Consider the following 57,671-nt stretch of genomic DNA (forward strand, 5'->3'; position numbering starts at 1 on the left):
TGAGCCACACTCAAATATGTCCCTAAAAACTGGAGTTCAGAATATGTTTAAGCGGTATAAAATGACTGTAGTGTGCATATTAATTGCTGGCTGCAGTTCACAAACGCTCCCGCCTTATCAGGCCGACAGAGCACCAGAAAGCAGGGACAGTTATAATGGCGTAACGGGTGTGGCACAATGGCAAAAAGACCAGAGTTATCTTGCAGACAAAGAGTTGACGGGTAAATGCGAGCTAATTAGAACTCGTATGATAGAAGCTCATTTAACTGAAAACACTAAATTGCTAGAGAAGCTTAGCAAAGAAAGCAAAGATTTTTGCATCATATAGTTGTATGAGATTAGATAAAAAACAAAAAGCGCACGTTATATGTGCGCTTTGTTCAGTTACACTATGATCGTGTAGCTGCGAACTAGACTATTGCGATAGCCTAGTTAAGTTACGACTTTAAGCGTGAACGCAAAGGTGCAGCGCAAAGCAATAGTAACCCAGATAAAAGCATAACTATACCAGCAGGCTCCGCCACTGTAGCTATTATTTTATCAGGTACAACAACGTTTAATTCCCCAAAGCGAGCAGTTTGGCTTTCTGTATAAATACCAACTTGGCCATTAATAAAAGCGGCATCTTCATAAGAAAAAGATGCATCACCAAACATTATATTAAAGAAATCACCATCACGATTTATTTCAAAGTTGTAAAGAGAATCATCTTCCCAAAACAAATCCGCAATATTGAATAAAGTTTTAGACACACCGTCAATTTCTTGAATTAAAAACAATCCTGTGCGACCCGTAATATCGGCATATGATTGATCGTCGTCTGTACCAGGCCGCTGATTTTGCGTCCAGCCTAAACGGTAGTGATTCTGCTGGTCCTGCCAGCCAAACACTAAACCAATAATGTCGTTGTCATCAAACTCGGTGCTAGTAGGGCTAGCATAGCCGCTATATGTAAAATCACCTTCCACAACAAAATCACTGACTAAAGCGCCTGAGCTATTTCCTTTCTTTTCAGGAGCTTGCCCTTTAAGCCCTATCCATGTACCAGTATTACGATCATTAGAGGGCCCGCCAAACTGTAACCACTTTGACGTATCCACAGGCATGATCCCTGCGTTTGCCGCAGAAGATACACAATACAAAAACAATCCAACTAAAACACTTTTCATTTTAACTATCCGTTGTTTAAAATGTAGAAAAATTCGACAATGCTATTATTCTATAATTTGTTCTGCTTGGCAATCTTTGATACTTTCCAAGGGTTCCACTTATCAAAATAAGATCGCTTATGTAACAACTCCATTACATATGAGAATGTTCGGACTAATCTTAAGTAGGTTCCGGTATATAGAGGCATTAGCGGAACAAACATAATTGACTGATAATTAGGTTTTTGACCCAAACTTCGCTGCATTGCTATAGCAAATAGCCACTGCACAATATTTGCCATAAAATAAAAAATATAATTTAGAATCAGCAGAAAAGCGATATAGCTAGAACTAAGCTGCACAATTTGAAAAAAATAAATAAACCATTTAATATCTAAAAACAGATTAAAGAACAAATTATCTACTACAGATATAAAGTTGCTCCATTTAAACTCCGCAGATGGCAACAAAATGTCACGATGTTTACGCACACGAAAGCGGATCATCGATTTATCCCAACGATAACGTTGTTTGGTTAGCCGCCAGAAGCTTTTCGGGACATTGGTGTAACAGATACTCGCAGGTTCATGAACAACCTTATATCCTAATTTACGAATTTTCAGTGTGATATCACCATCTAAACCAGGGCCGACATCCCAGCCATGGATTTTATTCAAAACATCCTTACGAAATGCGCCATAAGCACCAGAAACAATACGTAGAATACCCAACTGTGAAGAAATAGTGCGGCTAACCGTTATGCTCTTTATGTATTCAAGACCTTGTGTTTGAGTCGCAAAGCTATCGCTATAATTAGCCACGCGAACATCGCCACCGACACACCCAACTTCAGGGTCCATCAAAAATGGCAACACTATGGTTTCTAGTGCATCGGGTGCCATATGCGAATCTGCATCGACGTGAACGATATAGCGGCCTCGGGCAAATTGAAGTGCAGTATTAGCCGCAGACGCTTTACCACCTCGAATATCATTTCTAATAAAGCAATCAATCATACCTTGGCGTTCAAGCTCGCGGCATATCTCAGGCGTATCATCATCAGAGCCATCATCAACAACGATTAACTCGAAAAAAGGGTAAGTTTGCTCACTCAGAGTTTGCACCAATCGAGGGATATGCTCTCCCTCGTTTTTACCAGGCACGACAATGGATATTAGTGGTTTTTCTTCGAAGAGCAGCTTTCTGGCCGCCTTATAGCGCGGCGCTTCACGTTTTCTTTTTGGCAGGTAATACAATAACACCACGCCTTCAATAAGCACGTAGCGCACCATATCCAGCATAAAAAACGGCCAGAAATAGCCAAACAACTGCCAAGTATCTAGATTGATAAAAAAAATAAACGCCTGTTCAATCAAAATATACACCTCAATTGCTCAGAAACGCTTCCAATGTCCGCTTAACCTGCAGTTCGGGTTCAACATTAAAGGCTTGTATTTGCATATTTAGTGCGCTGTCAAAATTCTCACTAAACAGCTTTTCAACAGCTTTATTTAACCTATCTAAAGCTAGATCAGCTTTTTCTTTACTGGTTTCTGTCATCAATATGACAAACACACTTTCATTGTAAGCGGTAATAACGTCAGTTTCTCTGAGTATGCTTTTAAAAATACTGGCTAACTCAGAGAATACTTGTTTTGCCTTGCTACCAAGTTCGAAATGTATTTTGTCTAAACCAACAAAACGTACTATGGCTAAAGCACTTTGCGATTTAGCATAACGTGAAATGCGGGCGGCTTCGATGTTTATGAATAATTCAAATTCGCGTAAAGACACAAGCTGTAGCTCTGCTTCTAATATGTTCGTGAAGTAGGTTTGCAAACCGTAAAAAGCAGCATTAAGGCCAACAGAAGTTAGTTCGTAATTATTTATTCTGCGTAACTCAAGAAATTTAGAGTCGGTGGTGCAGTTACAGTGAAAACACTTCGCCACAACATTGGCATCTTGGCCTACATGCTGACAAATTCGACATTTATTAACCACTGATGGCTTGTCGTAATCGACACCTATATGCTGCAGTTGCTTGTCACATTTGGGGCAAACTAAGTTATCTCTACCTTGTTTAAAGCGAGAAATATCAGCGGTGAACGCACACTTGAAGTGGTGTACTAACTCAACCACGTCTAAGTCATGTGAACCGCATTCAACACAGGTTTCTTTAAAGTTTAAAAAGGCGCTATCGCAGTGAATGCAAAAATGTGCGCGATCAAACAATGTGGGCGATATCAGTTTCTGCTCTTGTAGAAAGGCCAACATTTGTATTGGCCCCATATCATGCCGTGTAAAAAATGGTTGCAATGCAGGATAAACGTAGCCGTTGTATATATCGGATGTTGCTATAGGTTTTGCACCAATTTTGCGACTAGCCAGTAAACGCAGCACCTTAACTTGCAAATTCCCATCAACTACCCGCTCAAAAGTGGGTAAAGTATCAATCCAACGATTAATGCTTTCAAGCTTTTCTGATAAGTCGAACCAATCAAATGCACCATCGCTATCTTTCTCAATAATCGCATCAGCAGCCTGCCACTGCCAACTGTCTGATTTGGCGTTTGCAAAAACAAAAACAACCGGCCGCAAATATACACTCGGCAAACCATATTGGCGCAACTTCTCTAAAGCAACATAGGCATCAGATAAATTAGTTGCATCTATAGCTAAATAGGAGACCTGTTGCCAATTAGTTTTATCTAACTCAGCAAGGGTGACACTGTCCGGTAATAAAACGGTATTAGTGTCAGCAAAAATTAATTGAAACGGACTTTTTTTCATCTTACACCCCGAACCGATACCGGTAGCCTTTCATAAACTCGCCACAGCCCATTATCCGCAGTGTCAGCAGGCACTAATACAATTTTTAATGATACCTTGTCTCGTCCGAGCAAATCATTCAGATTGCTATTATTTTGAGTAGCAGTCGACTCAATACGATCAATACTGGCTTGACTTTCAACCCCATCGGGGAAGATCACGACTAACTGCGGTTGTTTTGAAAATGACTCATACAAATCTGCACTAGCCAAAAAAATAACGCTAACGGTTGCATCAGTAGGTGAATATTTGAGAATAGGTCGTCCTTTCTCTGCATATGCTTGCGCTGGTACGCGAATATCAGTAACCAAACCATCTTCAAATGCCAGTACATCTTTCATTAAACAATCTGGTGCCAGAGGCCGTGATTGCCGCGCAAGCAGCAAACTATCTCGCCGCGATATCATAATAGCTAATTTAGCTTTAGCTCGTTGAATATCTAAACCTAACTTGTTTACGGTATGTTGCACGCTTTGCTGTTCTTTTTGCTGTTCCTTAAATAAGGAAGCATTAACCTCTAGCGCCCGCAGCATACCGTTTGCCGGTTTCAATAAGGCTGAAAAATAACCCTGCTCTTGCTGCAGTGTCCTAATCTCAGTGTTAAGGACATCCATATCATAAGCTAGCTTTTCAAGCTGTGTATCGTCCTCTGCTATGCAGTACTTTTCTGGCGCTATTCTTGCTAACAAATCACCTTTGCTAAAGGGCTGATTGGCAGCAACATAAATTTCTTCCAATACACCAGAGCGCTCGGCAATAACCTCTCTTACTTCCACATCCACCAGGCCATTTGCTTCAATCATGTAATAAGGTTTGAATAGCAAATACAGTAAATAGCCAAATAAGACGATTACGATAAGGAAATAAATCCACTGCGTAACGCTAGAGTTATGCGACGACGGCGGCCGACCTTCCGGTGCCGCACTAATAAAACTTTTGCGGTTATATAAGTTCACCGGCTACTCCTGGGTAAAAATATCAAGCTTGTGCACAGCGAACTGTGTCACTCCGGTAGACTGACTTAGCGCTTCAATTGCATTTTCAAGCTGCAGTTCATCGCCAAATTCCTCTTTTCTCAACGCAACAACAAGTTTATCCAGCGGAATAGCAGACAAAACATATTTTATTCGAGCACTTAGCTGGTCAAGATCAGTAGTTTCGTATGCCATCAAGTACACTTGGTCAACATAATCATTTAAAGACCGTAACACTTCCAACGGCCAATGATGTGGCACAGAAATGGTTAAATGAAGCATTGGGTGACGTAAACGTATCGACTCGATAAGGTCTAAAAGATCGTTGAGTACGCCAATTTTATTCTCTTTATATTGCGGCAGGGCATGCGGTTCTATATCAAGGTGAATGTAGTTACCATATTGGCTGCGCGCTTCTATTGCTGCCATAGCGCGCTGGTGATTTTCAGGTAAAGCCCAATTACTTTCGCCTAACAATTGGCTGACTTGCAGCTCATGGCGATCAGCGTCTTTCATAAACTGGAAAAGCTTAGCTTGGTTTACTTTACCGCCAGCATTGATCATTGCATGTTTAATTGCTTTGGCTTGTAGTAGAAGAAATAGTTGTTGATTAGGGTAACGGTTAAACTCCGCAGACCAAATATAAACTGACCGCTGACCTTGACGAGACCTGTGCTGGGTTTCATTCAACGAATTCACTTTAATAAATTTACTGTCATATTCTACTCTGGATACCAAAAAAACTTCATTAACTCGCCGGTACAATTCTTCTTTAGCATTTATCAGCTCTATTGCCGCATCAAGATAGTTTTTTAAGCGCACATTCACTGCAGCAATGTCTAATGGCTTATCTAACGCCGCGTAACTTAAAACACGCTGCATTTTCTCTTGCGCTTGTAATAATCGGTACTGCTGCTTTGTCGTGCGCTCTAATTGTTCTTGTAATGATTGGTATGCCGAACGAGTGCGAGCAATAATCTCCCATTCTTCATGCTTCAAATCATTTTCCAATTGATTCAAACGAGCTTCAGTTTGTGATTGGGCTTGACCAAACGAGAGAGGCAGCTGAAATCTTAAACCGGCAACAAGTTCATCATTGCGGTTTCTAGCCAAATCAAATTCTTTGCGCAAAAATAGGCGGAAGCGACTGCCTTCTAGAAATGATTCTTCTCGCTGATATTGATCTTGAATACGCAAACGCTCTAATTGCCTAATTTCTACAAAATCTTTATTTTCTCTGATCTGAGTTAGCAGAGCCTGTAAATCAACATCTATCGACGGAGGGTTGGTCAGGTTATCCATATGATCCTGCCAATAAGGATCAGAGTGCAAGCGTGCAAGATTTTGCCGCGCTAACAAAATATCCTCTTCTGAAATCAGCAATTCATCAAGATAACTAGAACCAGAAAAATAAGCTTCTTTTTCAACGCGGTAAACAGACTCCATAAACTCAAGTTTAATAGCGCTTAAATGTGCTTCCATTCCTGAAAAGTGTTTTGCCAAACTGTAGCGGCGACATTGATAATTAATTTCATGTTTTTTTAATTTACCAGACAAGGTTTTAAGCGCCGCCTGCCTGTGAAAATCTGTTGCTTTGTACTGGTTTTCTCGATAACCATTGCGCAAGACATCCCAAGACAACTCCATGTATGTGGAGCCATCATCGTTATCTGTGTTTTGCTCAATATTACTAGTGGTGTAGCCGCCGCGCAGCTCCAATCCGTAATTTTGTTTAAAAGACGACGACTGGGCTTCTAAAGCAACGACTTCATCCTGATTAGACCAATCGGTGTCACATTTAGCAGATAGAATGCGGGATACATCTTCGATTTTGAAACTACTGGCTAAGCTTTGCTTGGTAACATCGTATGATGCCAAAGCATTATCCCATAATACTTGCTCAACTGATTTTGCCGCTACCGGAAAAACTCTGAACAGCAAGGTAATAAAGCTCAAAACCACAATACTGGATATAAAAAAGCTAATGTTACTTTTATTCATAAAATATTGTTTACCATTCCTTGAGTTTGGTACCACAGCAATGCCTCGCAATCAACGTGACAATGCTATTCGTTGAGCGGAATTTCGCTTTAAACTAATTTAACCAGTACATGCCGCATTAGAAATAAAGTAGAAAATGACTCAGCAAGAATTCCTTTCTTAAAAACACACAATTAAGCAACAAAAACAAAACAAAAACATACACATCAATAGCTTGACGATATTGTAACCGCAACATGCGCAAAAAAGAATCAGCAAAGTAAATTTAAAATACTAACAACCACAGTCGCCAATAAGAATCATTTGCATTTGCTTTTAATTGCGATTATAGTCTGCATCGTCAACGAACGTGACCGCTGTATAGGCCAAGGATTGGTTGTCTGGTCGTTGTTTTACTTGTCTTGCACGTTAAGGGGTGGGTTTTGCCACCCCTGTTTTTTCAGGGTATTTATGCTGCAACGCTGGCAACTTTTGTTAGAAAAATGGCACCTACTCATTTTATTGGTATTGCCTATTTATTATTTCTCTTCGGCAAAAACTGACGAGTGGCAGCCTATTGCCATGCTTTATTTTCTGTATGCCATTATTGTTACCGCTAGTTTATTACTGAAACCTCGCAGTATTACCCAACCAAAACTAACGGGGTTCGCTTGGTTAGAGCAGCTGTTGTTATTAGCTTTATTTATCACCGTACTTTGGCTGTTTTATTTACCACAAGCCCCACTTAATTCTGTCTCCGGTAAAGTTTTATGGCTTAACGTTCAGCTAGTCATAGCCGGCGTGTTATATAAGCTGTATTTAGCGATAAAGGTAAGCCGTAGCAACAAAATTGAAATTACCGCTCCCTGCTGGCTAGTCGGTTATGCCAGCCAGTCAGGTATGGCATTGCAGCTTGCACAGTACAGCCGCAAACAACTGCAAAGTGCTGGCTATAAAGTTGACTTGGCAGAACTAAACCAGCTAACACTGCAGAAATTGCACCAATATAAAAATGCATTATTTATAGTTAGTACCTACGGCGAAGGTGAACCACCAGATAATGCCAACCAATTTTATCAATTAGCGCAGCAGTGGCAGCATTCGCTTAACCAGTTACAATTTGCTGTATTGGCATTAGGTGATCGCAGCTATCAACAATTTTGTGCCTTCGGTCATTGGCTACACCGCCGTCTGCATAGCCTTGACGCTAAAGCGCTACAACCGATAATTGAGCTTGATAGCGCCGATAGACAAAGCCAAGCCTTAGCAAAGTGGCAACTATTACTTAATGGCTTTGGTAAGCCAGTAGCCGACACGGTTATAGATAGCACTCCGTGGTTGCAAGCTAGCTTGCACAGCCGTTATGTGGTTAATCCAGCGAGTGCTGGCCTACCTTGCTATACCGTCAAACTGCAATTACCTGCAGCAAGCACTTGGCAAGCGGGAGATATTGTTGATATTCAACCGGAAAACAATAGAAGTAGCGTGGCCCTATGGTTAACCAAACATTTAGTAAACGGCTGCCAGCCGGTGAGATATCAACAGAGAACCATTCCGCTGTGTTGGGCGTTAGCTGAGCTGGAATTAGATAAAGCAGCACCGCCGACACGTAACGAAAACCTATCAACTTGGTTAACGCAACAAACTAAATTACCGCTACGCAGTTATTCTATTGCTTCGATACCGGAAGAAGGGCATTTAACGTTACTAGTGCGTCAGGTGCAAAAGGATGATGGCTCATTAGGTATTGGCTCAGGCTGGTTAACGGCATGGGCTAATGAGCAGCAAAATGTGCAGTTACGGTTGCGCCAGCATAGCCAGTTTCACTTACCTGATGATGATAAGCCGATTATATTTATTGCTAATGGTACCGGTATTGCGGCTATTCGTGCGCTGCTAGCCGAACGAGTAAAGCGCGGCCAACCGCAAAACTGGCTGCTGTTTGGTGAACGCCGACAGCAACATGACTTTTTCTTTGCTCGTGACATACAGCAGTGGCAACAACAGGGATTTATTCAGCATTGTGAGCTTGCCTTCTCGCAAGATCAGGCAACAAAGCGCTATGTACAGCACCTACTTGCCGAACAACAAGCACGTTTAGTGCAATGGTTAGAACAAGGTGCCGCAATTTACGTCTGTGGCAGCTTACAAGGTATGGGCGTAGAGGTGCATCAGCAACTGCAACAGTTGCTCGGTACAGAGCAGGTTGAGCAACTGATGCAACAGGGGCGTTATAAGCGTGATCTCTATTAGTTTTTACTGGGCATAAAGCTCAAGCGACCGTTATTTACCGCCATATTAAGCGGTACTGCCGTTAACAGCTTAACCGATGGGTTGGTGGTATCCAGCTTATAAACAGGGTTGCTGGCAAGGTAGCCGTTTACCAACTGCAATAACTCGTTACTTACCGGCGCCAAATTTCCTCGATAACCTGAGGCCTCAATACTAGAATCTAATAATTTAAGTGAACGTAAATAAATGGCCTTTTCAGTGCCGTCATAATATGGCACACCTTCGAGCTGTAATTGAAGATTAGCCGGATAACTAAGACCAAATAATGACAGCGCCGCACTGGCTTCGGTATTAACTCGTACCACATCAGAGTTATTTGGCCCAATTTGAACTTGCATGCTATCTACTTTCAAATTCAGCGGAATACCAGCTACGTTGCCTTGCCGCGTAAGTTTAGGCAGTTGCTGGCGTAACATCTGCTCTAAGTCAGTTTCGCTAACGCTGTAGGTCGACATCTGCTGTAACTGGCTGCAGCTAGCAAGTAGATAAACAAAAAATAACACCAACACTTTACGTATCATCATTTTTAATCCCGATAAATAATCTAATTTCAAAGCGTGACTGCAGTATAACGCAGCATAACCTAGCTAAGCTTAACTTTATTAGCTGAGCCAATACTGAATAATACAGCAAAGCTAGTTTTTAACTGGTTAGAAATAAGATGCTCCACGTGAAACAATCGACCATTAATAAACTTTGCTTAACCAAGCATTTAAAAGGTATAAAATAATTCGCTGAGCCGCCCTTATACCGCGACTGGCTCTACCAGCAAAGCGCAGCTAGCTAGAATAAGTTGTGATATGCTCTGCCTCGTTTGGGCAAAATCCATATAACAAAACGAGAACGAATCATGTCTTTAATCCTGAAACTTATCGCCGGCATAGTGCTAGGTATACTAGCAGGGCTTTATGCCCCTGTTTGGTTAATACAATTACTGTTAACTTTTAAAGGCTTATTTGGTGAATTATTATTTTTTACCATTCCGTTATTAATTCTATTTTTTATCAGTAGTGGTATTGCTGCACTGCCGCGTAACTCGGGTAAATTACTGGGCCGCACCTTAAGTATTGCTTATTTATCTACCATTATTGCCGGCACGCTAGCGTATTTCGTTGCCAGCATCGTAGTGCCTATGCTTACTACCGCTAATAAGCACACCGCAACCAATGTCGATACAATAATAGAACCCTTCTTGCGTATGGATATTCCGCCAGTGTTTGGTGTAATGACCGCCTTAGCCTTGGCGTTTATTTTTGGTTTAGGCATAGCATCAACCCAAGCTGAGCAATTAAAGAAATTGTCTGACCAAGGTCGCGATATTATTCAGTTATTACTGGAGAAAGTAATTATTCCTTTATTACCACTGTATATCGCTGGCGAATTTGCCCAAATGGCGGCTGCAGGTAGTGTTTTTGGCACCTTAAAAACCTTTGGTATCGTACTGCTGTTAGCCGTTGCTATGCATTGGGTTTGGATTATTACGCTCTATACCATTGCTGGAATTAAAGCTGGTCGCTCGCCTTTTGCTTTAATTAAAAATATGTTGCCAGCTTACTTTACCGCGCTAGGTACTATGTCGAGCGCTGCAACCATCCCAATTGCTTTAAAAGCGACAAAATCTAACGGCGTTAGAGACGACGTAGCCAACTTTACCGTGCCGCTTTGCGCCACCATTCACTTGTCTGGTTCAACCATTACCATAGTAACCTGTGCTATGGCAGTTATTACCATGCAAAATGGGTTAGAAATACCCTCGTTCGCTACCATTATGCCGTTTATCTTAATGCTGGGTTTAGTCATGTTAGCCGCTCCGGGCGTACCCGGCGGCGCGGTGATGTCGGCGGTAGGTTTACTAGGCTCAATGCTTGGTTTTGGTGATGCCGCCATTGCCTTAATGATCGCATTGTATATGGCACAAGATAGCTTTGGTACTGCCTGTAACGTAACCGGCGATGGCGCTATTGCGGTGTTGGTAGATAAAGCTGGTTAATAACTAAACCTAATTTCTGTCGATTGTAACTCCTGTTTCAGGATTCTAATCAACCATACGCATTAAAAAGATACTAATAAAAAGCCCGCTACTGCGGGCTTTTTTATACAAATTACTTTTTAATTTTTACCGGTCGTTGCCAACCAGCAATATGCTTTTGTTTAACGCGAGCAACAACTAGCTCACCATCAGCAGCGTCACGCGTTAGCACCGTGCCAGCACCAACGGTAGCATTTACACCTACCGTAACAGGGGCAACTAATGAGCTATTTGAACCAATAAAAGCGCCGTCTTTAATTGTGGTAACAAACTTATTAGCGCCATCATAATTACAGGTAATAGTACCCGCACCTACGTTTACTTTATTACCAATAACCGCATCGCCTAAGTAAGTTAAATGGTTAGCCTTAGAGCCTTCGCCCAACGTGGTTTTTTTCATTTCAACGAAATTACCAACATGACTATCGTCCAGCATAACCGAATCAGGACGTAATCGCGCATAAGGGCCAACCGAACAATTGCTACCAACCGTTGACTGTTCAATCATTGAATTGGGCTTAACCTCGGTGTTGTCACCAATAGTGCAGTCTTTTAAAATACAGTTAGCACCAACAGTAACGCCCTTACCCAACACAACCTTGCCTTCGAAAACAACGTTAACGTCAATCATCACGTCATTACCTACGGTAACACTGCCGCGAACGTCTATGCGCGCTGGGTCACGTAAATTAGCGCCTGCTAGCATTAATTCATTGGCTTTACGTTGCTGGTAAGCACGCTCTAACGCGGCTAATTGCACGCGATTATTCGCTCCTTCCACTTCCATCGCGTCACTGGGATGCGCCGTAGCTATATCAACGCCTTCGCTGTGTGCCATAGCGATAATATCAGTTAAGTAATACTCGCCTTGAGCGTTACTATTAGATAATCGGCCAAGCCAGTTTTTCAGCTGCTTACCTGGCAGTGCCATAATGCCGCTATTAACTTCGTTTATTTTTAATTGCTCTGGTGTCGCATCTTTTTGTTCAATAATGCCCACCACTTTACCGTTTTCACGCACGATGCGACCATAACCGGTTGGGTTAGCTAACTTTACCGTTAAAATGGCTACGCCATTGGCAGGCTTGGCATTTAACAATTGCTTTAACGTTTCAAGCTCAGTTAAGGGTACATCGCCATATAACACTAAAACAGTATCGTTATCGGCAATATTACCTGCCGCTTGCGCTACGGCATGACCAGTACCTAATTGCTCGGCTTGTAATACCCAATGCAGTGGTTGCTCACCTAAGCTAGATTTTAATGCGTCAGCGCCATAGCCGTATACCAACTGAGGCTTTTCTGCGCCAAGTGCGCGGGCGGTATCAATAACGTGCTGCACCATTGGCCGCTCAGCCACTTTGTGTAATACCTTGGGTAGGTCTGATTTCATCCGTGTGCCTTTACCAGCGGCCAGGATCACTACATTTAACGCCATAACAGAATCCCTGTAATTAATATGCGAGTATTTTAAATGATATTGACTTAGTGTACAGCGCTAGGGTGAAGTTTTGCTGAATAGGCCATTTTATAATGATACGTAATAAGGCTATCCAAACAACCTAGACGACTAAAGCACTCTACTTGCGTAGCCTAGATTGATACTTATACAGCAGTTGACTCAATGGCTGTGCTATTAAACTTTAAGTCCAGACTTGCCAATGCCGAGTATTTTTTGAAATACACTCACCAAACCAGAACTTAAAATTAAATTACAATTCAAAAAAAACAATGGCAATATAAATTACACAGAAATTTAACGATATATAAGCATTAAAAGTAAGGGTCCGCATGAAATTTCTATCTTTTTGTTTTTTGGTTATTTCAAATATCTGCTTAGCTTCAGATCCCATAAACTTGGATAATATTAATAGTTCTTTTTCATCCGATGGTTGCATTCAAAGAGCAACAAGTGACGACATTACTGGAGTATCAAATGAATTAAAGCGAACTTTGGTATCAAATCGGTACTGCATTCAAAAGAATAATTATTCAACACAAATAGCATTAAAAAATCTGCCTGATGCTCAAACAATTTTAGGTATTTTAAAACGCTATAAAAACGAATACGCCTTACTTAAAACAGATGAGCAAAAAGTTGTATTTGCAGATGCTTTTTTAACAGCCGCTAGCTATCAATATCCTATCAGTTACGAAAATATCGAACGCGCTAAACCAATGACAATTATATTTAAGAGAACAACCAAAGGCGGGTCAATAACAGGTCACGCCCTATCCCTATTTCAACAAGATAATTTTGACAAAGATAGAGAAAAAGCTTTTATAGCCCTTACTTCTGATTCATCTATCAAAAAAATTGGACACTACGATATTTTAAAACGTATACAATACATACTTAACGGTGAACAGAATAAGTTTACTGAGCAAGTAGGGCAATATAACCGAATATTTAAACAAACCTCTCTTAAATCAGTTTAGAATTAGCCTATTACCTTCTGAAATTAGCATCTTGCAATAATATTTTAGTCATTATGTAACAGTCGTTATTACTGTCGTCAAATATGAATATTTTTTTAAAGCTGCTTGGGCGTAACAATAAGCGCCTTGCTTCATTATTGGGAATTGGCATCCTACTACGTTATATGATTGTTATCGGAATAAAAAAGCCACCTTGCGGTGGCTTTTTTAATCATAACGTAAACTTATTTTTTGCCGCGCAGTTGCCTAATAACGCGCAATTGCGCAATAGCTTCTGCTAATTGACCAGCAGCTTCAGCATAGTTGAAGTCTGCTCCGGCATTTTGCATGGCTTCTTCAGCACGTTTTTGTGCATCTAAAGCGGCTTGTTCATCTAAGTCTTCGCCGCGTACCGCGACATCAGCTAATACTGTAATGCTATCCGGCTGCACTTCTAAGATACCGCCAGCAACATACATTACATGTTCTTCGCCGAACTGTTTAACGATACGGACCATGCCAGGTTTCAGGGTGGTCAGTAACGGGGCGTGGAAAGGTAAAATACCTAACTCGCCCTCACTGCCTGTGACCTGCACGGATTCGACAAGGCCAGAAAAAATCTTTTCTTCGGCACTTACTACATCCAGTTGCACTGTCATCGCCATCTCGCTCTCCTAAAGCCTGAACTTACAGTTTCTTCGCTTTTTCGATCGCTTCGTCGATTGAACCAACCATGTAAAACGCTTGCTCTGGCATATGGTCGAACTCGCCTTCCAAAATACCTTTAAAGCCACGGATAGTTTCTTTCAGCGGAACATACTTACCCGGTGAACCGGTAAATACTTCAGCTACGAAGAACGGCTGCGATAAGAAACGCTGAATTTTACGCGCACGGTATACTGTGGTGCGGTCTTCATCAGATAATTCGTCCATACCTAGGATAGCAATAATGTCTTTCAGCTCTTTATAACGCTGTAAAACAGACTGCACGCCGCGGGCAACTTCATAGTGCTCTTTGCCGATAACCTGCGGATCTAACTGGCGTGAGGTAGAGTCCAGTGGGTCAATCGCTGGGTAAATACCCAAAGATGCAATGTTACGGCTTAATACTACCGTAGCATCTAAGTGCGAGAACGTGGTTGCTGGTGATGGGTCAGTTAAGTCATCTGCAGGCACGTAAACGGCCTGAATTGACGTAATAGAACCCGTTTTAGTAGAGGTGATACGCTCTTGTAACGCACCCATCTCTTCAGCTAACGTTGGCTGATAACCTACAGCTGACGGCATACGACCTAATAATGCAGATACTTCAGTACCAGCTAGGGTATAACGATAGATGTTATCAACGAAAAACAGTACGTCACGGCCTTCATCACGGAACTTTTCTGCCATTGTTAAGCCGGTTAACGCTACGCGTAAACGGTTACCTGGTGGCTCGTTCATCTGACCATAAACTAACGATACTTTATCTAGTACGTTAGAGTCTTTCATCTCGTGATAGAAATCGTTACCTTCACGGGTACGCTCACCTACACCGGCGAATACAGAATAGCCGCTGTGCTCGATAGCGATATTACGGATAAGCTCCATCATGTTTACGGTTTTACCAACACCGGCACCACCGAATAAACCTACCTTACCACCTTTAGCGAACGGACAAACAAGGTCGATAACCTTAATACCCGTTTCTAATAACGCGTTGGAGGCAGCTTGGTCTTCGTAGCTTGGCGCTGCACGGTGAATAGGCATACGCTCTTCTTCACCAATTGGGCCCGCTTCGTCGATTGGCTCACCCAATACGTTCATAATACGACCCAGAGTGGCTTTACCTACTGGAACGTGAATTGCTTTACCGGTATTTGCCACAGCTGCGCCGCGACGTAAACCGTCTGTTGTACCTAATGCGATAGTACGAACCGTACCGCCACCTAACTGCTGCTGCACTTCCAGCACTAAACCAGTTAGATCACCGTCAGTCACGTTTAACGCATCATAGATACCAGGTACCGCGTTTTGTGGAAAATCGATATCCACAACGGCGCCAATGATTTGGACGACCTTACCTTGACTCATGATGTTTCCTCAAATTTCTCAAAACTGTTTACCTTAGCCTACAGCTGCCGCACCGGCGACAATCTCGCTAAGCTCCTGGGTAATCGCGGCCTGACGTGCTTTGTTATATACAAGCTTCAGGTCGTCCATCAGGTTACCGGCGTTATCGGTTGCAGCTTTCATTGCTACCATGCGCGCAGCGTGTTCACTGGCAGAATTCTCTACCACACCCTGATAAACTTGCGATTCGACGAAACGGTCTAGCAACATATCGATGATAGGTTGTGGATCCGGCTCGTACAGGTAATCCCAGTTATGCTCTCTTTTAGCGATGTCTGCTTTTGGCAAAGGTAAGAGTTGATCGATCACTGGCTCTTGCTTCATGGTATTAACAAACTTGTTATACACCAAGAATAAGCGATCAATTCGGCCTTCGTTAAATGCATCTAGCATTACTCTTACCGAACCAAGCACATCAGCCAAACGTGGTACGTCACCTGAACCCGCCTGTTGCGCAACTACCTTGCCACCAAAACGCTTAAAAAACGCTGTTGCTTTATTGCCAATAACAGCAAATTGCGCATCAACGCCTTTATCTTTCCAGCTTTTCAGATCAAGGACAACTTTCTTAAACTCGTTGGTATTCAGGCCACCGCAAAGACCACGATCAGACGATATGACAATATAGCCAACCTTTTTTACATCACGGTCCGTTAAATACGGATGGCGATATTCAAGGCTGCCATTGGCAACGTTACCAATCACTTTGCGCATACCTTCAGCGTATGGGCGTGTTGCAGCTACACGGTCTTGCGCTTTGCGCATTTTGCTAACCGCAACTTTTTCCATAGCACTGGTGATCTTGCGAGTATTATTAATACTCCCGATCTTACTTTTTATCTCTTTACCACCGGCCATGTCTGTATCTCCGTTTCATTCAACGAATGGGGTGGCTAAGCCACCCGCATTGCTTACCAGCTCTGCGTAGCCTTGAATTTATCAATAGCGGCTTTAAACGTAGATTCGATTTGGTCGTTGTAGTTACCGGTTTTGTCGATATCAGCCATCAGCTCGGTGTGCTCAGCTCTCATAAAGGCAATTAAACCTGCTTCAAAATCTAAGATTTTGGCAACTTCGATGTCTTTCATAAAGCCTTTTTCGATAGCGAAAATAGACACACCCATATCGGCAACAGACATTGGGCTGTACTGTAACTGTTTCATCAGCTCAGTAACCTTTTGACCGTGCTCTAACTGAGCGCGTGTTGCTTCGTCTAAGTCAGAAGCAAACTGCGCAAACGCGGCCAGCTCTGAATATTGGGCTAATGCCAGACGAATACCGCCACCCAGCTTTTTGATAATTTTGGTTTGTGCTGCACCACCAACACGCGATACTGAAATACCGGCGTTTACCGCAGGACGAATACCGGCGTTAAATAAGTCAGTTTCTAAGAAGATCTGACCATCGGTAATCGAAATTACGTTAGTAGGTACGAATGCAGAAACGTCACCGGCTTGTGTTTCAATAATTGGTAATGCGGTTAATGAACCGGTTTTACCTTTTACTTCGCCTTTGGTGTATTTTTCTACGTAATCAGCATTTACGCGTGATGCACGTTCTAATAGACGCGAGTGTAAATAGAATACGTCACCTGGGTAAGCTTCACGGCCTGGTGGACGACGTAATAGCAATGATATTTGACGGTAAGCAACAGCTTGCTTAGACAAATCATCATAAACAATTAACGCATCTTCACCGCGGTCACGGAAGTATTCGCCCATAGTACAACCTGAATATGGTGCTAAGAACTGCAGTGCCGCAGCTTCAGAAGCTGATGCTACAACCACAATAGTGTGCGCTAACGCACCGTGTTCTTCTAGCTTACGTACTACGTTAGCAATAGTAGAGGCTTTTTGGCCTACAGCAACGTAAACGCACTTAACGCCAGTACCTTTTTGGTTGATGATGGCATCAATAGCTAAGGCGGTTTTACCGGTTTGACGGTCACCGATTAACAATTCACGCTGACCACGACCGATTGGGATCATGGCATCAACAGACTTGTAGCCTGTTTGCATAGGTTGATCAACTGACTGACGTTCGATAACGCCCGGAGCAATTTTTTCTACCGGTTCAAAACCTGCAGCTTCAATTGGTCCTTTACCGTCAATTGGTGCACCCAAAGTATTTACCACACGGCCTAACAGCTGTGGGCCAACCGGTACTTCTAAAATACGACCGGTACTTTTAACTTTAGTGCCTTCAGTTAAATCGGCATACGGGCCCATAACTACGGCACCTACCGAGTTGCGCTCTAAGTTCAGCGCGATAGCATAGCGGTTACCAGGAAGCTCGATCATTTCACCTTGCATACAATCTGCAAGACCATTGATACGAATAATACCGTCTGTTACTTGAACGATAGTACCTTCGTTACGAGCTTCACTGACCACTTCAAACTGAGCAATACGACTTTTGATCAGTTCTGATATTTCAGTGGAATTCAGTTGCATTCTCTGTTCCCCAATTACGACTGCAGCGCAGTTGCTAAACGATCCAGCTTACCGCGGATCGAGCCATCAATAACCATGTCACCAGCTTTGATTAGTAAACCACTAACCACTGCCGGATCTTCGCTACAGTTCAATTTAACTTTGCGTGCCAAACGTTGCGATAATGCCGCGGTTAACTTATCTTTTTGTGCACTAGTCAGCGTAGTTGCAGAAACGACAGTAACGTCTATTTCCTGTTCAAATTCCGCTTTTAGTGCAGCAAAGGTAGTTAATACTGCAGGCAACGCCAACAAGCGATGATTTTCTGCCATCACTTTTATCAAGTTTTGGCCGTGCTCATTGAGTTGCTCACCACATACCTGAATAAACAAACCAGCCTGCTTATCAGCAGTACTATTGGCGTTTAAATACACGCCAACTTGGTCGTTATTTGCTACTTCTGCAGCAAAGGCCAACATCTGTAACCAAGCCTCTAACGCGTTTTGCTCTACAGCAAAATCGAAAGCTGCTCTGGCATAAGGGCGAGCAATATTTGTCAAATCAGACATAGCTCTTCCTTAATTCAGTTCTTGAACCAATTTATCCAAAATGTCGCTGTGAGCAGCTTCATCAATAGAACGTTGCAGAATTCGTTCTGCGCCAGCGACTGCTAATGCAGCAACTTGTTTGCGCAGCTCTTCACGTAAACGATTACGTTCAGCGGCAACTTCTGCTGTGGCTTGCGCCAAAATAGTTTCACGTTCTGCATTGGCTTTATGCACCGCTTCATCAATCATTTTTGCTTCGCGTTTTTTCGCTTGCTCAATAATTTCTGCCGCTTGTGCTTTAGCATCTTTTAACTGATCTTTGGCTTTGTCCTGGGCTAATGCCAGGTCTTTTTCCGCACGATCAGAAGCTGCTAAACCATCAGCAATTTTTTTCTGGCGCGCTTCAATAGCATTATTCAGCGGTGGCCAGACAAACTTCATACAGAACAGCACGAACACCGCGAATGCGATTAATTCGCCTAGCAGAGTGGCGTTTAAAGTCACGACAGCTCCTCCTTAGTTAACAGTTGTTCGGATAAAGCCTTCAATTACATTGCGAACAACATGTACATTGCGATACCTACACCGATCATGGCAACAGCATCGATAAGGCCCGCTAAGATGAACATTTTAACTTGTAGTGAAGGGGCTAATTCTGGTTGACGCGCACAAGCTTCTAAGAACTTACCACCCATGTTACCAAAACCTAATGCAGTACCAATTGCGCCGAAACCGATCAACATTGCAACTGCGATTAATTTAAGACCTAATACTAGTTCCATTTTTTTCTCCAGAGTTTTTAAGTTAAAGTTAAAAGTTAAATAAAATTAGTGGTTATCTGAGCTAGCCATGCTTAGGTAAACGATAGTCAGCATCATAAATACGAATGCTTGCAAGGTAATAACTAAGATATGGAATACCGCCCAAGGGAAGTGCAGAGGTAACTGCGCTAAACCTACCGCCCCTATTAAGATAAAGATCATTTCACCCGCATACAGGTTACCGAATAGACGTAACGCTAGTGAAAATGGCTTAGCAAATAAGGCGATAGTTTCTAATAATAAGTTAAACGGTATCAAAGCAATTTGCAGAGGTACGTTTTTAGTATTAAATGGGTGTAGGGTTAATTCTTTAATGAAACCCAACACGCCTTTAATACGAATTGAGTAGCCTATCATCAATAAAAACACGCCTAAGGCTAAACCCGCGGCTAAATTAATATCGGTAGTAGGTACAAACTTCATATAAACGTGGCCAGGCTCAACAGCCATCGCGTTTTCGCCAACAAAAGCAGCAAATGAAGGTAGGAAGTCTACTGGCACTAAGTCCATTAAGTTCATTAAAAACACCCAGACAAAGATTGTCAGTGCCAGTGGTGCAATTAATTTGCTTTTGCCGTGATACGTATCTTTTACGTTGTCAGCAACAAAGCCCACTATCATTTCAACAAAGCACTGTAGTTTACCCGGTACACCGGTAGTGGCTTTTTTGGCTGCATTGCGGAAAACCCACAAAAACAACACACCTAAAATAATAGAATACGCTAACGTATCGATATTCCATGTCCAGAAACCAGCCTCGGCACACGCTTTATTAAATGCAACACTGCCATCGACAGTACACATTTTTGCGTTTACAAGGTGGTGCTGAATATGACTAGAGAGGGTTAACTCTTCACCTGCAGCCATGTTTCATCCCATTGTTAATGTTTAAAGAAAACCGGAGCGGTCCATTGGGCTATTAGCGTGAGCATAAAACCGGTTAAAAATGCACCATGAACCAGTTGTTGCTGTGAAAATAATACGGCTAACAGCACTGCGGATATAATTAGCTTTAGTGATTGGCCCCGCATAAACGCCATCACAACGATATTTGCGTTATCTGCGGCATTAAAACGAAACGCGAAAAACGCAAACACACAATTTGGTATTATGGCTACTAAACCCCCTTTAAAGGCCGATTTAGCCGCAGCTGCATCAGCAGCTAAAAAAAAAGTCAGTGCAATAATTCCAGCTACTACCAACTGGCACAACACTAACTTATAAGCTGATTTACGTAGTTCAGCTAAACTTTGTTCTTTCATTTCTTGTCCCCCTAAAAACGCCCGGGAAGGGGGTAATAAAAACTTGCGAAATTATACTTACATACCTTCAATTTGCAACAAAAAGCAGTGTTAGCACTGTGATAGTACCTATTTATATCTAATTTGATGTTTTATTGCTCAGTAACATTCAACTTATTAATAATGCCATCTAACTCATCTAAACTACTATACGCAATTTCTAACTTACCTTTACCTTTATTGTTGTAGCTAATTTGCACAGGTGCGGCAAACCGCTCACTTAAGCGTTGTTCTAGAGCAATAACATCGGGATCTCGTGGCTTTTCAGAAGCTACCGGTTTAGGTTCTAAAATTCGCCGTATTAAGTTTTCAGTTTCACGTACGGTTAATTGTTTAGCCGCAACTAATCTAGCGGCATCTGATTGCTCAAATTCTTTTAGTGCTAATAATGCTCTTGCATGGCCCATTTCAATGTCGCCGTGTTCAAGCAATAGTTTTACATCGTCATTTAATTGGTTTAAGCGCAACAGGTTAGTAACAGATGCTCTAGATTTGCCAACTGCATCAGCTACTTGCTGGTGAGTTAACGAAAACTCTATTAATAAGCGTTCTAATGCTACGGCTTCTTCCATTGCATTTAAATCTTCTCGTTGAATGTTTTCTATTAACGCTATGGCAACAGCGGCTTCATCTGGCACATCTTTAACAATACAAGGTACTTCTGCCAGTTTTGCTAACTGACTTGCACGCCAACGCCTTTCACCCGCAATAATTTCAAATTTTCCGTTACCTATTGGTCGCACAACTATCGGTTGAATAATACCTTGTGCTCGAATAGAACTGGCTAAGTCTTCCAACGCTTCTTGCGACATATCTTTGCGTGGTTGGTATTTACCCGGTATTAAAAACTCAACAGGTAATTGTTGCAGTTCGCTACTGCTGGGTGTGGAAGTTGTGCTGCTAGCTTTATTGGACGTAAGTAGGGCATCCAGACCTCGGCCTAAGCCGCGTTTTTTTACCGACATGCTAAATTGCTTCCCTAAAATTATTCAGATCAGGCTGATGCTGTGCTGCTAGCCGTCTTTTTATCAGCTCGGCGTAACATTTCACCTGCTAATGCTAAATAAGCCTTTGCACCAGTTGAGTTTTTATCGTAATACATTACTGGTGTACCAAAGCTAGGTGCTTCTGCTAAACGTACATTGCGTGGAATAACAGCCCGATAAACCTTATCACCAAAATGCTGTTTTAATTGATCTGATACATCATTTGCTAACCGATTACGCGGATCGTACATGGTTCTTAAAATGCCTTCGATCTTTAATTCAGGGTTAACGGCTGCGGCTAATTGATTAATGGTTTCAACTAACGAGGTTAAACCCTCTAATGCAAAGTATTCACACTGCATTGGTACTAATACTGTGTCAGCGGCAGCCATGGCATTTACTGTTAGCATATTAAGTGACGGCGGGCAGTCGATAAAAATAAAGTCATAACTATTACGGTAGTCTTTTAATGCATTACGTAGCCGCAATTCACGAGCAAATACGTTCATTAAACGTACTTCTGCTGCTGTTAAGTCAGAGTTAGCGCCAACTAAATGATAACCGCCGCTGGTTTCTTTAACTAAAACGTCTAATAGTGGTTTTTCATCAACGAGTAACTCGTAAGCGGTGGCCGGTAAATCATATTTATCAACTCCGCTACCCATGGTAGCGTTACCTTGGGGATCTAAGTCGATAAGCAACACCTTGCGTTTGGTCGCAGCCAGGGAGGCAGCCAAATTTACAGCTGTAGTAGTTTTACCTACACCGCCTTTCTGGTTAGCTATTGCGATCACTTTCGCCACAAGATGTCCTCGTTGTCAGTTAGCAGGGTTGCAGTATTACCAAATGCCTTTGTGCTTGCAACTGCGGCACAACAAGTGGTTGAACGGAGACTACTTTAACAAAATCAGGCAAAGCTGCAATTTCTTCTTGTACTGCAGCGGCTTTCATCGCGTAAAAATGGCCGTTTTGTGTAGGTAAATGCCTGCACCAATTCAGCATATCATTGATCGAAGCAAAAGCTCGGCTAATAACACCATCGTAGTGCTGCTCAGGTTGATGATCTTCCACTCTGCTTTGTACTGGTTGAATATTAGTTAGTTTTAACTGCAGTTTTACTTGGTTTAAAAAGCGGATCCTTTTACCTAGACTATCAAGCAAAGTGAAGTTGTTATCTGGATAATAAATAGCTAATAGCACGCCAGGTAAACCAGGACCGGTACCTACATCTATAAAATGGTTACCAATTAAATGCGGTGCAATAACTAGGCTATCCATCACGTGCTTTATTAACATTTCTTTAGGATCACGCACTGAGGTTAGGTTGTAGGCGCTGTTCCATTTATCAAGTAGTTTTACATAGTCAATACATTGCTGTAGTTGGTACTCAGATAACGACAAACTGGTTTGCGCCACCAGCGAGCGTAATTGATCTAACATGTTGTTCCTTGTCGTCAGTTACGCAGACTTGCGCAGTAAACCCTGTTTCTTTAAATAGACTAACAGTAATGAAATAGCGGCCGGTGTAATGCCTGAAATACGTGACGCTTGGCCAACTGTTTGTGGTTGAGTTTGGTTTAATTTCGCAATTACTTCGTTTGATAGGCCTTTAACAGCTTTATAATCAAACTGTTGTGGTAATAAACTTTGTTCATTACGTTGCTGTTTAGCAATTTCATCTTGTTGACGATTTATATAGCCTTCATATTTAATTTGAATTTCTACTTGTTCTGCCGCGATAGGATCAGTAACACCGGGGCCAATATTAGAAATTTTCATTAAATCTGCGTAGTTAATTTCTGGACGACGAACCAGCTCTTCTAAACTTGCTTCTTTGGTAAGCGGAGTTTTAACTAACGCATTTATTGCAATTAGCGCGGCATGTTGCGGATGAACCCAACTTTGCTTTAAGCGTTGGCGTTCTATAGCCACTTGTTCCATTTTTTCGTTAAAAGCCGCCCAACGTATGTCGTCTACCAAGCCAAACTCACGACCTTTTTCGGTTAAACGTGCATCTGCATTATCTTCACGTAGCATTAGGCGATATTCAGCCCGGCTGGTAAACATACGATAGGGTTCTTTAGTGCCTAGTGTGGTTAAATCATCAACTAGTACACCTAAGTAAGCTTGATCACGGCTTGGTGACCACGGCTCTTTATCTTGCGTGAACAGTGCAGCATTTAAACCGGCTAATAGACCTTGTGCACCTGCTTCTTCGTAACCTGTTGTACCGTTAATTTGGCCGGCAAAAAACAAACCTTCAATAAATTTTGTCTCAAGACTGCTTTTTAGATCTCTGGGATCAAAGAAATCATATTCAATGGCATAACCAGGTCTGGTAATGTGAGCATTTTCCATACCCTTAATTGAACGTACTATGCTTAGTTGTACATCAAATGGCAGGCTGGTTGAAATGCCATTAGGGTAAACTTCATGTGTGGTTAACCCTTCAGGTTCAATAAAAATTTGATGATTATCTTTGTCAGCAAAGCGGGTAATTTTATCTTCTATCGATGGACAATATCTTGGGCCAATCCCTTCTATTACACCGGTATACATTGGTGATCGATGTAAATTATTGCGAATAACATCGTGTGTTTTCGCATTGGTATAAGTTATGTAACAAGGTATCTGAGTTGGATGATCGCTTTGTTTGCCGAGAAAAGAAAATACTGGTGTTGGGTTATCACCAGGTTGAGTTTGCATCATAGAAAAATCGATAGTACGAGCATCAATACGTGGTGGTGTACCCGTTTTTAAACGATCAACTTTAAATGGCAGTTCTCTTAATCTTTTAGCTAGGGCTATTGACGGTGGATCACCGGCTCTGCCACCAGAATGGCTTTGTAAACCTATATGTATTTGTCCGCCTAAAAATGTACCAACGGTTAATACCACTGATTTAGCTTTAAACGTTAAGCCCATTTGGGTAACGACGCCAGTAACCTTATTGTTTTCAACAACTAAGTCATCACAACTTTGTTGAAATATTTTTAAGTTTGGTTGGTTTTCTAAAATATTACGAATAGCTGCACGGTACAGTTGTCGATCGGCTTGTGCTCTGGTTGCCCTTACCGCAGGGCCTTTAGAACTATTTAGCGTTCTAAATTGAATGCCGCCTTTGTCGGCTGCTATTGCCATAGCTCCACCTAGGGCGTCAATTTCTTTAACCAAATGACCTTTGCCGATACCACCGATAGCAGGGTTGCATGACATTTGACCTAAAGTTTCAATATTATGGGTTAATAACAAGGTGTTACGACCCATACGAGCTGCTGCCAGAGCGGCTTCTGTGCCAGCGTGGCCACCGCCTACAACGATTACGTCGAATATCTCTTGATACAGCATACTTGCCTCGATTTATGGTTTTTTGGTCGAACGTTGAACGAGAGGTATTGTAGCCTGATCTGGCGATAAGTGGAATGCCAGCAGCGTTTAGGATCGTTTAAATTAAATAAGATCTTTTTAGAGATCTTTTTATTATATTTACTATTAAGCAGGCCAATTTTGGTGCATAAGCGTTTCTTTACAAGAAGGATCATTAACTTAGAACAGATCAGATCCTGTGATCAAGCTAGGATCTGTTGGCCTTGAACCGGTGGTTAACTTCGCTGGTTATCCACAGGCTAGAAAAAATATATTTTTGTAAAGAGGATAAGTACAGGTTAATAACCGGTTTTACCTATAGTTATACACAAACTTTTTGTAATATTTTGAAATTTGTAGATAACTTTTCAGTACTATTTTTAAGCTATAATGCAGTTATCAACACTTTATCATTTGCATATCAAGTTAAAACTTGGAATTGACTGTAGCTTGGCAGGCGTTGGTTTTATTGCTGAGACTAACAAGAGAAGCTAGTGCTATCTCATTCTTCCTGAAGGATGTTTGTGTTTACGGGTGCGTTGCACCCGTTTTTTTATTTTATTTGTGCTATTAGTTGCGGTAACCAAACTAAGGCGATGTCTTCGGGTAATTCTGGTTGTTGTGCATCAATTTCTAAACTGTCTATTAAGCTAGTTGCGCCTTTAAATTCAAGTGATTTGGCTATTTTTCGTCCGGCTTCGCAAAAAGTATCGTAACTCGAGTCACCTAAAGTGATCACGGCGTAAGAAAGTGTGGTAAGATCACTTCGATCTTGTGCTAATTGATCCGCAAAGGGTTGAATATTATCAGGCAGATCTCCTGCGCCATAGGTGGATGTGATCACTAACCAGACATCAGTCCGGTTGAGGTGGTCCAGCTCGGGTTTCAGATGTAGTTTAACGTCATAGCCCGCTTGTACCAGTGTTTCAGCAACTTGTTCTGCCACATATTCCGCTGCGCCCATTTGGCTGCCAACGAGGATGTCTATCATGATATGCCTCTTGTCATAAGAATGTTCGGCTATACTACTGGAATAAAATCGGTCAAAGCTATGTTTTTGACATGATTTAGATGTTTTTACTGCTTTGCAGGCTAAGTAAAAGCAACAATAGCACTACTACTACGCCTGCGTGTTATTGAGGTTTAAACAACGTATGTCTGACACTTTGTCATTTGCCCAGCTAATGCTGCCTGAAGCACTTATTCGTGCTGTTACTGAACTTGGCTATGAATCGCCGTCGCCTATTCAGGCTGCTGCTATCCCTAAACTTTTAGCTGGCGAAGATGTATTAGGTCAAGCGCAAACAGGTACTGGTAAAACCGGTGCTTTTGCTTTACCACTATTAGCTAGGTTAGATCCTGCACAAAACGACCCACAAATTTTAGTGTTAGCGCCAACTCGCGAACTTGCAATTCAGGTAGCTGAAGCATTTCAAGCTTATGCGCGTTACATGCCAGCATTTCATGTTCTGCCGTTATATGGTGGCCAAAGTTATACCAACCAGTTGAAATCACTTAAACGTGGCTCTCAAGTTATTGTTGGTACACCAGGTCGTATTCTTGACCATTTAGAACGTGGCACATTAAAGCTAGATAAGCTGCGTGCTATCGTGTTGGATGAAGCCGATGAAATGTTACGCATGGGCTTTATCGATGATGTGCAAACTATTATGGACGCGACACCAGCGGGCCGTCAGGTTGCAATGTTTTCTGCAACCATGCCTGCACCGATCCGCGCTATTGCCCAAAAGCATTTAAAAAATGCTGAAGAAATTAAAATAGCATCAAAAACGAGTACCGTTGAACGCATCAAACAAAGCTATGTAATGTTAGATGGCAATCAAAAGCTTGACGCATTAACGCGCTTGTTAGAAGGCGAAGAATACGATGCAAGTATCGTGTTTGTGCGTACTAAAAGCGCTACAGAAGAAATTGCTGAAAAGCTGGGTGCCCGTGGTTATGCCGTAGCCTGTTTAAATGGCGATATGAACCAAGCGCACCGCGAATTAACCATTCGTAAAATGAAAGCAAACCAGTTAGATATTATTGTTGCTACTGATGTTGCAGCACGCGGATTAGACGTTGAACGTATTAGCTTAGTAGTAAACTACGATATTCCTTATGACAGTGAGGCTTATGTGCACCGTATTGGTCGTACAGGCCGTGCCGGTCGTGAAGGTAAAGCAATATTATTTGTGTCGCCTCGCGAACGTCGTTTATTGCGTACTATCGAACATTCAACTAAACAGCCTATTGAGCAAATGTCACTGCCTACAGGTCAGGTTATTGAACAGCGTCGTATTGAATCTTTCCGTGAGCAATTAGCCGAAACTGTTGAAACGCAAAACTTAGCATTCTTCCAAGGTCTTATTAACGACTGGCGTGAAAAAATTGACGCTACCGATGGTGATATTGCCGCAGCATTACTGTATTTAGCGCAAAAAGAACAGCCACTTAATGTTGCTAATTTGTTCCCAGCAATTCGCGAACCCCATGCTCGCGGTGAGCGTGAAGATCGGCCACGTCGTGAACGTAGTGATCGTCCTGAGCGCACCGAACGTGGTGAGCGTAGCGACCGCCCAGATCGCGGCCCACGGGTTAAGCGCGAAATGAAAGGTGATTACCAAACTTACCGTATTGAGGTAGGTAAAGAGCACGGTGTGCGCGCGGGCGATATTGTTGGCGCTATTGCCAACGAAGCGAATATCGACAGCCAGTTTATTGGTAACATTAAATTGTTTGATCATTTCAGTACGGTAGAATTGCCAGCAACAATACCTAATGAAGTTTTTCAGCATCTGAAAAAAGTGTATGTGCGTAAGCAAAAGCTGAATATTTGTGTTGATACAGGTTCGGCTCCAGTAGGTGAACGTCGCTCATCTGCACCAGCTTCTACATCTGGTGCGGGCCCGCGTCCAGGTGCAGCACCACGCGCACCACGTAAGCCAAAAGATTAAGTTGTAATCTAATATTAAGCCCCGTTTTTACGGGGCTTTTTTATTGGCGATGAATTAACTATTGAACGTGTTAAAACCCGCTTGTTTGCCGCTGAAAAGTTACTTATTGTAGAGAGCTTGCCTAAGTTAAGCAGAATAATAATAAGAGAGCCTGCTATATGTCCATATTTCCTCCGCGTACTAACCTATTAGCGCTAATTGGTGTGTTGCTATGCAGCCAGTTAGCCAACGCCGATACCATTCGTCAAACTAAGGGCGACTATGAAGATAAATTTCGTCAGTTAGATGAAGCCCTACCCACGCCTAATGTGTATCGCAATGCCGCGGGTGAGCCAGGGCCACAGTATTGGCAGCAACAGGTTAATTACAAAATAGACGTGCAGTTAGACGAAGCTAAACGCCGCTTAACAGGTAGTCAGCGAATTAATTATCAAAATAACTCACCGCATACACTAAAATATCTATGGCTACATTTAGACCAGAATATATTTAAAAACGATTCTATGGCGGAAATGAGCACCGATTTTGGTGGTATTGGTCGTCGCGGCCCTGCAACGTCGGTTGGTAGTGGTGATATTGCCGCACGGTTAAGTTTAGACGAGCTGCGTCGTCAGCAGTTTATGGCTGACAATGAGTTAGGTTTTAAAATAACAAATGTGAAAAACAGCGCCGGTAAAGCTTTAGCTATGACCATAGTTGGCACACTAATGCGTGTTGATTTAGATAAACCACTTAAAGCTGGCCAAACTGTCGATTTAAGTATGGATTTCGCGTTTAACTTAGTAGAAGAAGATGCGGTATCAGCGCGTTCAGGTTATGAGCATTTTCCTAAAGATGAGCGTGAAGGCGGCAATGATATTTTCTTAGCAGCGCAGTGGTTTCCACGTTTAGTGGCGTACACCGATTACGAAGCTTGGACTAATAAAGAATTTCTTGGTCGTGGCGAGTTTACCTTAGAATTTGGCGATTACGACGTACAGTTAACTGTACCGGCGGACCATATAGTTTCTGCAACTGGCGAGTTGCAAAACAGTAGCAAAGTATTATCAAGCGAGCAGTTAAAGCGCTTGCAGCAGGCAAAAAATGCTAAGCGACCAGTATTCGTTGTTACCGAACAAGAAGCTTTAGAAAACGAAAAAACCGGTACCAATAAAACTAAAACGTGGCATTTTAAAGCCAGTAATGTGCGCGATTTTGCTTGGGCATCATCACGTAAATTTATATGGGATGCTAAGGGCTACGAGCAAGGTGGCAAAGATCAGCCCTTTGTTATGGCTATGTCGTTTTATCCCAAAGAGGGCGGTGAACTATGGCAGAAATACTCTACTGAGTCTGTTATTCATACTCTAGAGGTGTATTCTCGTTTTTCGTTTGATTATCCGTATCCAGTAGCGCAGTCAGTAAATGGCCCGGTTGGTGGTATGGAATACCCCATGATTTCGTTTAACGGCCCACGTACGACTTTGCAAGACGACGGCAGCCGCACTTATTCTCAAGCAGAAAAACGCTTTTTACTTGGCGTTATCTTTCATGAAGTAGGCCATAACTATTTTCCAATGGTGGTGAATTCTGACGAACGTCAGTGGACTTGGATGGATGAAGGCTTAAACAGCTTTTTAGATGGTATTGCTGGCCGCGAATGGGACGCTAATATTCCTTGGGGTGTAGAAGCGCGTGATATCGTTGACTACATGAAGTCTGAGGTACAAGTGCCAATAATGACACAATCTGACAGCGTGTTAAGGCTTGGGCCTAATGGCTATACTAAACCTGCGGTAGCGTTAAATATTTTGCGAGAAGTTATTTTAGGTCGCGAGCTATTTGATTTTGCCTTTAAAGAATATTCATTACGTTGGAAGTTTAAGCGGCCAACACCCTCAGACTTTTTCCGCACGATGGAAGAAGCTAGCGGCGTCGATTTAGATTGGTTTTGGCGTGGCTGGTTTTATAGTACTGATCATGTCGATATCTCATTAGATAAAATCTATCAGTTACGCTTAGATACGAAAAACCCTGATATTGATTTTCAGCGCGAGCGCCAGCAAGAATTAGATAAGCCTGGTTCAGTCTTTGTTGAACGCAATAAAGCAGAAGGCAAAGTGCAGTGGGTTGAGCAGAATAAAGACGTCAGCGATTTTTATGATGCCAATGACCGCTTTACTGTAACCAACAAAGAGCGCAATGCCTATAACAAGTTTATGCATGATCTAGAGCCTTGGGAACGCGCTGCATTTGAACGTGCGGTTGCCGAAGATAAAAATTACTACGTGCTGCAATTTAGTAATCAAGGTGGCTTAGTAATGCCAATATTACTGCAATTGCATTACACCGACGGCACAAGTGAAGAACAATATATTCCAGCTGAAATTTGGCGTCGTAGCCCTAAAGCGGTTAATAAACTCGTGGTCACGGCCAAAGATAAGGTGCTAAAAGAAGCGATAGTTGATGCACAATGGCTAACCGCAGATGTTGATGTAGAAAATAACTACTATCCACGCCGCATTATTCCATCTCGGGTAGAGGCGTATAAATCTGAGAAAAGTAAAGCCAAGGTTAGTCGCGATATTATGCAAGACAGTAAAACGAAATTAAAAGAACCGGCTAAAAAACTGGAAGATAATAAGGGCGCCAATTAATGCGTTATTTGCTTAGCCTGTTATTAATAGCAGGCTTTGTTAACCCTGCTGCAGCACATGAACTTAAAACAGCTCTTACCAAAGTATTGTTTAACCAGCGTACTGGTAATATTGAGGTAATGCATCGCTTTTATCTGCATGATGCTGAGCACGCGGTAAAAATATTATTTAGTAAAGACGCCGATATATTAAACAGTGAACAAACTCAGGATACCTTTAGCCAATATGTTAGTGAGCATTTTGCTTTGCAGCAGCTAAATGGTGACAATATCAATTTAACCTTACTTGGTGGTCAGTTAGAAGGGCGGTTTTTTTGGGTATATCAAGAAACCGCTATACCTAAAACTATTAACGGATTAAAAGCTGCGCAAAGTGCATTACAAGATATTTGGCCAGCACAGCTTAATACCGTTAATTTTGAAGGTAAGGGCAGAGTTAAAACCTTAAGCTTTGATAACCAAAGTAGCTGGTTGCAGGTTAATTTTTGATACTGGCTTTAAATAGGCTCTGCTAGACGCTATATCAGTATTAGCTAAAATTTATCAGAGGTACTTATGCTTGTTGCCTGCCCCAATTGCGCGGCGTTAAATCGCGTGCCTGAACAACGTCTAGCGCAGCAGCCGGTTTGCGGAAAATGTAAATCAGCTTTATTTAACGGTACGCCAATAGAGTTAACTAGCAGCAATTTTGCTGCACATGCTAATAAAGCTGAACTACCATTAGTGGTCGATTTTTGGGCCAGTTGGTGTGGACCATGTCAGAGTTTTGCGCCAGTATTTAATCAGGCGGCACAAGAGCTGGAGCCGCATTTTCGTTTTGGTAAGCTAAATACCGAACAACAGCAACAGCTAGCCGCGCAGTTTAATATTCGCTCAATACCCACGTTGATGATCTTTAAACAAGGCAAAATACTGGCCCAACAAGCGGGCGCTTTTCCTAAACAAGCCTTTTACCAATGGCTATCAAACCATAAGTAAGTAGTCACTTACATTAAGAGGGCAGTATGACCAGTACAACATTTCACCTTACCAGCACAGATATTAAAGAAGGCCATTTTATGGCGGTAGCGCAGGAGTTTGACGGTTTCGGTTGCGCCGGAAAAAACATTTCACCTGCATTACATTGGCATAATGCGCCAGCAGGTACAAAAAGTTTCGCTGTTACCGTATTTGATCCAGATGCACCCACTTGCTCGGGTTTTTGGCATTGGTTAGTAACCGATATTCCAGCGTCAGCTTCCGGTTTAGCGCAAGGTGCAGGCAAGGGCAGCTTGCCAACGGGTAGCCGGTGTTTTAACAATGACTATGGCTTTAAAGGCTTTGGTGGTGCTTGCCCGCCAGAAGGCCATGGTATGCATCGTTATCAATTTACGGTGTGGGCCTTACCCGAAGAAACATTGCCGGCAGCAGATGACGCCAGTGCAGCGGTAGTGGGTTTTATGCTCAACGCTATGTCGTTAGCTAAAGCTACGTTAACCGCAACCTATGCTCGTTAATTAATGTATTGGTGTTGAGTTAGTAAATCAGCAAAAGACCTCTTTAGAGCGATATCGAGCATATAAGCGAGAACCGACTTGCTCTAAGCTAACCGTTGAAGGCATGGATGCCTGAAACGAGCCCCCAGGGATGGGTTTACGGCGTGTTAGCGTGAGTAAGCCGGTTCGTTAGCGTAACTACCCTACCAGCGTGCTAGTAAATAGACGTTTTATACTGCCGCCACCAGCGCTTGGCTTAAATCGGCAATAATATCGTCAATATGCTCAATGCCAATCGACAAGCGGACTAAATCAGCAGATACACCCGCGAGTTTTAATTCTTCATCGTTTAATTGCCGATGCGTAGTGCTTGCTGGAATAGCGGCACAACTTTTCGCATCACCAATATTTACTAAGCGCAAAATTAATTTTAACGCGTCATAAAATTTCACTCCGGCGGCTTTGCCGCCTTTTAAACCAAAGCTCAAAATACCTGAAGCCTGACCTTGCAGATATTTTTGCGCTAAAGCATGGTCTTTATGCTCTGGCAACGCCGCATAATTTACCCAACTTATTTGTGGGTGCTGCTGTAAAAAGTGCGCAACTTTTAAGGTGTTTTCACATACACGTTCAATGCGTAACGCCAAGGTTTCTAAACCTTGTAGTAAGTTCCAAGCCGCTTGTGCCGATAACGCAGCGCCCATGTTGCGTAGTGGCACAACGCGTGCTCTTGCGATATAGGCGGCTTCGCCAATATCTTGGCTGTAATTAACACCATGATAAGACACATCAGGCTGGTTAAGTAATGGAAAACGTGCAGCATGCTTGGCCCAAGGAAACTTACCCGAATCAACAATAACGCCGCCAATAGTGGTGCCATGGCCGCCAATATATTTCGTTGCGGCATGCACTACGATATCGGCACCATGTTCAATCGGCCGCCATAAAAATGGCGTAGCCACGGTGTTATCAACAATTAGTGGTACGCCATGTTGGTGTGCAACCTCGGCTAACGCGGCAATATCAACAATAGCGCCTGACGGGTTACCAATGCTTTCGCAAAATATCGCTTTGGTTTTATCGTCAATTAATGCCGCTAATGCGGTTAAGTTGTCTTTATCGGCAAAACGTACCGTTATACCTTGGCGTGGTAAGGTATGAGCAAATAAATTGTAGGTACCGCCATATAGCTGATTAACAGAAACAATATTGTCGCCAACTTCAGCTAGGGTTTGAATAGCATAGGTAATGGCAGCCATGCCTGAAGCAACGGCTAAAGCGCCAATACCGCCTTCTAGAGCTGCAATACGTTGCTCTAGTACATGGCAGGTGGGATTCATAATGCGCGAGTAAATATTACCGGTTTGCTTTAAATCGAACAAATCAGCCGCGTGTTGTGCGCTGTCAAAACAAAAAGATGTAGTTTGATGAATAGGTACAGCTGCTGATTGTTGATCATCTGCTTGGTAGCCGTGGTGTAACGCTATGGTTTCCCGTTTCATAATAAAATCCTGTCTATGCGGTATGTGGTGAGCAATGTAATTGATTCAATATAAACATCTAGACGTCCAAATGTCAATAAGTGCGCTGTAACATTGCTCTGTGCAAACTACCGAGCAGAACGGTGGTTCTTAATAAACTTGATCTATAGTATAATTCAGAAAATATTTAATAAAATTAAGTAGATATGATAAATAAGATTGTTCTTGGTTTAGTTGTCTCTGGCTTGTTATTGGGCTGTGGCAGTAGTGAAACAAAAGACGTTGCCGTGTTGGTAGATACGGGCGTATTTAAAGACAGTAATCAAACGGGTGTATTTTATACGCCAAATATTGATGGGTATTCATCAGACTATAACTTTGGTATTAATTCAGAACTTTGCCAGAGTACCTATCGTGATCGCTACTATGAAACCGATAATGCACTGGTTTTTGGTGAGCCAAAGCTAGCAAATGACGATTTTTTTGCCGCTGCCGGTTGGGTTGAATCGTCATTTGCTAGCTTTAGCGGCAATGGCGATAACAAAAGCTGAATATTATGCGGCACGTACTAACGTAAGCTTAACCGCGCGGCAAAAATTAAGATAAGGCTTAAGTACTTTAAACCAAGCGGGTCAGCGTTACGGCAGTTTTGTTTACCCAGCGACTTTTGACCAAAATACAGATTATGCAACGGTTTCTGCTTGGCTAACGGCTACAGCACAACAAGCTAACTTAGACCAAGTGGCGCAAACATTAATAGCCGACCCCTACAGTGGCTACACCTCAGTTGAGCAAATACGTTTACAGAATAAGATCTACGTTTGTATTCATGAAAGCGGTTCAGATATAGGTTGGGGCGAGGGGCATTTAGCCGGTATTAATATTGGTGCTTATTCAAAAGGTGTGCCTTATAGCGTTAATCAATTAATTGTTCATGAACTGGTTCACAGTATGCAGTATGCGCTTTCAGCAGGCATTGAAGGCCTCAGTTTGCCGCGCTGGTTTAGTGAAGGACAAGCAGTTTATTTAAGCGGGCAGAACCGCGCCGCCGCGTCACAACATACCGAGTATGATCCCACTAAAGTCATTAATTTTTTCGACGAGTATGGCGACCCTGGCATTGCTTATAAGCATTATGGTTTAGCGTATCAATATGTGCAGGAAGCAAATGGTATAGCTAACATTAAGGCTATGATGAATAAAGTAAAAACGGATAAACAAGTACCCGTATTTCCATCAGTGACACAGCTGGAAAATGCAAACTACATTAAAGCCTTTGATGCGCTGATGGTCGACATAAACAAGAAGCCACTTACAGTAGAGCAATACCGTACTAACTATCACTCTTACCTTAATGACTTCGCTTCGAAGTAACACGGCGTAGTTTGGCAAGAAAATACAAAAAGGCAGTTAATTATTACAGTAACTGCCTTTTATTTTTGCTTGATAAGCTTGTTAGCACAGGGTGCGACGCGGTGCTATTTACCGATACAAAAACTCGAAAATATTCTGCCTAATAAATCGTCTGAGCTAAATTCACCGGTAATTTCGTTTAAATATTGCTGAGTTAAACGCAACTCTTCAGCCAGTATTTCGCCGGCAATATAACTTTGTAGTTGTTCTTGGCCTATGGCTAAGTGTTCAGCCGCGCGGTCCAGTGCATCTAAATGACGACGGCGGGCTAAAAAGCTGCCTTCCGTGCTGGCGTCAAAACCAATGCATTGCTTTAAATGCTCGCGTAATGCGTCTATACCGACACCGGTTTTTGCCGATAACCGGTATACCGGAACGGTGCTGTTATTCTCTGTGCTTAAGCTTGGCGTCATTGACTCGCCGGTTAAATCGGCTTTATTTCTAATTACGGTAACGCCTAAGTTGGCGGGTAATCGGTCAATAAAGTCGGGCCAAATATCATGCGGATCAGTAGCGTCGGTGGTAGTGCTATCAACCATAAATAATACCCGGTCGGCTTGGGTTATTTCTTGCCAAGCGCGTTCAATGCCAATTTGTTCTACCGCGTCGGTGGCTTCTCGTAAACCTGCAGTGTCAATGATATGCAGCGGCATACCATCGATATGAATATGTTCGCGCAGTACATCGCGGGTGGTGCCAGCAATGTCGGTGACAATGGCGGCTTCACGCCCGGCTAAAGCGTTTAATAAGCTAGATTTACCGGCGTTTGGTCGACCGGCGATAACTACTTTCATGCCTTCGCGCAAGATACTGCCTTGGGCTGCTTGTTTTTTTACGGTAGCTAAGTAATCGATAATGTCGGCAAGATCAGAGGCAACTTTGCCATCAGATAAAAAATCTATTTCTTCATCTGGGAAGTCGATAGCGGCTTCTACGTACATTCGTAGGTAAATAACCTTTTCTACTAGTTCATGAATACGCTTTGAAAACTCGCCTTGTAACGATTGCATCGCGCAGCGTGCTGCTTGTTCACTGCTGGCATCGATTAAATCGGCAATGGCTTCTGCTTGGGCTAGGTCGAGTTTATCGTTTAAAAACGCGCGTTCAGAAAATTCACCCGGCCGAGCAATGCGCACATTGGGCAGTGCTAGCACTTGTTTTAATAGCATATCAAGTAGTACCGGCCCGCCATGGCCTTGTAGCTCTAATACATCTTCACCAGTAAATGAATTTGGCCCTGGGAAGAACAAGGCGATGCCCTGGTCGAGTATCTGTTGTGTTGCATCATAAAACGGCAGATAGTCGGCGTAGCGCGGTTTGGGCAGCTTACGCAGTATGGCTTCGGCTACCGCTTTAGTGTCAGGGCCAGAAATACGAATAATACCTACACCGGCGCGGCCCGGTGCGGTGGCTAAAGCTGCGATGGTGTCGGTGGTAAACATGCGTTGCCTCTTAATAGAAAAAGCCTGTCGCGATAGGCAAACAGGCTTGTTGTTCAACGGCAAGGCAATCATCATTTTTCTGCTACATGATGACACCTAACCGCGTTAGCTGATTAAGCTTTTTTAGTGTGTAAGCCTTTCTTTTCCATACCTCGGTAGATGTATAACATCTGAGCTAAAGAAATTAAGTTACTCACAAACCAGTACAGTACTAAGCCACTTGGGAACCATAAGAAGAATACTGAGAATGCCACTGGCATAAACATCATAATCTTCTGTTGCATAGGATCTGTTACTTGCATTGGCGTTAAGCGCTGCATTAAGAACATGCTGATACCAAACAGTATCGGCAATACGTAATACGGGTCTTGTGCCGATAAGTCGTTAATCCATAGCATAAATGGTGCATGACGCAACTCTACGCTTTCAACGAATACCCAATATAACGCTAAGAAAATAGGCATTTGCACAATCATTGGCAAGCAGCCACCCATAGGGTTAACTTTTTCTTTGCGATAAAGCTCCATCATCGCTGGGCCCATCTTTTGACGGTCGTCTTTGTAGCGCGCTTGCAGCTCTTCAATTTTTGGCTTCAAATTACGCATTTTCGCCATAGACTCGTATTGCACCTTGGTTAGAGGGTACATACCGCCTTTAACAATTAGCGTAATACAAATGATGGCCAGGCCCCAGTTCACGACAAAGCCTTGAATGGTGGTCAGTAACCAAAATAATGGTTGAGAAATAAACCACAAAAAGCCGTAATCGACAGTTAAGTCTAGGCCGTTAGCAATGGTTGCTAATTTGTCTTGATCTTTAGGGCCAGCATAAAAGGTGCTGGTTAAGGTGATTTCACTACCCGGCTGAATATTTACCGCAGGGCCTTTGGCACCGATAACCGCTTTGCCGTTAAATATTTTCGAGTATAACTGGTTTTCAGCTGCTGTTTCTGGCACCCATGCGGCAACAAAATAATGTTCCAACATGGCAACCCAACCACCTTGTGTGGCTTCTAGCAGGTTTTTATCCTTAACATCGTCAAAAGAGTATTTGGTATAACGCTCTGATGAAGTGCCATAAGCGGTACCACGATAGATCGGCATCATCATGCTGCTTTTTGCGCCGCTTTCTATCGTTTGTACTAAATGTTGATAAGGCTGTACGGTTTTTACTTCCGCACTTTGGTTTGTAATTAAATAATCTACCCGGACATCATAATGGCCTGCGGTAAAAGTGAAGCGTTTTTCAATATGCAAACCGTTATAGTCAAAGGTGAGTGGCACGATTAACTGTTCAGCGCCATCGGCTAAATGATAACTGCTTTGTACTGAATTATAGACTGGGCGAGCATTGCGGCCATCATCAGGCCCGTCGCGACCAATTAAACCGCTTTGTGCGACGTATTCAAAATCGTCTTTGCGGCGCATTAGCGGGTATGCATCACCTTGGCCTTTATTTAATTCAAAAGCAGGCAACTCTAAAGCTACGATGTCACCACCACGGCTATCAATATTAAGCTGTAGTACGTCGGTGTTAACGCTAATCGTTTTTGCCGTTGCTACTACTGCCGCGGTTTCTGATTGTTCGGTATCAGCAGTGGTTAACTGTAAATCGGCAGCGCTGCTACCGGTGTTCTGGCTACTTTCTGTTACTGCTGTGACAGGCTTGGGTGCAGCGTCAATATTCCACTGCTGCCAGAGTAAAAAACTGACCAGTGCCAGACCAATAACTAATATACTACGTTGTGATTCCATGGCTTAGCTTTTCTCATTGTGCTTTTCAGGAACAGGATCATCACCGCCAGCATGTAAGGGGTGACATTTTAATATGCGTTTCGTAGCTAACCAACCGCCCTTTAGTACGCCAAAGCGTTCTATTGCTGTTATAGCATAGTGTGAGCAGGTCGGATGAAATCGGCAGCTTGGCCCAAATAGAGGGCTAATCAGTTTCTGGTAACCGCGTAGCAGCAGCAAAGCTAGGCTAATAGCGAAGCGGTGTACTGACGAGCGATTTTGCGCCATAACTTTTCCAGTTGCTTCTGTAACTCATCATTAGCAGTATTGCTAATATCACCTTTCACCATCAGTACTAAATCGACACCAGGCAATTCATGTTGATGCAAACGAAAGCTGTTACGCACGCAGCGCTTTATGCGGTTGCGTTGCACGGCTAATTTAACACGTTTCTTCGCGATAGTAAGGCCTAATCGAGCATGAGGTAAATTATTGGTTTTAGCTAAGATGGTAAACAGGGGAGAAGAAACCCGAAAAGGGAGTTGGAAGACGTTATCAAACTGACTGGGAGTTAACAGTCGTAACTCCCTGCCGAATTTCAAGCTGACCACGCAGCGCTTAACAGCTAATTAAGCTGATAAACGCTGACGGCCTTTAGCACGACGACGTGCTAATACTGCACGACCGTTTTTAGTAGCCATACGTGCACGGAAACCGTGGTTGCGCTTGCGTTTTAATACGCTTGGTTGAAAAGTTCTTTTACTCATAGTTTCACCCGTTTGGTCGAAATATTTACTAAAGGTCTCTGTGTTTTAGTAAAGGTACCAAAACGCAGCTAACAAAAATGAGCGCGAATTCTAAGTAGTTTAGGGGTCAAAGTCAATCTGATCCTACGTTTTATTCGCTACTGATCTTTACTGATCCTAGTTTAGCTAAAGTTTTCCACAGGTTGGCTATTTGCCGATGAATAAAGTGTGGGTTAATTTAGATTTTGCTTAAATTTAACGCTGAAAAAGTAGCGCTAATTAGAAAATGAATGATATTAATTTAGTGTTTAAATTCAGTATTTTATATTGTTTTTCTTTGGCAAAGTCTTAATTTTAAAAAGTCAATATTGATGTTGTGGATAAGATAGTACCATAATGTCTGCTTCGTTAACTTACGCCAGCCTTTTTAATCATAATAACTAAGGCTTCAGGAGATATGGTGTATCAGTCCGTTTGGCTAAATTGCCTGCAAGCACTACAAGCCGAATTGCCCGCCCAGCATTTCAGTATGTGGATCAGACCGCTACAAGCTGACAGTTCAGACTCTGGGCTGACGTTGTATGCACCTAATCGTTTTGTGCTGGATTGGGTACGTGAAAAATATTTGAACCGAATAATGGAGCTGATCCATGATTACTGTGGTGATGATGCACCACGGTTGAAATTTGATGTTGGCTCTAATCAGGCCAATAGAGCGCGCACTAGTGCACCGCCTGCGTTTGTACCTACCTCTGCACCGCCCGTTGCGTCGGTTGCTAAAGAAATTCCTGAGCCAGCACCTAAAATGATTACTAGCAACGTGCGTGCTATGTATACCTTTACTAACTTTGTTGAAGGTAAATCAAACCAGCTTGCCCGTGCTGCAGCAAGTCAGGTCGCCGATAATCCGGGCACAGCTTATAATCCACTATTTATTTATGGCGGCACCGGCTTAGGTAAAACGCATTTATTACATGCGGTAGGTAATGGTATTTTAGCGAAAAAGCCGGATGCCAAAGTTATCTATATGCATTCAGAGCGCTTTGTGCAAGATATGGTTAAAGCTTTACAAAACAACGCTATAGAAGAATTTAAACGTTACTATCGGTCGGTTGATGCCTTGCTTATCGATGACATTCAGTTTTTTGCTAACAAAGAGCGTTCACAAGAAGAATTTTTTCACACCTTTAACGCCTTGCTTGAAGGTAACCAACAAATAATTCTTACCAGCGATCGTTACCCCAAAGAAATTGACGGTGTTGAAGACCGCTTAAAATCTCGCTTCGGCTGGGGCTTAACGATTGCCATTGAGCCGCCAGAGCTAGAAACGCGAGTGGCTATTTTGATGCGTAAAGCGCATGAGAACCAAATTCGCTTACCGGAAGAAGTCGCCTTTTTTATTGCCAAACGCTTACGCTCTAACGTACGTGAACTTGAAGGTGCGCTCAACCGAGTTATTGCTAATGCTAATTTTACCGGCCGGCCTATTACAATCGATTTTGTTCGTGAAGCCTTACGTGATTTACTTGCGCTGCAAGACAAGCTAGTTACGATTGAAAATATTCAAAAAACAGTGGCCGAGTATTACAAAATACGCGTTGCTGATTTGCTGTCAAAACGTCGTTCGCGTTCAGTCGCGCGGCCAAGACAGATGGCGATGGCTTTATCAAAAGAGCTAACCAACCATAGTTTGCCTGAAATTGGTGATGCTTTTGGTGGGCGTGATCATACAACAGTGTTGCACGCATGCCGTAAAATCGAGTCGCTTAAAGAAGAAACACACGAAATAAAAGAAGATTTTCAGAATTTAATCCGTACCTTGTCATCGTAAAGGGACTTGTTCATGCAATTTACCATTAACAGAGACGCCTTACTTAAACCGTTGCAAATGGTGTCCGGCGCAATTGAACGTCGTCATACATTACCTATTTTATCTAACGTGCTACTTGAAGTAACCGAAGACACATTATCGTTAACCGGTACTGATTTAGAGGTTGAGCTAGTCGCGACTACAGATGCGCTAACAATACAAAGCCCAGGCAGAGTTACGGTGCCTGCCAAAAAGCTGTTAGATATTTGTCGTAGCTTGCCGGAAAGCGCTGATATAAAGGTGCTATTGCAAGGTGATAATTGTATTTTGAGTTGTGGCAAAACTAAGTTTACTTTGTCGACACTCAGCGCGTCTGAATATCCAAATTTAGAAAGCTGGCAGGGTGAAGTTGACTTGCAGTTGACCCGAACGCAACTGCGTAAATTGTTAGACGATACGGCTTTTTCTATGGCCAATCAAGACGTGCGTTATTACCTAAACGGTTTATTGTTTGAAGTCGATAATGGTGCGGTTAAAGCTGTAGCTACCGATGGCCATCGTTTGGCGTTAAGTGGTCTTGAGTTGCCAGATTTAGTTGCCCAGCAAAAGCAGATTATTATTCCACGCAAAGGCGTGTTAGAAATTATGCGCTTGTTGGCGAACGATGGCGAGCTTATTACGTTAAGCTTAGGCCAAAACCATATTCGTTTAACCGACGCTAACTATGTTTTTAGCAGTAAATTAATTGATGGTCGTTTCCCTGATTATCGTCGGGTTTTGCCACGTAATAGCACTAAGTTAGTTACCGCGCATCGTAGCGTGCTTAAAGACGCCTGTACTCGCGCTTCTATTTTGTCGAACGAAAAATACCGCGGAGTACGCTTTACGTTGTGTAGCGGCGAGTTGCAAATTGTGGCAAACAACCCCGAACATGAGCAAGCAGAAGAAATTATTGAAGTTGAATACCAAGGCGATAAGTTAGAAATTGGTTTTAACGTGGGTTATCTACTTGATGTACTGAATACGCTAACCACCGATCTGGTGTTGCTACATTTAAATGACGCGAACTCTAGCGCGTTAGTCGAAGGTGTAGGTAATGTTGGCGCATCTTACGTCGTTATGCCAATGCGCTTATAACACCTATGTCACTGCTGTCTCTTAGCGCTAGCCAGTTTCGTAATTTGACGGCAGTATCGTTGCAAGCGCATCGCCAGTTTAATTTAATTATTGGCATGAATGGCAGCGGTAAAACCAGTTTATTAGAAGCTATTTACTATTTGGCGCACGGTAGGTCATTTCGTACCAGCCGCACGCAGCGCCTGATACAGCATGATGAGAATAGTTTTGTATTGCATGCTAAAGTGTCAGAGCAACAGCAAACGCATAGTTTAGGTTTGCAGCGTGACAAGCAAGGCGATTTGCTACTAAGACTGAATGGCGCCAATGTAAACAGGCTTGCTGAATTTGCGCAGTTATTACCAGTACAACTAATTACACCCGATAGTTTTAGATTGTTTTTTGGCGGACCAAAAGAGCGGCGACAGTTTTTCGATATGGGTTTGTTCCACGTGGAACAAAGTTTTTTTGATAGTTGGTTGCGGTTTAATAAAGTATTAAAGCAACGTAATGCGTTGCTAAAAACTAGCCGGCAATACGGCAGCCAATTTGAATTTTGGGATCAACAGTTTGCCGAGTTAGCTTTTGAGCTACAGCAGTTGCGGGCTAAGTATGTTAACCAGTTAGAAGCTGCATTTCGTACTTTAACTGCTGACGCCGAGCAACCACTAATGGCTGAATTAAACTTTCAATTGCAACAAGGTTGGCCAGAACGCGTAGCAACTGCTGCGGATTTACAACAGTTGTTGCAGCAAAGTTTTACGCAAGATTACCGAATGGGCTTTACCCAATATGGCCCTCAAAAGGCCGATTTAAAAATAAAGAAAGACCAATGGGCTGCAGAAGAAGTGTTATCCCGTGGTCAGTTAAAAGTGTTATTATTTGCGCTTAAAATTGCGCAAAATAATGTGATACGGGACAGCGGCAGGAAGCAGCCGTTGTTACTGATTGATGATTTAGCGTCGGAATTAGACCAGCAGTCTACCCGACAGATATTTAGTTATTTACGCGATATAAACTCTCAGGTTTTTATTACTGCAATTAACGCTGAACAGGTTTCACCATTTATCGACGCCGGGCAACTGGCGATGTTTCACGTGGAACATGGGCAGCTAACAGCACGGACAGATAACGATGGCCGAACAACATAATTACGATTCCTCGAGTATTAAAGTATTAAAAGGACTGGATGCAGTTCGTAAAAGACCGGGTATGTACATCGGTGACACTGATGATGGTACAGGCTTGCACCACATGGTGTTTGAAGTGGTTGACAACGCTATCGATGAAACGTTAGCTGGCCACTGTACTGACATTTGGGTAACCATTCATAGTGATGGTTCGGTGTCAGTGCGCGATAACGGCCGCGGTATCCCAACCGATATGCACGAAGAGGGTGTATCGGCGGCTGAAGTTATTATGACAGTACTGCACGCAGGCGGTAAGTTTGACGACAATTCATACAAAGTGTCAGGTGGTTTGCACGGCGTAGGTGTGTCTGTTGTTAACGCGCTGTCTGATAAGCTTGAACTGACTATTCGCCGCAGTGGCAAAGTGCACCAGCAGATTTACCATTTAGGCGTGCCGCAGATGCCGCTTACTGTCATCGGAGAAACCGAAGACAAGGGTACATCATTGCGTTTCTGGCCAAGCCCAACCGTGTTTAGTGATATTAATTATCACTTTGAAATTTTGGCTAAACGCTTACGTGAGCTATCATTTTTAAACTCTGGCGTTAGTATTATTCTTAACGACGAGCGTAACGATAGAAAAGACCATTTTAAATACGAAGGTGGTATTGAAGCCTTTGTGCAGTATTTAAATCGCAGTAAAACCAGCGTGCATCCAAAAGCGTTTTATTTTACCGACCAGCGTGAAGATGGTATTTCGGTTGAAGTTGCGATGCAATGGAACGATAGCTACAGCGAAAACGTGTTCTGCTTTACCAATAATATTCCACAGCGTGACGGTGGTACTCACTTAGCCGGTTTCCGTGGTGCGTTAACTCGCGTATTAAACACCTATATTGAACAAGAAGGTTACGCCAAAAAAATGAAAGTGCAGGCGTCAGGTGACGATGCGCGTGAAGGCCTAACTGCGGTAGTAAGTGTTAAAGTTCCTGATCCTAAGTTCAGTTCACAAACTAAAGATAAACTAGTTTCGTCAGAAGTGAGATCAGCAGTTGAAAGCGTGATGGCAGAGAAGCTTAATGAATATCTGCTAGAAAACCCAGGTGATGCAAAAATAATTGTAGGTAAAATTGTTGATGCGGCGCGCGCGCGTGATGCTGCACGTAAAGCACGGGAAATGACTCGCCGTAAAGGTGCGCTTGATATTGCCGGTTTACCTGGCAAGCTAGCGGACTGTCAAGAAAAAGACCCTGCATTGTCTGAACTCTATATAGTGGAAGGTGACTCAGCGGGCGGCTCTGCAAAGCAGGGGCGTAACCGCAAGAACCAAGCGATACTGCCGTTAAAAGGTAAAATTCTTAACGTTGAAAAAGCCCGTTTTGACAAAATGCTGTCATCACAAGAAGTGGGTACGTTAATTACCGCTTTAGGTTGTGGTATCGGCCGCGAAGAATATAACCCAGACAAAACACGGTATCACAGCATTATTTTGATGACGGATGCTGACGTTGACGGTTCACACATTCGTACCTTGCTACTCACGTTCTTTTATCGCCAAATGCCGGAGTTAATTGAGCGCGGCTATATCTATATTGCTCAACCACCACTGTATAAAGTGAAAAAAGGCAAACAAGAGCAATATATTAAAGACGAAGCGGCATTAACTGAATATTTAACCACTCTGGCGTTAGATGAAGCGTCATTGCATGTAAACCCAGATGCACCAGGCATTGGCGGTGAAGCATTAGAAAAGTTAGTGCGTCAATACCACAGAGTGTCAGCAACCATTACTCGCTTAACGCGTAAAATACCGTTTAATTTGTTAAACGAGTTAATTTACGTGCCTGCTTTAGATGTGGTTCAAGCTAAAGGTGCCGCCTATAGTGAGCAGTGGGCTAAAACACTGGTTGACCGCTTAGAAGCAAAAGAAGGTGATGGCTCAAGTTATCGCTATGACATTCACGAAGACCGTGAGCGTCAGTTATTCTTGCCTAAAGTAATCATTCGTCAGCATGGTATAGACAACGAATACTTATTACATCATGACTTCGTTACGTCGCGTGATTATTTAAGCATTGCCGAGTTAGGTGATGAAATTCGTGACTTAATGGAAGCAGATAGCTTTGTGCGCCGCGGTGAAAAAACCAAGCCAGTTGAAACCTTCCTTGAAGCGTTAGAGTGGTTGATGAGTGAATCTAAGCGTGGTCTTTATATTCAGCGCTACAAAGGTTTGGGTGAAATGAACCCTGAGCAACTATGGGAAACCACGATGGATCCGAATACCCGCCGTATGCTGCAGGTTACCATTGAGGATGCCATTGGTGCTGACCAGCTATTTGCAACGCTGATGGGCGACCACGTAGAGCCACGCCGCGCCTTTATTGAAGAGAACGCGTTGTACGTCGCCAACTTAGACGTATAGTAATAATCAGATAAAACTACAGGGGCTTCGGCCCCTCAGTCATTTTAGCGAGTTAGAAGCGAATGCATAAATACGATACTAAAACCTTTCAGGGCCTTATTTTAGCCCTGCAAGATTACTGGGCACGTCAAGGTTGTGTCATTGTGCAGCCGCTCGATTTAGAAGTGGGTGCGGGTACGTTTCATCCCATGACTTTTTTGCGCTCGTTAGGGCCGGAGCCAACCAACGTGGCTTATGTACAGCCTTGTCGACGACCAACCGATGGCCGCTATGGCGAAAATCCTAACCGATTACAGCACTATTACCAGTTTCAAGTAATCCTGAAACCTTCTCCCGATAATATGCAGGAATTGTACTTAGGTTCATTACGTGAATTGGGCATAGATACGCTGGTACATGATATTCGTTTTGTCGAAGATAACTGGGAATCACCAACGCTTGGCGCTTGGGGCTTAGGTTGGGAAGTATGGCTAAACGGTATGGAAGTGACGCAGTTTACTTATTTCCAGCAAGTCGGCGGCTTAGAGTGTCGGCCAGTAACGGGTGAGATTACCTACGGTTTAGAGCGCCTAGCTATGTATATTCAGAGCGTAGACTCAATTTATGATTTGGTCTGGGCTGACGGTCCGTTGGGCCGTGTTAGTTATGGCGATGTGTTTCATCAAAACGAAGTTGAGCAATCAACCTATAATTTTGAGCACGCTGATGTCAGCGCATTATTCGCCTCTTTTGATCAGTGTGAAAAAGAAAGCCAATATTTAATTGAGCAAGGCTTGCCGTTACCGGCTTATGAAAAAGTAATGAAGGCCTCGCATGCGTTTAACCTATTAGATGCACGGCATGCTATTTCGGTAACCGAGCGCCAGCGGTATATTCTACGGGTAAGGGCGCTATCAAAAGCTTGTGCTGAAGCCTATTATGCCTCGCGTGAAAAGCTCGGCTTTCCTTTATGTCGTAAGCAGGAGGCATAATGTCTGCACCAGATTTTTTTGTTGAAATTGGTACTGAAGAGTTACCACCAAAAGCGCTTAGAACCTTAGCCACCGCCTTTGCGGATAGCCTGCAAGCTGAACTAGAAAAGTTAGAGCTTAGCCATGCTGATGTACACTGGTACGCGGCACCACGGCGTTTAGCGGTGCGTATTAATGCATTAGCACCGCAGCAAGCAGATAAAGTAGTTGAGAAGCGCGGACCCGCACTTAGTGCCGCATTTGATGCCAATGGCAATGCAACTAAAGCGGCGCAAGGCTGGGCAGCCGGTTGCGGCATTAAGGTTGATCAAGCTGAAAAGTTAGAAACCGATAAAGGTGCGTGGTTACTGCATAAAGCCTTAGTTAAAGGTGCCAGCGTTGTTAGCTTGTTACCTGAGGTTGTGGCTCAAGCATTAGCCAAGCTGCCCATCGCTAAGCCAATGCGCTGGGGTAGTTCAGACGCTGAGTTTATTCGCCCTGTACAAACTGTTGTTATGCTTTATGGCAATGATGTGGTGCCTGCCACTATTTTAGGTCGTGCTAGTGGTAACCAAACACATGGTCATCGCTTTCATGCGCCAGCTAAGTTAACTATTAATAACGCTGATCATTATTTAACTGCATTACGTCAAGCTTACGTCGTTGCCGATTTTGCCGAACGTAAAGCCTTTATTGCTGAAGGCGTAGAAAAGGCAGCAGCTGAGCACAAGGGTAAAGTTCAAGTAGATGACGCATTGCTTGAAGAAGTTACCGCGCTAGTAGAGTGGCCAGTGGTGCTAGTGGGTAGTTTTGATGAAAGCTTTCTGCAGGTACCAGCAGAGCCACTAATTTCAACAATGAAAGATAACCAAAAGTATTTTCCATTGTTAGATGAGAACGGCAAGTTAATGAATAAATTTATATTTGTGACTAATATTGCCAGTAAAGACCCGCAGCAAATTATTTCTGGTAATGAAAAAGTGGTGCGACCGCGCTTAGGCGACGCCCAGTTTTTCTTTAATACCGACCGTAAGAAAACGTTGGAGCAACGTTTAGACAGTCTAAAAACGGTTTTATTTCAGCAGCAGCTGGGTACACTGGCGGAAAAGTCAGAGCGGATCAGCAAAGTTGCTGGTTTTATCGCAGAAAAAATTGGTGCGGATAAGCACTCTGCAGTACGTGCAGGTTTGTTATCTAAAGCAGATTTAATGACCAATATGGTGGGTGAGTTTCCAGAAGTGCAGGGCATTATGGGAATGCATTACGCCCGGCTAGATGGTGAGCACGAAGCGGTAGCTTTGGCATTAAATGAGCAGTATATGCCACGCTTTGCGGGCGACCAACTACCAAGTCGGTTAGAAGGTGCAGCTGTTGCTATAGCCGATAAGCTAGATACATTAGTGGGTATTTTTGGTATTGGCCAAGCACCGAAAGGTGATAAAGATCCGTTTGCGTTGCGTCGTGCAGCAATAGGTGCACTGCGGATCATGGTAGAGAAACAGTTACCTTTGGATTTACTTGATATTATAGCCTTTAGCCAGCAAACGTTTGCCGATAAGCTCAGTAATGTTAACGTTGCCGCTGACGTGCTTGATTTTATGCTAGGCCGTTTCCGTGCTTGGTACGAAGCTGAAGGCTATAGCGTCGATGTAATTCAAGCGGTACTGGCGCGTCGACCAACTGATCCGTCTGATTTTGACCGTCGAGTAAAAGCGGTAGCGCAGTTTCGTAAGCTAGATTCTGCACCTGCTTTAGCTGCAGCGAATAAACGTGTAGCAAATATTCTCGCGAAAGTAGAGGGCGATATTGCAATAGCAGTAAATCCTAGCTTATTACACGAAGTTGCGGAGCAAGCACTGTACACCGCGATAGTTGCCGAACAAGCTTACCAAGTTAGCCAACATAGCTATACTGAAGGTCTAATGCACCTAGCATCGATGCGTGATGTTATTGATACCTTCTTCGACCAAGTAATGGTTAATGCTGATGATGTAGCTGTACGTACAAACCGCTTAGCGTTATTAAAACAGTTACGAGAGCTATTTTTACAAGTGGCAGATATTTCAGTATTGCAGTAGTAATAGCGGCCCAATAACAAAAAGCCAGCATGATAGCTGGCTTTTTTATTAACCTGCAACTTGGTTTCGGCCAGCATTTTTTGCGCTATATAGCATTTTATCGGCTAACTTAAGTGCTTCGTCGTACTGTTCGGCACTCTCGCAAATGGCGACACCGAAGCTCGCAGTAACTTGATAATGCTTATCTTGTTTTAGCATTTTCTCTTGGCTAACTTGTTGGCGAATTTTCTCGGCAACATTAAGTGCATCGGTATGATTGGTGTGGGGTAAAATTAATAAAAACTCTTCTCCGCCTATTCGACAGGCAAAATCTTGTTGTCGAATATTGCGTTTAAATAACATCGAGATCGCTTTTAGCACATCGTCACCGACATTATGACCATAACGATCGTTCAACCGTTTAAAATGATCTATATCACACATAATTAGCGCCAGCGGAACAAACAGCTCCGGTTGTTCGGCTAAATTAGGCATTAAGCTAGAGTCGATAAAGCGCCTATTTGCTAGCAGGGTAAGAGCATCGGTATTAGCTTGCAGCTCTTTGCTTTCTTGCAACTTGTCCATTGCTTGATGGCTACGCTCACGATAAAAATCGTTTATCCAACAAACAATGATGACGATAACCAGTGAGGCAATAAAGCGGCTGGCTTCCGCATCTTTATACTGCGCAGGAATTAAGTCGGGAATGTATAACATGACAGCAAGCGAAGTTAATAATAAAAAGTTAAAAATCAATGCCTTACGAACGCCAAGTAGACCGAATAATATAGCGGGAAAGGGAAAAACCCAATATAAAGCAGTATTGTTATAGCCACCTTGAAACACTAAGCTTAAAACAAAAAAACCGACTAAAATTGCTTCAACTGCACAGGCTCGGTCAAGGTTGTCGCTAATTTGAAACACGATGATGTTAACTAGAAACAATAAGCCAGTGCCAAATAAAATAACCGGTAATAGTATCTCTTCGGCATGGATATTTTTAATGCCGTAGATAAACATCACAAGACTTGTTATATAACTGACGAAGGCCAAAATATAGTGGCGCCGACGCGCGTCTATTTTATCAACCTGCTTCTTGTCATGTTTAATTAACTGCGTTTGCAATGGAAACTCCAAACCGATAAGCGCACTGTAGATGCTAGCATAAGTATAACAACCTGCTTGTTGAGCAGCTGTCAGACGTGTTGGTTATGTTATTTACTGCTCTAATAGTCTATATAACAACTGCTTTACCGCTTCTGGTTCAAAGGGTTTATCACACATCGCATTAACGCCACTTTGCGCAATATTAGCAAGGTGCGTATCGTTTGCTTCGCTGGTTACCATTAGTATTGGGATATGTGATAAGGCGCTATGTTCACGGATAAATTCAGTTAGTTCTCGGCCGTTAACTTCAGGCATATTGTAATCAGTAACAACTAAGTCAAACATCTGCTGTTGTAGATGTTTGATCGCCTGTTTACCGTCTTCTGCTTCGGTAATATGCTGCATGCCTAGATTATTGAGTACGCGACGAATATGATTTCGGGCTAGGCGGCTGTCATCTACCACTAACACCCTTATATCGTGTACATCAAACAAGGTTAATTCCAATTCTGCAGGGTTAAGTAAATCTATTGCTGTATTAAGGGCTTTACCCAGTTGCATCGCGTTAAACGGTTTAGGTAGTATCGCAATAGCGCCTGATTGCTTAAAGGTTTCTAGCTGTGCTTTACGGCTCTCACTTGATACCAGCATAAACGGGATATCAGCTGTATTGCGATTAGCTTTAAGCTGATGCAGCAGTTGTTCTGCGGTGCCGTCGACAAAGTGTAAAGCGCAGGCAATGGCATCAGGTTTATGTTGAGCAATAAGCTTTAGTGCTGTGTTTATACAGTCTGCTTCTGCTACCTGAGTAACGTTTTCTTCAAGCAGTTTTTTACGAATAATTTTACGTTGTACCTCTGAAGGTTCAATCAGCAAAATATGTAAATCGGCAGGTGATAGTTGCATAACGGCTCCGCAACAAAATGAACACTAAATAACACCACAGTAATGGCGGTGGAACTGCAAATAAATCGTCACTATTAAACTTATATATTCTAGATAATACTTGAGCCAAACAGTTTGCAAACCGCTTTTACAAACTCGACTTCATCGACGCTCCAGTGCTTTATCGTGTTTGTTTGTTCGCAACAAATGATGCCGGCAATACCACTGCGCTGCTTTATCGGTACGTCAAGTAATGAGCGAATATTCATTGGTCGTAAAAAATGCTCACATAACTCGGACGTTGCTGGATGATGAAAAGCATCAGCTGCGAGGACCACATCGTTACTATCTAACGCGGAAAAATAGTTTGGAAAGCTCCAACGGTCGATCATCAAGGCCTCTTCAGTAATGCCATGTTGTTGATCTAATAGCATTTGACAGCTCATTAGATCACTATCGACAAACAGCCATAGGCCGGCACGTTGAATTTGCAGTGTGTCTAAACAACCCTGCAACAAGGCTTGAGTAACAGTTGCCTTAGTTGAACTGGAGTGGTTGGCTTTTTCTTTTAGTTGTGTCAGCGATTCAGCAAAACGGTTATCCATAACGTCTTACACTCTAATACGGTTGCCAGTGCCTAGTATTAAAATGCCGTTTTTATCTACAGATTGCAAGTAGCTAAAGATACCTAAACATTCATTTAGTAAGACAAAGGAAATCAAGTACAGATTGAAATAAGTTGTTACAATTTCTTGATACCTTAGGGTTTCGTTGTGTAACCTTAAGGTGATATTGTGCTACCTCTAGGTATCAATGCAAGGACGAAAAAGATGAATCAATGGCAACCAGAGCAACAAATAACGGCATTAAAATACGGGGCTTACTTCTCATTACTTGGCTGTGGTATGTTTGCTGCTATTTTAGCGAAAAATATATTTAGAAGCCTGCAGTGGCAAGGCGAAAACGTTATGGCCGCAATAAGTGTGCTATGTGCCTTGAGCTGTATTTTTATTGCTATTCGTTGGGCGAAAAAATGCAAAGGTGGTGGCGGTTGGCGCGCTCTCTTTGGCTCGTACACCGAAGAGTTTGCCAGTGAGATAAACCGTAAGGCAAATAGCAATAGCTTCGTCAGCTTGGTGCTCATGTTATTCCCAGCTCATATATTGGGTGATCCACCGGTAGTGAAGCATCTAGGTGGTAGCGCTGAAATTTGGTTAAACTTGAGTAATTTTGCGTTGTTTATGCTAGTTATTGCCGGCTTTGTATGGGGTTTAACCATTTTGTTTAATCTGTGTGAAGAGGCCGAAGCTTAATGGGCGAGCTAACAAACGTTATTGCTGTGCTGCGAGCCGAGCGTCAGCTGTCGCAGCAAGAGTTAGCTGATGCTATAGGTGTATCACGTAAAACTATTAGTACCGTTGAAACAGGGCGCTTTAATCCGTCAGTAATTATTGCGCTAAAACTGGCGCAATACTTTAACGTATCGGTAGAACAAATTTTTATGCTAAACAAGGATGTAAGTTTTTGAAAAAAATATTAATTATTGCGCTAATCGCCTTCGGTGGCTGGCAATACTATCAAAAACAAAATACCGTACAGCCTGTGCTTGAGCCAATAGTGCAAGTTGTGCCGGATTACAGGGTACCTTTGCAAAAAGCCCGTGAAGCAGCAGCTAAAATTCAGTTTCAGTGTGATGGTCGTCAGCATTGTCGCCAGATGACATCGCGTGCTGAAGCAGAGTTTTTTCTACGTAATTGCCCCAACACAAAAATGGATGGTGATAACGATGGTGTGCCTTGTGAGAATGACTCTAGATGGTAAAAACTGCGAATAACAGCGCTTAGCCGCTAACCTTTTTAACGACATATCGATACGGTAACTCCGCGGTGTCGCTAGCGAGTAACTGGTGATCCATAAAACGACAAAATGCGGGTATATCACGAGTAGTGGCGGGGTCATCGGCGATGATTAGTAAGGTTTCACCAACCTGCATTTGGCGAATTTGTAGGCGTATCATCATTACCGGTTCTGGGCAGCGCATACCTAAGGCATCTAAAGTTTTATCTGCGTTGCTAAAAAACTGCTGCATTATTACTCCGATAATTAAATTTTAAAACCTAACCGGTTCCAACCAAACAATTAAGAAAAAATAAAGGCCGTAAAAACGGCCTTTATTCTATGCGATTGTGAGTAAGGCTGCCAGTTTATGGCCGCTCAAACACGGTAGCGATACCTTGGCCTAAGCCAATACACATAGTGGCTAAACCAAACTTACCGCCTTTGTCTTCCATTACGTTAATTAGCGTAGTGGCAATGCGTGAACCAGAACACCCTAGCGGATGACCAAGTGCTATAGCGCCACCGTTTAAGTTTACTTTTTGCTCTGCTACTTCTAACAGACCTAAGTCTTTCATTACTGGTAATGCTTGTGCAGCAAAGGCTTCGTTTAGCTCGGCATAATCAATATCTTTAATGGTCAAACCGGCCATTTTTAAGGCTTTTTTCGTTGCGGGTACCGGGCCGTAGCCCATAATTGAAGGGTCACAACCGGCTACGCCCATACCACGCACGTAAGCGCGAATAGGTAAACCTAAGGCTTTGGCTTTTTCTTCGCTCATTACTAACATGCCAGAGGCACCATCAGACAGCGCTGATGATGTACCAGCAGTTACCGTACCGTTTACTGGGTCAAACACTGGGCGTAGTTTGCTTAACGTTTCTACCGTAGTTTCTGGGCGAATAACTTCATCGTAATCCATCAGCTTTAGTACGCCATCGGCGTCGTGGCCTTCGGTAGGAATAATTTCATTTTTAAAGCGGCCTTCAACACTAGCCTCTTGTGCTAAGCGATGCGAGCGTGCGCCAAATTCATCTTGCTGCTGACGAGTAATACCATGCATTTTGCCGAGTAGTTCGGCGGTTAAACCCATCATGCCGGCAGCTTTAGCAACAGACACGGATAACGCCGGATCAAAATCAACACCGTGATTCATGGGTACATGGCCCATATGCTCTACGCCGCCAATTAGGTATACATCGCCCATGCCAGTTTGAATAGCGCGTACTGCGTCGTGCAGAGCTTGCATAGAAGAGCCGCACAAGCGGTTTATCGTTACGGCAGGCACTGAGTGTGGAATACCAGCCAGTAGCGCAGCATTACGAGCAATATTAAAACCTTGCTCTAGGGTTTGTTGCACACAACCCCAAATAACATCGTCAATATCGGCCGGGTCTAGTGCTGGGTTACGTGCCACTAATGACGCCATAATATGTGCCGAAAGTTGCTCAGCACGCACATTACGATACATGCCATTTTTAGAGCGCCCCATAGGGGTGCGGATACAATCTACTATAACTGCGTTTTTCATTATTCTGCTCCTGCGCTTAAACCGGGAAGAAACGCTGGCCAGCGGCGGCCATGGCGCGGGTTTTGTCGGTTACCTGATAAATTTCGCCTAAGTGACTATAGGTATCGGCCAGTGCGACAAAGTTTGCTAAACCCATAGTGTCGGCGTAGCGCAGCGGGCCTCCACGAAACGGCGGAAAGCCTAAGCCGTAAACTAAGCCCATATCCGCTTCAGCAGCAGTGGCAATAATACCTTCTTCTAAGCAGCGAATAGTTTCGTTAATCATTGGCACCATTACGCGGGCAATAATTTCATCTGAGGTAAACTCTTGTTTTGCGCTACTAAGGTTGGCTAGTAAGCTAGTTGCCGCTTCGTCGATATCTTTCTTCGGCTTACCTTTGGCATCTTTGCTATACGCATAAAAGCCGAGGCCATTTTTCTGGCCATAACGGTCAGCTTTAAACATGGCGGCTACTGGATCATTGTCAAGTTTAGCCATGCGGGTTGGGAAGCCCTCGGCCATTACGTCTGTACAATGGTAGGCGGTGTCTAAGCCGACTACGTCTAGCAAATAAGCTGGGCCCATTGGCCAACCAAACTGCTTTTCCATTACTTTATCAACTTGGGCAAAGTCGGCGCCATCTAACACTAACTTGCTAAAGCCAGCAAAGTAGGGGAATAACACGCGGTTGACAAAGAAACCCGGGCAGTCGTTAACCACAATAGGCGATTTACCCATTTTAGCCGCATAGGCGACTACAGCAGCAACCGTTTCTTCGCTGGTGTCTTTACCACGAATAACTTCGACTAATGGCATGCGATGTACAGGATTAAAAAAGTGCATGCCACAGAAGTTTTCTGGCCGGCTTAAATTAGCTGCTAGCAAATCTATAGAAATAGTTGAGGTGTTAGAGGTTAAAATTGCATCGTCGGCAATAATGCCTTCTACTTCTTTTAATACCGCGCCCTTAACTTTCGGGTTTTCTACTACCGCTTCAACCACAATATCTACCGTTTTTAACGGTTCATTGCTTAGGGTTGGTGTAATAGATGAAATAACTTTAGCCATACCTACAGCGTCAAGTTTGTTGCGCTCAACCTGCTTGGCTAGTAGTTTCGTAGCTTCGCCCATACCTAATGCTAAGGCTTTATCAGCAATATCTTTCATTACTACTGGCACGCCTTTTAAGGCCGATTGGTAAGCGATGCCGCCGCCCATAATGCCAGCGCCAATTACGGCAGCTTTATTAATAGCTTTAGTTGCAGTTTTTGCAGCTTTTTTTGCTTTGCCTTTAATCAGTTGATCATTTAAAAACAAACCAATTTGCGCGGTAGCAGCATCGGTTTTTGCCAGTTTAGCAAAGCTAGCGTTTTCTAACGCCATAGCGCCGGCGCGATCTAGCCTTGCTGCTGCTTCTATCGTAGTTACTGCCATCATTGGCGCCGGATAATGTTTACCTGCATTGGCAAACACTATACCTTTAGCGGTAGAGAAGCTCATAATCGCTTCAGTTTTATTTAGTTTTAACGGCTGTAGTTTAAAGGCGCGCTTTTTGCGCCAATCTAGCTTGCCTGCAATTGCGTCTTCCAACATGCTAAGTGCAGCGGCTTCTAGTTTTTCTGGTGCAACTACGGCGTCAATTAAACCAAATTTTTGTGCTTGCTCCGCGCTGTGGTCTTTACCTGTGGTGATCCACTCCATTGCGTTATCGGCGCCAATAATGCGCGGCAAGCGCACAGTGCCACCGAAGCCCGGCATTAAGCCTAATTTAACTTCGGGTAAACCAATACGGGTGGTCGTATCTGCCACGCGATAATCAGATGTAAGTGACCACTCACACCCGCCACCAAGCGCGAAACCCTTAATAGCAACTACTGTTGGCACCGGCAAGTCTTCAGCTAGATCGAATACATCAGAGGCTTCTTTAATCCACGGCACTAACTCTGCTTCTGGGCGTAAAAATGTGCTTAAAAACTCGGTAATATCAGCGCCAACAATAAAATTGTCTTTTTCACTACAAAAAATAACGCCTTGTAATGCTTTGTCGACGTGCAGTTGCGCCAAAGCTGTCTTACAATCAGATAGAGTTTGCTGGTCAAATTTATTAACTGAACCTTTTGCGTTAAAAGCAAAACGGGCAATACCAGGTTTCAGGTAAGCAACACTGATGTTGTCACTCTGGTAAATCATAACGGTGCTCCTTGGTCGCGTAAGTTAGGGTTGGTCGCAACTGGTACGATGAGATTATCTGAATCAGTGTGTCGCGGTTTGGTAAAAAATTCAACCGTTATTTAAACACTTGTTTGAATATGACCGCAACGGCCAGCGATAACTATAGGTGTATTTCTTTCGGATTAGAATTTTTGTTGGGGGTTTATCGTCGTGAAACGTATCGTTTTTATGCTGACTAGCCTGCTTTTGACGCCACTATCTATGGCGTCAGTGTCTTCAGAGGCAGCGTTACGTAATGAGTTTTTACAAGCCGAGCGCCAAATTGGCAGCTTAACTTATGAGCAGGCACAAAAGGTATTAAATAAATTTGCCAACTATCCGCTGCTTCCTTATTTGGAGCAGCGCCGTTTACAACAGTTTTTAACCGCCGATGAGCGAATAGGCGAGTTTTTACAGAAAAATAAAGCTACGCCGGTCGATTGGCCACTGCGTAAACCCTGGTTGCTTGATTTAGCTAAACGGCAAAAAGGCGCAATGTTTTTGTCGCACTATGCCGGTTCAAAAGACGCTGAATTAGAATGTTTGGCGCTACGTTTTAAGTTGTCAGCAAAAGATGCTGATCATGCCGTGTTGTGGCCACAGATTGCTAAGTTATGGGTTGTGGGTAAATCTCAACCTAGCGCGTGTGACCCCTTATTTTCTGCATGGCGCAAAGCTGGGCAGCAAAAAAACGAGCTGGTATGGCAGCGCATAAGTTTAGCAGCTGAAGGTGGTGATGCGGGTTTAATACCTTATTTAAAAACCCAACTGCCAGCTGAGCAGCAATATCTTGCGGATATGTATCAACAAACTCGGCGTAACCCCGCAGTGATTGCGAATAATAAATTTTTCCCGTTAAAAACCATACAAGAGCGTGATATTGCAGCTTATGGTATGAAGCGGCTTATTTGGCGCCACCCAGACCAAGCATTAAAGGTGTGGCAGAAATTTGTTAATGACCCTTATTTTAGTGCCGGGCAGCGTTTAGATGTGCAGCGGCAGTTTGCCATTGCACTAGCTAGCAAAGGGGATGACCGTGCCGCAACGTGGTTTAAAGAGCTGCCAGCTGAATTAATTGATAATACCTTGGCACATTGGCAAGTCAGCCATGCCTTGTCGCAGTTAGATTGGCCAGAGGTACAGAAGATAATAGAGGCCTTACCCAAAGAGGTTGCTAAAGATACCAGTTGGCAATATTGGCTGGCGCGCTCGTATGAGCAGCAAGGCCAAGTAGATAAAGCCAAACCGCTGTTTGAAGCGCTAGCATTACAGCGACACTTTTATGGTTTTATGGCGGCAGCTAAAATGGGCTTACCACCTAGCTTAGCGCACACACCTGTGGTGGTGTCAGAACAAGAGTTGGCAGGTTTACAACAGCACTCTGCGGTAAAGCGAGCGCAAGAATGGTTGGCTTTAGGCCGGCTAACTGAAGCAAGGCGAGAGTGGAACTACTTACAGTCTAGTTCAGATGAGCAGCAAAAGCTGGTATCTGCCAAGTTAGCGCATCAGCTACAATG

The 57,671-nt window shown here is 43.1% G+C and carries 54 protein-coding genes (1 of these 54 only partly in view); 21 read left to right on the top strand and 33 right to left on the bottom strand.

Annotated features, from left to right (window positions below):
• Window positions 1-43: 43 nt before the first annotated feature.
• Window positions 44-328 (top strand): hypothetical protein, encoded by a 285-nt coding sequence (locus MN199_RS13680; protein ID WP_335739815.1) that lies wholly within the window; start codon window positions 44-46, stop codon window positions 326-328.
• Between the two features lie 109 nt (window positions 329-437).
• Here the strand turns inward: MN199_RS13680 and MN199_RS13685 are convergent, their stop codons facing one another.
• From MN199_RS13685 to MN199_RS13705, 5 genes are read right to left on the bottom strand one after another with little or no spacing between them, the layout of a single operon-like run.
• Complete coding sequence (locus tag MN199_RS13685; RefSeq protein ID WP_335739816.1) at window positions 438-1,169, bottom strand: hypothetical protein; 732 nt, start codon at window positions 1,167-1,169, stop codon at window positions 438-440.
• A 50-nt stretch (window positions 1,170-1,219) separates the two neighbouring features.
• Window positions 1,220-2,524: a glycosyltransferase family 2 protein gene (locus tag MN199_RS13690; protein WP_335739817.1), complete on the bottom strand. Its 1,305-nt coding sequence runs from the start codon at window positions 2,522-2,524 to the stop codon at window positions 1,220-1,222.
• A 10-nt stretch (window positions 2,525-2,534) separates the two neighbouring features.
• Entirely contained in the window at window positions 2,535-3,938 is a 1,404-nt protein-coding gene (locus MN199_RS13695) for a TackOD1 domain-containing metal-binding protein (protein WP_335739818.1), read from the bottom strand.
• Window positions 3,935-4,933 (bottom strand): HlyD family secretion protein, encoded by a 999-nt coding sequence (locus MN199_RS13700; protein WP_335739819.1) that lies wholly within the window; start codon window positions 4,931-4,933, stop codon window positions 3,935-3,937. The genes MN199_RS13695 and MN199_RS13700 overlap by 4 nt, the downstream gene beginning before the upstream one ends.
• 3 nt (window positions 4,934-4,936) lie before the next feature.
• The gene (locus MN199_RS13705; RefSeq protein WP_335739820.1) at window positions 4,937-6,952 is read right to left on the bottom strand and encodes a hypothetical protein; all 2,016 of its coding nucleotides are present in this window, start codon (window positions 6,950-6,952) and stop codon (window positions 4,937-4,939) included.
• 450 nt (window positions 6,953-7,402) lie between these two features.
• Here MN199_RS13705 and MN199_RS13710 point away from each other — a divergent pair, with 450 nt between their 5' ends.
• Window positions 7,403-9,184 carry a sulfite reductase flavoprotein subunit alpha gene (locus tag MN199_RS13710; RefSeq protein WP_335739821.1) on the top strand — a complete coding sequence of 594 codons (1,782 nt, stop codon included), beginning with the start codon at window positions 7,403-7,405 and terminating at the stop codon, window positions 9,182-9,184.
• On the opposite strand, the gene MN199_RS13715 is transcribed toward MN199_RS13710, so the two are convergent.
• Complete coding sequence (locus MN199_RS13715) at window positions 9,181-9,747, bottom strand: YceB family lipoprotein (protein ID WP_335739822.1); 567 nt, start codon at window positions 9,745-9,747, stop codon at window positions 9,181-9,183. The genes MN199_RS13710 and MN199_RS13715 overlap by 4 nt on opposite strands.
• Before the next feature lie 326 nt (window positions 9,748-10,073).
• On the opposite strand from MN199_RS13715, the gene MN199_RS13720 reads away from it, so the two are divergent.
• Window positions 10,074-11,213 (top strand): dicarboxylate/amino acid:cation symporter, encoded by a 1,140-nt coding sequence (locus MN199_RS13720; RefSeq protein WP_335739823.1) that lies wholly within the window; start codon window positions 10,074-10,076, stop codon window positions 11,211-11,213.
• Window positions 11,214-11,325: 112 nt separating this feature from the next.
• Here MN199_RS13720 and glmU read toward each other — a convergent pair whose 3' ends face one another.
• A complete protein-coding gene (gene glmU, locus MN199_RS13725; protein ID WP_335739824.1) occupies window positions 11,326-12,690 on the bottom strand; it encodes a bifunctional UDP-N-acetylglucosamine diphosphorylase/glucosamine-1-phosphate N-acetyltransferase GlmU in 1,365 nt (454 codons plus the stop codon).
• Between the two features lie 353 nt (window positions 12,691-13,043).
• Here glmU and MN199_RS13730 point away from each other — a divergent pair, with 353 nt between their 5' ends.
• Window positions 13,044-13,691 carry a hypothetical protein gene (locus MN199_RS13730; RefSeq protein ID WP_335739825.1) on the top strand — a complete coding sequence of 216 codons (648 nt, stop codon included), beginning with the start codon at window positions 13,044-13,046 and terminating at the stop codon, window positions 13,689-13,691.
• Between the two features lie 224 nt (window positions 13,692-13,915).
• Here MN199_RS13730 and MN199_RS13735 read toward each other — a convergent pair whose 3' ends face one another.
• From MN199_RS13735 to mioC, 14 genes are all read right to left on the bottom strand, one after another.
• Window positions 13,916-14,335 carry a F0F1 ATP synthase subunit epsilon gene (locus MN199_RS13735; RefSeq protein ID WP_132586554.1) on the bottom strand — a complete coding sequence of 140 codons (420 nt, stop codon included), beginning with the start codon at window positions 14,333-14,335 and terminating at the stop codon, window positions 13,916-13,918.
• 22 nt (window positions 14,336-14,357) lie between these two features.
• Complete coding sequence (gene atpD, locus MN199_RS13740) at window positions 14,358-15,743, bottom strand: F0F1 ATP synthase subunit beta (RefSeq protein WP_335739826.1); 1,386 nt, start codon at window positions 15,741-15,743, stop codon at window positions 14,358-14,360.
• Between the two features lie 33 nt (window positions 15,744-15,776).
• Window positions 15,777-16,640: a F0F1 ATP synthase subunit gamma gene (gene atpG / locus MN199_RS13745; protein WP_335739827.1), complete on the bottom strand. Its 864-nt coding sequence runs from the start codon at window positions 16,638-16,640 to the stop codon at window positions 15,777-15,779.
• A 53-nt stretch (window positions 16,641-16,693) separates the two neighbouring features.
• Window positions 16,694-18,235 (bottom strand): F0F1 ATP synthase subunit alpha, encoded by a 1,542-nt coding sequence (gene atpA / locus MN199_RS13750; protein WP_335739828.1) that lies wholly within the window; start codon window positions 18,233-18,235, stop codon window positions 16,694-16,696.
• A 14-nt stretch (window positions 18,236-18,249) separates the two neighbouring features.
• A complete protein-coding gene (atpH, locus tag MN199_RS13755; RefSeq protein WP_335739829.1) occupies window positions 18,250-18,783 on the bottom strand; it encodes a F0F1 ATP synthase subunit delta in 534 nt (177 codons plus the stop codon).
• A 9-nt stretch (window positions 18,784-18,792) separates the two neighbouring features.
• A complete protein-coding gene (gene atpF, locus MN199_RS13760; protein ID WP_335739830.1) occupies window positions 18,793-19,266 on the bottom strand; it encodes a F0F1 ATP synthase subunit B in 474 nt (157 codons plus the stop codon).
• Between the two features lie 44 nt (window positions 19,267-19,310).
• Complete coding sequence (gene atpE, locus MN199_RS13765; RefSeq protein WP_132586566.1) at window positions 19,311-19,544, bottom strand: F0F1 ATP synthase subunit C; 234 nt, start codon at window positions 19,542-19,544, stop codon at window positions 19,311-19,313.
• 45 nt (window positions 19,545-19,589) lie between these two features.
• Complete coding sequence (gene atpB, locus MN199_RS13770; protein ID WP_132586568.1) at window positions 19,590-20,450, bottom strand: F0F1 ATP synthase subunit A; 861 nt, start codon at window positions 20,448-20,450, stop codon at window positions 19,590-19,592.
• Window positions 20,451-20,464: 14 nt separating this feature from the next.
• Window positions 20,465-20,845 (bottom strand): ATP synthase subunit I, encoded by a 381-nt coding sequence (locus MN199_RS13775; protein ID WP_335739831.1) that lies wholly within the window; start codon window positions 20,843-20,845, stop codon window positions 20,465-20,467.
• 131 nt (window positions 20,846-20,976) lie between these two features.
• Window positions 20,977-21,849 (bottom strand): ParB/RepB/Spo0J family partition protein, encoded by an 873-nt coding sequence (locus MN199_RS13780; protein WP_335739832.1) that lies wholly within the window; start codon window positions 21,847-21,849, stop codon window positions 20,977-20,979.
• Window positions 21,850-21,878: 29 nt separating this feature from the next.
• Window positions 21,879-22,673 (bottom strand): ParA family protein, encoded by a 795-nt coding sequence (locus MN199_RS13785; protein ID WP_132586574.1) that lies wholly within the window; start codon window positions 22,671-22,673, stop codon window positions 21,879-21,881.
• A gap of 19 nt (window positions 22,674-22,692) precedes the next feature.
• Entirely contained in the window at window positions 22,693-23,310 is a 618-nt protein-coding gene (gene rsmG, locus MN199_RS13790; protein WP_335739833.1) for a 16S rRNA (guanine(527)-N(7))-methyltransferase RsmG, read from the bottom strand.
• An 18-nt stretch (window positions 23,311-23,328) separates the two neighbouring features.
• Window positions 23,329-25,218 (bottom strand): tRNA uridine-5-carboxymethylaminomethyl(34) synthesis enzyme MnmG, encoded by a 1,890-nt coding sequence (gene mnmG / locus MN199_RS13795; protein ID WP_132586578.1) that lies wholly within the window; start codon window positions 25,216-25,218, stop codon window positions 23,329-23,331.
• A gap of 571 nt (window positions 25,219-25,789) precedes the next feature.
• A complete protein-coding gene (gene mioC, locus MN199_RS13800; protein WP_132586580.1) occupies window positions 25,790-26,227 on the bottom strand; it encodes an FMN-binding protein MioC in 438 nt (145 codons plus the stop codon).
• 163 nt (window positions 26,228-26,390) lie between these two features.
• On the opposite strand from mioC, the gene MN199_RS13805 reads away from it, so the two are divergent.
• From MN199_RS13805 to MN199_RS13825, 5 genes are all read left to right on the top strand, one after another.
• Window positions 26,391-28,193, top strand: a complete 1,803-nt coding sequence (locus MN199_RS13805; protein ID WP_207903110.1) for a DEAD/DEAH box helicase — start codon at window positions 26,391-26,393, stop codon at window positions 28,191-28,193.
• Window positions 28,194-28,351: 158 nt separating this feature from the next.
• On the top strand, window positions 28,352-30,829 hold the full coding sequence (locus tag MN199_RS13810; protein ID WP_335739834.1) for a M1 family metallopeptidase: 2,478 nt from the start codon (window positions 28,352-28,354) through the stop codon (window positions 30,827-30,829).
• Complete coding sequence (locus MN199_RS13815) at window positions 30,829-31,317, top strand: DUF6702 family protein (RefSeq protein ID WP_335739835.1); 489 nt, start codon at window positions 30,829-30,831, stop codon at window positions 31,315-31,317. Before MN199_RS13810 ends, MN199_RS13815 begins: the two co-directional genes overlap by 1 nt.
• Window positions 31,318-31,383: 66 nt before the next feature.
• The gene (gene trxC / locus MN199_RS13820) at window positions 31,384-31,806 is read left to right on the top strand and encodes a thioredoxin TrxC (RefSeq protein WP_132586584.1); all 423 of its coding nucleotides are present in this window, start codon (window positions 31,384-31,386) and stop codon (window positions 31,804-31,806) included.
• A 26-nt stretch (window positions 31,807-31,832) separates the two neighbouring features.
• Window positions 31,833-32,324: a YbhB/YbcL family Raf kinase inhibitor-like protein gene (locus MN199_RS13825; protein WP_132586586.1), complete on the top strand. Its 492-nt coding sequence runs from the start codon at window positions 31,833-31,835 to the stop codon at window positions 32,322-32,324.
• A 209-nt stretch (window positions 32,325-32,533) separates the two neighbouring features.
• Here MN199_RS13825 and MN199_RS13830 read toward each other — a convergent pair whose 3' ends face one another.
• On the bottom strand, window positions 32,534-33,805 hold the full coding sequence (locus MN199_RS13830; protein ID WP_132586588.1) for an O-acetylhomoserine aminocarboxypropyltransferase/cysteine synthase family protein: 1,272 nt from the start codon (window positions 33,803-33,805) through the stop codon (window positions 32,534-32,536).
• A 185-nt stretch (window positions 33,806-33,990) separates the two neighbouring features.
• On the opposite strand from MN199_RS13830, the gene MN199_RS13835 reads away from it, so the two are divergent.
• Complete coding sequence (locus MN199_RS13835; RefSeq protein ID WP_335739836.1) at window positions 33,991-34,335, top strand: hypothetical protein; 345 nt, start codon at window positions 33,991-33,993, stop codon at window positions 34,333-34,335.
• 190 nt (window positions 34,336-34,525) lie between these two features.
• Entirely contained in the window at window positions 34,526-35,158 is a 633-nt protein-coding gene (locus MN199_RS13840) for a hypothetical protein (protein WP_335739837.1), read from the top strand.
• Between the two features lie 104 nt (window positions 35,159-35,262).
• Here the strand turns inward: MN199_RS13840 and mnmE are convergent, their stop codons facing one another.
• The 5 genes from mnmE to rpmH all read right to left on the bottom strand — a co-directional run bounded on the left by mnmE (window position 35,263) and on the right by rpmH (window position 39,139).
• A complete protein-coding gene (gene mnmE, locus MN199_RS13845) occupies window positions 35,263-36,639 on the bottom strand; it encodes a tRNA uridine-5-carboxymethylaminomethyl(34) synthesis GTPase MnmE (protein ID WP_335739838.1) in 1,377 nt (458 codons plus the stop codon).
• Window positions 36,640-36,752: 113 nt separating this feature from the next.
• Window positions 36,753-38,393: a membrane protein insertase YidC gene (yidC, locus tag MN199_RS13850; RefSeq protein WP_335739839.1), complete on the bottom strand. Its 1,641-nt coding sequence runs from the start codon at window positions 38,391-38,393 to the stop codon at window positions 36,753-36,755.
• A gap of 3 nt (window positions 38,394-38,396) precedes the next feature.
• Window positions 38,397-38,660 carry a membrane protein insertion efficiency factor YidD gene (gene yidD, locus MN199_RS13855; protein ID WP_132586596.1) on the bottom strand — a complete coding sequence of 88 codons (264 nt, stop codon included), beginning with the start codon at window positions 38,658-38,660 and terminating at the stop codon, window positions 38,397-38,399.
• A complete protein-coding gene (gene rnpA / locus MN199_RS13860) occupies window positions 38,615-38,983 on the bottom strand; it encodes a ribonuclease P protein component (RefSeq protein ID WP_132586598.1) in 369 nt (122 codons plus the stop codon). Before rnpA ends, yidD begins: the two co-directional genes overlap by 46 nt.
• An 18-nt stretch (window positions 38,984-39,001) precedes the next feature.
• On the bottom strand, window positions 39,002-39,139 hold the full coding sequence (gene rpmH, locus MN199_RS13865; protein WP_027670565.1) for a 50S ribosomal protein L34: 138 nt from the start codon (window positions 39,137-39,139) through the stop codon (window positions 39,002-39,004).
• Between the two features lie 439 nt (window positions 39,140-39,578).
• On the opposite strand from rpmH, the gene dnaA reads away from it, so the two are divergent.
• From dnaA to glyS, 6 genes are all read left to right on the top strand, one after another.
• Window positions 39,579-40,949: a chromosomal replication initiator protein DnaA gene (gene dnaA, locus MN199_RS13870; RefSeq protein WP_132586877.1), complete on the top strand. Its 1,371-nt coding sequence runs from the start codon at window positions 39,579-39,581 to the stop codon at window positions 40,947-40,949.
• A gap of 12 nt (window positions 40,950-40,961) precedes the next feature.
• Entirely contained in the window at window positions 40,962-42,065 is a 1,104-nt protein-coding gene (gene dnaN / locus MN199_RS13875; protein WP_132580687.1) for a DNA polymerase III subunit beta, read from the top strand.
• 5 nt (window positions 42,066-42,070) lie between these two features.
• Window positions 42,071-43,195: a DNA replication/repair protein RecF gene (gene recF / locus MN199_RS13880; RefSeq protein WP_335739840.1), complete on the top strand. Its 1,125-nt coding sequence runs from the start codon at window positions 42,071-42,073 to the stop codon at window positions 43,193-43,195.
• A complete protein-coding gene (gyrB, locus tag MN199_RS13885) occupies window positions 43,179-45,596 on the top strand; it encodes a DNA topoisomerase (ATP-hydrolyzing) subunit B (protein ID WP_132580693.1) in 2,418 nt (805 codons plus the stop codon). The genes recF and gyrB overlap by 17 nt, the downstream gene beginning before the upstream one ends.
• A 62-nt stretch (window positions 45,597-45,658) precedes the next feature.
• Window positions 45,659-46,567, top strand: a complete 909-nt coding sequence (gene glyQ, locus MN199_RS13890) for a glycine--tRNA ligase subunit alpha (protein WP_132580696.1) — start codon at window positions 45,659-45,661, stop codon at window positions 46,565-46,567.
• On the top strand, window positions 46,567-48,624 hold the full coding sequence (gene glyS, locus MN199_RS13895; RefSeq protein ID WP_335739841.1) for a glycine--tRNA ligase subunit beta: 2,058 nt from the start codon (window positions 46,567-46,569) through the stop codon (window positions 48,622-48,624). The genes glyQ and glyS overlap by 1 nt, the downstream gene beginning before the upstream one ends.
• Before the next feature lie 48 nt (window positions 48,625-48,672).
• On the opposite strand, the gene MN199_RS13900 is transcribed toward glyS, so the two are convergent.
• The 3 genes from MN199_RS13900 to MN199_RS13910 form a co-directional block, all read right to left on the bottom strand.
• Window positions 48,673-49,728 (bottom strand): GGDEF domain-containing protein, encoded by a 1,056-nt coding sequence (locus MN199_RS13900; RefSeq protein WP_335739842.1) that lies wholly within the window; start codon window positions 49,726-49,728, stop codon window positions 48,673-48,675.
• 93 nt (window positions 49,729-49,821) lie between these two features.
• Window positions 49,822-50,616: a response regulator gene (locus MN199_RS13905; RefSeq protein ID WP_132580725.1), complete on the bottom strand. Its 795-nt coding sequence runs from the start codon at window positions 50,614-50,616 to the stop codon at window positions 49,822-49,824.
• Between the two features lie 89 nt (window positions 50,617-50,705).
• Complete coding sequence (locus MN199_RS13910) at window positions 50,706-51,200, bottom strand: GAF domain-containing protein (protein ID WP_335739843.1); 495 nt, start codon at window positions 51,198-51,200, stop codon at window positions 50,706-50,708.
• Between the two features lie 225 nt (window positions 51,201-51,425).
• Between MN199_RS13910 and MN199_RS13915 the strand changes: the two genes are divergently transcribed.
• Genes MN199_RS13915 through MN199_RS13925 form a run of 3 tightly spaced genes read left to right on the top strand, consistent with a single transcriptional unit; the run spans window position 51,426 to window position 52,416 of the window.
• Window positions 51,426-51,908 carry a hypothetical protein gene (locus MN199_RS13915; RefSeq protein WP_335739844.1) on the top strand — a complete coding sequence of 161 codons (483 nt, stop codon included), beginning with the start codon at window positions 51,426-51,428 and terminating at the stop codon, window positions 51,906-51,908.
• On the top strand, window positions 51,908-52,123 hold the full coding sequence (locus MN199_RS13920; protein WP_335739845.1) for a helix-turn-helix transcriptional regulator: 216 nt from the start codon (window positions 51,908-51,910) through the stop codon (window positions 52,121-52,123). The genes MN199_RS13915 and MN199_RS13920 overlap by 1 nt, the downstream gene beginning before the upstream one ends.
• The gene (locus tag MN199_RS13925) at window positions 52,120-52,416 is read left to right on the top strand and encodes an excalibur calcium-binding domain-containing protein (protein ID WP_335739846.1); all 297 of its coding nucleotides are present in this window, start codon (window positions 52,120-52,122) and stop codon (window positions 52,414-52,416) included. The genes MN199_RS13920 and MN199_RS13925 overlap by 4 nt, the downstream gene beginning before the upstream one ends.
• Before the next feature lie 19 nt (window positions 52,417-52,435).
• Here MN199_RS13925 and tusA read toward each other — a convergent pair whose 3' ends face one another.
• The 3 genes from tusA to fadB form a co-directional block, all read right to left on the bottom strand.
• Complete coding sequence (tusA, locus tag MN199_RS13930; protein ID WP_335739847.1) at window positions 52,436-52,684, bottom strand: sulfurtransferase TusA; 249 nt, start codon at window positions 52,682-52,684, stop codon at window positions 52,436-52,438.
• Between the two features lie 115 nt (window positions 52,685-52,799).
• On the bottom strand, window positions 52,800-53,963 hold the full coding sequence (gene fadA / locus MN199_RS13935) for an acetyl-CoA C-acyltransferase FadA (protein WP_335739848.1): 1,164 nt from the start codon (window positions 53,961-53,963) through the stop codon (window positions 52,800-52,802).
• 16 nt (window positions 53,964-53,979) lie between these two features.
• The gene (gene fadB, locus MN199_RS13940) at window positions 53,980-56,133 is read right to left on the bottom strand and encodes a fatty acid oxidation complex subunit alpha FadB (protein WP_335739849.1); all 2,154 of its coding nucleotides are present in this window, start codon (window positions 56,131-56,133) and stop codon (window positions 53,980-53,982) included.
• 192 nt (window positions 56,134-56,325) lie between these two features.
• On the opposite strand from fadB, the gene MN199_RS13945 reads away from it, so the two are divergent.
• Window positions 56,326-57,671, top strand: partial view of a transglycosylase SLT domain-containing protein gene (locus tag MN199_RS13945; protein WP_335739850.1) — the 5' portion only. The gene runs 568 nt beyond the window's last position; 1,346 of the gene's 1,914 nt are visible here — the first part of the coding sequence; it begins with the start codon at window positions 56,326-56,328; its stop codon lies beyond the right edge, outside the window.

Source organism: Rheinheimera metallidurans (assembly GCF_036983985.1).
Taxonomy (GTDB): Bacteria; Pseudomonadota; Gammaproteobacteria; order Enterobacterales; family Alteromonadaceae; genus Alishewanella; species Alishewanella metallidurans.

Bases quoted from the DNA above. Each gene is read 5' to 3' on its own strand.
- MN199_RS13680 (WP_335739815.1), top strand. From the start codon at position 44: ATGTTTAAGCGGTATAAAATGACTGTAGTGTGCATATTAATTGCTGGC.
- MN199_RS13685 (WP_335739816.1), bottom strand. From the start codon at position 1,169: ATGAAAAGTGTTTTAGTTGGATTGTTTTTGTATTGTGTATCTTCTGCG.
- MN199_RS13695 (WP_335739818.1), bottom strand. From the start codon at position 3,938: ATGAAAAAAAGTCCGTTTCAATTAATTTTTGCTGACACTAATACCGTT.
- MN199_RS13705 (WP_335739820.1), bottom strand. From the start codon at position 6,952: ATGAATAAAAGTAACATTAGCTTTTTTATATCCAGTATTGTGGTTTTG.
- MN199_RS13710 (WP_335739821.1), top strand. From the start codon at position 7,403: ATGCTGCAACGCTGGCAACTTTTGTTAGAAAAATGGCACCTACTCATT.
- MN199_RS13715 (WP_335739822.1), bottom strand. From the start codon at position 9,747: ATGATGATACGTAAAGTGTTGGTGTTATTTTTTGTTTATCTACTTGCT.
- MN199_RS13720 (WP_335739823.1), top strand. From the start codon at position 10,074: ATGTCTTTAATCCTGAAACTTATCGCCGGCATAGTGCTAGGTATACTA.
- glmU (WP_335739824.1), bottom strand. From the start codon at position 12,690: ATGGCGTTAAATGTAGTGATCCTGGCCGCTGGTAAAGGCACACGGATG.
- MN199_RS13730 (WP_335739825.1), top strand. From the start codon at position 13,044: ATGAAATTTCTATCTTTTTGTTTTTTGGTTATTTCAAATATCTGCTTA.
- MN199_RS13735 (WP_132586554.1), bottom strand. From the start codon at position 14,335: ATGGCGATGACAGTGCAACTGGATGTAGTAAGTGCCGAAGAAAAGATT.
- atpD (WP_335739826.1), bottom strand. From the start codon at position 15,743: ATGAGTCAAGGTAAGGTCGTCCAAATCATTGGCGCCGTTGTGGATATC.
- atpG (WP_335739827.1), bottom strand. From the start codon at position 16,640: ATGGCCGGTGGTAAAGAGATAAAAAGTAAGATCGGGAGTATTAATAAT.
- atpA (WP_335739828.1), bottom strand. From the start codon at position 18,235: ATGCAACTGAATTCCACTGAAATATCAGAACTGATCAAAAGTCGTATT.
- atpH (WP_335739829.1), bottom strand. From the start codon at position 18,783: ATGTCTGATTTGACAAATATTGCTCGCCCTTATGCCAGAGCAGCTTTC.
- atpE (WP_132586566.1), bottom strand. From the start codon at position 19,544: ATGGAACTAGTATTAGGTCTTAAATTAATCGCAGTTGCAATGTTGATC.
- atpB (WP_132586568.1), bottom strand. From the start codon at position 20,450: ATGGCTGCAGGTGAAGAGTTAACCCTCTCTAGTCATATTCAGCACCAC.
- MN199_RS13775 (WP_335739831.1), bottom strand. From the start codon at position 20,845: ATGAAAGAACAAAGTTTAGCTGAACTACGTAAATCAGCTTATAAGTTA.
- MN199_RS13780 (WP_335739832.1), bottom strand. From the start codon at position 21,849: ATGTCGGTAAAAAAACGCGGCTTAGGCCGAGGTCTGGATGCCCTACTT.
- rsmG (WP_335739833.1), bottom strand. From the start codon at position 23,310: ATGTTAGATCAATTACGCTCGCTGGTGGCGCAAACCAGTTTGTCGTTA.
- mnmG (WP_132586578.1), bottom strand. From the start codon at position 25,218: ATGCTGTATCAAGAGATATTCGACGTAATCGTTGTAGGCGGTGGCCAC.
- mioC (WP_132586580.1), bottom strand. From the start codon at position 26,227: ATGATAGACATCCTCGTTGGCAGCCAAATGGGCGCAGCGGAATATGTG.
- MN199_RS13805 (WP_207903110.1), top strand. From the start codon at position 26,391: ATGTCTGACACTTTGTCATTTGCCCAGCTAATGCTGCCTGAAGCACTT.
- MN199_RS13810 (WP_335739834.1), top strand. From the start codon at position 28,352: ATGTCCATATTTCCTCCGCGTACTAACCTATTAGCGCTAATTGGTGTG.
- MN199_RS13815 (WP_335739835.1), top strand. From the start codon at position 30,829: ATGCGTTATTTGCTTAGCCTGTTATTAATAGCAGGCTTTGTTAACCCT.
- trxC (WP_132586584.1), top strand. From the start codon at position 31,384: ATGCTTGTTGCCTGCCCCAATTGCGCGGCGTTAAATCGCGTGCCTGAA.
- MN199_RS13825 (WP_132586586.1), top strand. From the start codon at position 31,833: ATGACCAGTACAACATTTCACCTTACCAGCACAGATATTAAAGAAGGC.
- MN199_RS13830 (WP_132586588.1), bottom strand. From the start codon at position 33,805: ATGAAACGGGAAACCATAGCGTTACACCACGGCTACCAAGCAGATGAT.
- MN199_RS13835 (WP_335739836.1), top strand. From the start codon at position 33,991: ATGATAAATAAGATTGTTCTTGGTTTAGTTGTCTCTGGCTTGTTATTG.
- mnmE (WP_335739838.1), bottom strand. From the start codon at position 36,639: ATGTTTACCACCGACACCATCGCAGCTTTAGCCACCGCACCGGGCCGC.
- yidC (WP_335739839.1), bottom strand. From the start codon at position 38,393: ATGGAATCACAACGTAGTATATTAGTTATTGGTCTGGCACTGGTCAGT.
- yidD (WP_132586596.1), bottom strand. From the start codon at position 38,660: ATGGCGCAAAATCGCTCGTCAGTACACCGCTTCGCTATTAGCCTAGCT.
- rpmH (WP_027670565.1), bottom strand. From the start codon at position 39,139: ATGAGTAAAAGAACTTTTCAACCAAGCGTATTAAAACGCAAGCGCAAC.
- dnaN (WP_132580687.1), top strand. From the start codon at position 40,962: ATGCAATTTACCATTAACAGAGACGCCTTACTTAAACCGTTGCAAATG.
- recF (WP_335739840.1), top strand. From the start codon at position 42,071: ATGTCACTGCTGTCTCTTAGCGCTAGCCAGTTTCGTAATTTGACGGCA.
- gyrB (WP_132580693.1), top strand. From the start codon at position 43,179: ATGGCCGAACAACATAATTACGATTCCTCGAGTATTAAAGTATTAAAA.
- glyQ (WP_132580696.1), top strand. From the start codon at position 45,659: ATGCATAAATACGATACTAAAACCTTTCAGGGCCTTATTTTAGCCCTG.
- glyS (WP_335739841.1), top strand. From the start codon at position 46,567: ATGTCTGCACCAGATTTTTTTGTTGAAATTGGTACTGAAGAGTTACCA.
- MN199_RS13905 (WP_132580725.1), bottom strand. From the start codon at position 50,616: ATGCAACTATCACCTGCCGATTTACATATTTTGCTGATTGAACCTTCA.
- MN199_RS13910 (WP_335739843.1), bottom strand. From the start codon at position 51,200: ATGGATAACCGTTTTGCTGAATCGCTGACACAACTAAAAGAAAAAGCC.
- MN199_RS13915 (WP_335739844.1), top strand. From the start codon at position 51,426: ATGAATCAATGGCAACCAGAGCAACAAATAACGGCATTAAAATACGGG.
- MN199_RS13920 (WP_335739845.1), top strand. From the start codon at position 51,908: ATGGGCGAGCTAACAAACGTTATTGCTGTGCTGCGAGCCGAGCGTCAG.
- tusA (WP_335739847.1), bottom strand. From the start codon at position 52,684: ATGCAGCAGTTTTTTAGCAACGCAGATAAAACTTTAGATGCCTTAGGT.
- fadA (WP_335739848.1), bottom strand. From the start codon at position 53,963: ATGAAAAACGCAGTTATAGTAGATTGTATCCGCACCCCTATGGGGCGC.
- fadB (WP_335739849.1), bottom strand. From the start codon at position 56,133: ATGATTTACCAGAGTGACAACATCAGTGTTGCTTACCTGAAACCTGGT.